This is a genomic window from Ruegeria conchae, from assembly GCF_000192475.1.
GTDB lineage: Bacteria > Pseudomonadota > Alphaproteobacteria > Rhodobacterales > Rhodobacteraceae > Ruegeria > Ruegeria conchae.
The window spans coordinates 1-56,289 of the sequence record NZ_AEYW01000021.1; the positions used below are offsets into that span (position 1 = coordinate 1).

Genomic DNA, 56,289 nt, shown 5'->3' on the forward strand with positions numbered 1-56,289 from the left:
TTTTCACCGGCATCGGCTTCTTTGAAGCTGCCTTTACCGCGCCCACCTGCGTGGATTTGTGCTTTTACAACCCATAAAGGGCCATCCAGTTCACCGGCTGCGGTTTTGGCTTCCTCGGCGCGCAAAACCGCGCGACCGTCGGAGACCGGAGCGCCATAGCTGCGCAAAAGAGCTTTGGCCTGATATTCGTGAATGTTCATCGAAATTGTCCCGTCTGACTACGATTACCCTGTTATAGGCGTGTCTAAGCGCCAAAATTAAAGAGTTTTTTGACGTGTCACGGGAAATTGTCGAAGATTTTCAGCATTTGTGATCACAGGTTTTTGGGGTGTGATCACAAAGCTTGAGCAAAGCGTAAGCTTGATTCGATAATGCAGGCTCGCGCGAAGAAAACACATTCATAAACGTGACTTTCGGCGTTTGCGCCAACATCTCTGACTCATGATGTATGGCTTAAAAGAAAACCGGCCCACCAAGGGCCGGTTTCAAATTCTTCACTGCTGACGATTAGGCCAGCGAGCTATCGATGCCTTTGCAAGCTTCGATCAGACCTTTCACAGCATTCACCGAGTTGTCGAAACCTGCCTGCTCTTCTTCGTTCAGCTTGATGTTGACGACCCGTTCAACGCCGCCGGCACCGATCACGGTAGGAACGCCGACATACATGCCTTCTACTCCAAGCTCGCCATCGCAATAAGCGGCGCAAGGCAGAACTCGTTTCTGGTCTTTCAGATAGGCCTCGGCCATTTCAATCGCCGAAGTGGCAGGCGCGTAGAAGGCCGAGCCGGTTTTCAGTAGACCGACGATTTCGGCACCGCCGTCGCGGGTGCGCTGAACGATGGCGTCCAGTTTTTCCTGCGTTGTCCAGCCCATTTCGACCAGATCGGGCAATGGGATACCGGCGACGGTCGAATAGCGAACCGACGGCACCATGGTGTCGCCGTGGCCACCCAGAACAAACGCTGTGACGTCGCGCATCGAGACGTTGAACTCTTCCGACAGGAAGTGCGCAAAACGGCCCGAATCCAGAACGCCCGCCATGCCGCAAACCTTGTTATGCGGCAGGCCCGAGAATTCACGTAGGGCCCAGACCATCGCGTCCAGCGGGTTGGTGATGCAGATGACGAACGCGTCAGGCGCATTGGCGGCGATGCCTTCGCCAACCGATTTCATGACTTTCAGGTTGATGCCCAGCAGATCATCGCGGCTCATGCCCGGCTTGCGCGGCACGCCAGCGGTGACGATGCAGACGTCGGCGCCCGCGATATCCTCGTAGGATTGGGTGCCTTTCAGCTTGGCGTCGAACCCTTCGGAGGGGCCGGATTCGGCGATATCCAGCGCCTTGCCTTCCGGGGTGCCTTCGGCGATGTCGAACAGGACAACGTCACCGAGTTCCTTCATTGCAGCGAGGTGGGCGAGCGTGCCGCCGATCTGACCTGCGCCGATCAGCGCGATCTTGGGTCTGGCCATTTGGAATATCTCCGATGGGTTTTGAAATCGCGGTTTTGCTAGTCGTAAATGCGGCGTCGCGCAAGCCTCCTGCGGCGCGGCATGCCACCGCATACCGTTTGCATGTCATGTGCTGATTGCGCTAAACCGCCTGTGACTCATGCATATTTCCGGGGCGCCAGATGTTCGAGATGAACCTGATGTTTTTTGCCGTGGCGATCCCGGCAGTGATCTTCGCGGGTATCTCGAAAGGTGGGTTCGGCTCGGGCGTGGCCTTTGCGTCCTCGTCGATTCTGGCGCTGATCCTGACGCCTGGGCAGGCGTTGGCGTTGATGCTTCCGATCCTCATGGTGATCGATGTCGCCACGTTAAAGCCCTACTGGAAACGCTGGAGCTGGCCGGATTCGCGTCTGCTGATTCTGGGTGCAGTGCCCGGCATTGCGTTGGGCGCGTGGCTCTATCGTGTCACCGATGACGATCTGCTGCGTCTGCTGATTGGTGGGATATCGGTCGGCTTTGTGATCTGGCACGTTGCCCAGACCGGAGGCTGGGTGCGCGGCTTTGCCAACCGATTGCCCCCATCGGCGGGTCTGTTTGCCGGGCTGGTCGCTGGATTCACCAGCTTTGTCAGCCATGCAGGTGGTCCGCCCGCTGCGGTCTATCTGCTGTCCCAACGCCTGACAAAAACTGAATTCCAGGCCTCCACCGTGCTGGTCTTCTGGGTGATCAATGCCGTGAAATTCGTACCCTTCGCCTATCTGGGCCTGTTTACATGGCACACGGCTTTGGCGGATCTGTTGCTCACCCCGTTTGCGATCCTTGGGGCATGGCTGGGTGTCCGTGCACATTTCATGCTGTCCGAACGCCTGTTCTTTGGCATTGCATACGTGCTGCTGACCCTGACCGGCGGTAAACTGATCTGGGACGCTCTGGTCTAAGCGTTGGGCGGCAACGCCTCAGCCAGCACCTCAAAGGATTGACCCGAGGCAATCAGGCAGGTCACACCCTCGGGCAGGGTCACAACAATGGTCCAGCTGCCGGTCTGATCCGAAGCAAAAACCTCCATCACTGCACCCTGACGTGCGATCCCGATACCCCTGCGGGTTTCGCCATAGGTTTGCGCCAATCGCTTGATCACATCCTCGCGCGGCGCGCAGTTCTGTGCGCTGACCTGTTGCGCAGCCAACACCATAATGCCCAACCCGATCGTCAATTTCAGCAATATCGTCTTCATCGGTCACCCCTTTCGATTCCTTCTTGAAAACAGCGTGCAGCAGGCTGAAAGAAATCGCGTTAAGGCAACGAGCGTTGCGTCACGATGCCAGAATGCTGCGCTGCGGCGATTTTGCTCTTGAACTTTCCGTCAAAAAATGCCCCATTCCGCGCAACATTATTTCAATGGGAGAGTCCCGTGGACCCGCGCCAACGCCCTTATCGTTCCGTTCTCTATATCCCCGGCTCCCGCGATCGGGCGCTGGATAAAGCGCGTACGCTGCCGGTGGATGCCATCATCTTTGATCTTGAAGACGCGGTTGCAGCTGATGAGAAAGAGAACGCGCGCGAAACGCTCAAGGAGGCCTTGGCCGCCGGAGGGTACGGTGTGCGGGTCAAGATCGTGCGGATCAACAGTTTGGATACCGAATGGGGTCGCGCCGATGCCGGAGCTGTGCGTGAGATGGATGCGGATGCCGTTCTTTTGCCCAAGGTAAACTCGGCCGCGGATGTGGATGCGCTGGCGGCGATCACCGGTGATCTGCCGATCTGGGCGATGATGGAAACACCGCGTGGTATGCTGAATGCGGCCGAAATTGCCGCACATCCGCTGATGGCGGGCTTTGTCATGGGGACCAACGATCTGGCGAAAGAGCTGCAGACGCGTTTCCGCCCCGACCGGCTGCCGATGATGACCTCGCTGGGCCTGTGCCTGCTGGCTGCAAAGGCCGAAGGGCTGATCATCGTGGATGGCGTCTATAACGCGTTCAAGGACACCGACGGTCTGGCAGCTGAATGTGCCCAGGGCCGCGATATGGGCTTCGATGGCAAGACTCTGATCCACCCCGCGCAGGTCGAGATTGCGAATACTGCCTTTGCGCCTTCGGACACCGAGATAGAATTGGCCCGCCGCCAGATCGCAGCCTTTGAAGAGACCGAGGCACAAGGTCAGGGGGTCGCTGTTGTCGATGGCAAGATTGTCGAAAACCTACACGTTGTAACTGCCCGCGAAACTCTGGCAAAAGCAGAGGCGATATTAGCTTTGCAAGCGGGGTAAGCCAGCATGGGCTTTGTTCTTCTGATTCTTGGTGTGGCGTTGTGGTGGGCCGCACATCTCTTCAAGCGCGTGATGCCGGAACGCCGTGCCGCCATGGGCGATGCGGGCAAGGGCGTCGTGGCGCTGGCTTTGGCGGGTGCGATCCTTCTGATGATTTTCGGCTATCGCATGACCGATTTCATCTATGTCTGGGCGCCGCCGACCTTCCTGATCCACATTAACAACCTGCTGGTGTTGATTGCGTTCTACTTGATGAGCCCGGCAGGACAGAAAGGCCGTCTTCTGAATAGAGTGCGCCACCCGATGCTGGGCGGCTTCAAGCTTTGGGCCTTTGCGCATTTGCTGGTAAATGGCGATCTGGCCTCGATCGTGCTGTTTGGTGGCCTGCTGGCCTGGGCGATCGTCGAAGTCATCGTGATCAACAAGTCCGAGCCAGACTGGACCCCGGGTGAACCCGGCACCTATGGCAAAGACGTGATGTTTTTTGTGGGATCCATCGTGCTGTTGGGCATTGTTGGCTATATTCACGGGCTGGTTGGCCCATCTCCATTCGGTGGCTAAGGGACCAAATCAATGGCGAAACTTTATCGTTTGTTGACCGAGGAAGACACGTCAGCCTTCTGCCACAAGGTCTCGGACGCGCTGGCGAAAGGGTGGGAGCTGTATGGCGATCCCTCTTACGCCTTTGACGCAGCCAACAACGTGATGCGCTGCGCGCAGGCCGTGACGAAAGAAGTCGACGCCGACTATTCCCCCGACATGAAACTGGGACAGCAATAATGGCAAAAACCAATCCGGGTAACTTTTTCGAGGATTATTCCGTCGGGCAGGTGCTGCATCACGCAGTGCCCCGCACTGTGACAGATGGTGAACGCGCGCTGTATCACGCGCTCTACCCGGCGCGCCATGCGCTCTATTCCTCGGATGAATTCGCCCGGAATTGCGGCCTGCCGCAAAGCCCGATTGACGATCTGGCTGCGTTTCATGTGGTGTTCGGCAAAACGGTTCCCGATATCTCGCTGAACGCGGTGGCCAATCTGGGCTATGCCGAGGGTCGCTGGCTGCGACCGGTCTATCCCGGCGATACGCTGCGTGCTGAATCTGGTGTGATTGGCCTTAAGCAGAACTCAAATGGCAAGACCGGAGTGGTTTGGGTGCGTACGCGCGGTTTGAACCAGCGCGACGAAGTGGTGATCGAATATGTGCGCTGGGTGATGGTGCGCAAATCTAACCTAGATGCGCCCGCGCCTGAGACCGTTGTGCCCGACCTGAAGAAGGTGCTGGATGTTGGCGATCTGGTTGTGCCGCAGGGCCTCGATTTCTCGAAATACGATTTTGCACAATCCGGCGAAAGCCACCGCTGGGATGCGTACAACACGGGAGAAACGATAGATCATGTCGATGGCGTGACCGTCGAAGAGGCCGAGCACATGCTGGCTACGCGCCTGTGGCAGAACACGGCCAAAGTGCATTTCGATCTCACCTTCCGCCCCGAGGGCCGACTGATCTATGGCGGCCACGTGATCTCGATGGCGCGCGCATTGTCGTTCAACGGTTTGGCGAATGCGCAGATGATCGTCGGCCTGAACGGCGGTGCCCACGCCAACCCCTGTTTTGCGGGCAACACAATCAAGGTCTGGTCCGAGGTTCTGGACAAGGCCGAGACCGGAACACCGGGAATCGGTGCATTGCGGTTACGGCTTGTGGCGACCAAGGGTGGAGAGCCATTTGAGCTGCGCAATGAGGATGGGAAATACCTGCCCAATGTGCTGTTGGATCTGGATTACTGGGCCTTGATGCCCATGTAAGTCGGGCTGCCCGTTTGCTGACATTGAAGTGATCGCGGTCGGTGAAATCCGTGCTAGGCTCGGCGTATGACGATGTTACGCGCACTCATGGTCAGTTTGTTTCTGGCACCGCAAGCATTTGCCTGCGATCTTGCTCTTGCTCTGGCCGTCGATGTGTCAGGCTCGGTGGATTCCGAGGAATATCGCATCCAGATGGACGGCCTTGCCGCAGGGCTGCGTGATCCCATCGTTTCCGAGGCGTTGGTGCGCGGGCAGGCCCGGCTTATGCTGGTTCAATGGACTGGTAGTTCGCGCCAAAGGATCACGATCCCATGGACCCGGATCGACAGCTTTGCCACTTTGGATGATTTTGCCGAACGGGTCGCTGCTGATCCGCGTGTATGGCGTAATTTCTCTACAGCAATCGGTGAGGCGCTTGAGATGACCGTGACAAGCTTTGACGAAGTGAGCGAATGCAAAAGGCATCTGATTGATCTTTCGGGTGACGGAATTTCGAATGAAGGTATCGAACCTTCGACGATCCACGCCAAATTGCGTGAGAGTGGAATCACAGTGAACGCGATTGCAATAGAAGAAAGCGAACCGGACCTGACAGCCTATTTCTTCGAGAATGTTATCGTTGGTGAGGGAGCCTTTGTCGTCTCTGCCGCGGGCTTTGCTGATTACCCTGAGCGTATTCGCAAAAAGCTTTTGCGCGAGGTGACGCAGCAGACCGCAGGGCTGTCTCAAACTCAGCCATAGATTCGTGATCACATTGCTTTTCCGTTGAAAACGCTAACATTGGTGGTATCGAATATATTTTGTGATCACGAGATTATTTTGTGTGATCACAAATGTATCTTATCGGCGATTTTGCGGTAATTTTACTGGATTTTGCACCTGCAGCGCGTGACAGAGTCGTAAAAAACAGTAAAACGTTCGGTAGCCAACCGAAAAGGAGCCAACATGGCCGATGTAAATCGGGGCAACCGCCCGCTCTCTCCGCATTTGACGATCTATCGTCCGCAGATGACGTCCATCTCTTCGATTATGGTGCGCATCACGGGACTAGCGTCCTTTGGTTTGGCTTTGTTGGTCGTCTGGTGGTTGCTGGCGGCAGCCACATCGGCAGGCGCCTATGACCTGATCAATGGTCTGATGACCAGTTTCCTGGGTGATCTGGTCATGTTCGGCGCAGCGTGGGCAATTTTCTATCACATGCTGGGCCGTTTGCGGCACGTCATCTGGGATCTCGGATATTGCGTGAATGTCGAAGTGTCCGAGAAGATGGGCATTGGCATGTTTGTTCTGGCGACGGTTCTTGCCTTGATCACAGCCGTGGCGCTTTAGAGGGAGGTTGGTATGCAGTTTCTAACAGACCGTAAACGCGCACAGGGCATGGGAGCCGGACGCGCAGGTACACATCATCATTGGCAGATGATGCTCAGCTCAGCGGCGCTGGTTATTCTTGTTCCGTTGTTTGTATTCACCTTCGGGCGCGCGTTGGGTGGCACCTACGAAGAAGCTCTGGCGTATTACAGCCGACCGTTCCCGGCGATTGTCTTGGGTCTGACATTGGTTGTTGTCGTCCCGCATCTGCTGCGCGAAGCGCAGGAGGCGATTGAGGACTACGTGCACGGCGTTGCTGAAAAGCTGGCGCTGATGGCCGCACGGGCGTTTGCCTACACACTGATTGCTGCAGGTCTTTTTGCTCTCGCACGGCTTGCCCTCGGTTATGCGCAGTAAGGAACAAGAACAATGACAGCAGCATATGAATACGAAACCCACGAATATGACGTGGTGGTTGTCGGTGCCGGAGGCGCGGGTTTGCGTGCGACTTTGGGCATGGCGGAACAGGGCCTGCGCACCGCTTGTGTGACCAAGGTATTCCCGACCCGTTCACACACCGTGGCGGCGCAGGGCGGCATCGCGGCGTCCTTGTCGAATATGGGGCCAGACCATTGGCAGTGGCATATGTATGACACCGTCAAAGGCTCGGATTGGCTGGGCGATACGGATGCGATGGAATATCTCGCGCGCGAGGCTCCAAAGGCCGTCTATGAGCTGGAACATTATGGTGTGCCATTCAGCCGGACCGAAGAAGGCAAAATCTATCAGCGTCCCTTTGGTGGCCACACCACCGAATTTGGCGAAGGCCCCGCCGTGCAGCGGACCTGTGCCGCCGCCGACCGGACGGGCCATGCGATCCTGCATACGCTTTATGGTCAGTCGCTAAAGAACAATGCCGAGTTCTACATCGAGTATTTCGCAATCGACTTGATCATGTCCGAAGACGGGCAATGTCAGGGCGTCGTCTGCTGGAAGCTGGACGATGGCACCATGCACGTGTTCAACGCCAAGATGGTGGTGCTGGCGACCGGTGGTTATGGTCGAGCATATTTCAGCGCGACCTCGGCACACACCTGCACTGGCGACGGCGGGGGCATGGTGGCCCGCGCAGGGCTGGCGCTTCAGGATATGGAGTTTGTGCAGTTTCACCCGACCGGTATCTACGGTTCGGGTTGCCTGATCACCGAAGGTGCGCGCGGCGAGGGCGGTTATCTGACCAACTCGGAAGGCGAGCGGTTCATGGAGCGCTATGCGCCCCAGTACAAAGACCTTGCACCGCGCGACTATGTCAGCCGTTCTATGACCATGGAAATCCGCGAAGGGCGCGGCGTTGGTGGCGAAGGGGATCACATCCACCTGAACCTGAGCCACTTGCCTGCTGAAGCTCTGGCGGAACGACTGCCGGGCATTTCGGAGTCGGCCAAGATTTTCGCAGGCGTAGACGTGACCAAAGAGCCGATACCGGTTCTGCCGACCGTCCACTATAACATGGGCGGTATCCCGACGAACTATTGGGGCGAGGTTCTGAACCCGACCACAGATGATCCGACTGCTGTTGTACCTGGCCTGATGGCCGTGGGTGAGGCCGGTTGTGCCTCGGTGCACGGAGCAAACCGGTTGGGCTCAAACTCTCTGATCGACCTCGTTGTCTTTGGTCGTGCGGCAGCTATCCGCGCGGGTAAGGTCGTGGATGCCGAGGCTCCGAACCCGGTGCTGAACCAAGCATCGGTCGACAAGGCGTTTGACCGCTTCGATGCGGCGCGTAACGCCAGTGGTGCGATCCCAACCGCTGATTTGCGGCTTGAGATGCAAAAAACCATGCAGGCGGACGCGGCTGTTTTCCGCACCGCCAAGACGATGGCTGAAGGCGCTGAAAAGATGACGGCGATCGCTGCCAAGATGGATGATCTGCAAGTCACCGACCGTTCGCTGGTTTGGAACAGCGACCTGATGGAAACGCTGGAACTGGCGAACCTTATGCCCAACGCTCTGGCCACTATCGTTGGGGCCGAGGCGCGCAAGGAAAGCCGTGGAGCCCACGCACACGAAGACTTTTCAGAGCGTGACGATGAAAACTGGCGCGTTCACACGGTGTCTCGCGTCGACGGAACGCAGGTCGATCTCAGTTATCGACCAGTGATCGTCGACCCGCTGAGCACCGAGGCCGAAGGCGGCATCAGCCTGAAGAAAATCGCGCCCAAAGCGCGGACGTTCTAAGGAGAGGAACCCATGGTACAATTGACCCTCCCCAAGAATTCCCGGATCACCACCGGCAAGACATGGCCCAAGCCCGATGGCGCGACCAATGTCCGCAAGTTCCAGATCTATCGCTGGAACCCGGATGATGGCCAGAACCCACGTGTCGATACCTATTTCGTCGACATGGACACTTGCGGTCCGATGGTTCTGGATGCGCTGATCAAGATCAAGAACGAGATCGACCCGACCCTGACTTTCCGCCGGTCCTGCCGTGAGGGCATCTGTGGCTCCTGCGCGATGAATATCGATGGGATCAACACGCTGGCCTGTATCTATGGCATGGATGAGATCAAGGGCGACGTGAAAATCTATCCACTGCCGCATATGCCGGTGGTCAAGGACCTGATCCCGGACCTGACGCATTTCTATGCACAGCACGCATCGATCATGCCGTGGTTGGAGACCAAGACCAACCGTCCGGCAAAAGAGTGGAAGCAATCCATCGAAGATCGCAAAAAGCTGGATGGCCTATACGAATGCGTGATGTGCGCCAGCTGCTCGACCTCCTGCCCTAGCTATTGGTGGAACGGTGATCGTTACCTTGGCCCCGCCGCGTTGCTGCACGCTTATCGCTGGATCATCGACAGCCGGGATGAGGCAACGGGTGAGCGTCTGGATGAGTTGGAAGATCCCTTCAAGCTGTATCGCTGCCACACCATCATGAACTGTGCCAAGACCTGCCCGAAGGGTTTGAACCCAGCTAAGGCGATTGCTGAAATCAAGAAGATGATGATCGATCGCGCGGTCTGATCGCGCACCAAACCAAAGCACTTGCCGGTTTGCGGCAAGTGCATGACGCCTCTGCAAAACTATGCGATGCGTTTGCCGCTGAGCGGATTTAAGTTTCGCATAGGGAGGAGTGATGAATCGAATAGAGGTCACTCCAATGAGCAAACAAACCCAAAAATGCGATGCAGCCGAAGCGCTCAGGTTATTGGAACAGGCTTGGGCCTATTATTCGCCCGAACCGGTTGTTCCGATCAAAAACGAAACTCCCGAACTGTTTGAGTACGCAAACGCGGCCTGACCGTCTTACACGGGCTTGAAAACTTTGGTGCAATCGGCAAAGCAGAGATATGCCTATTCTCCTGCTTCTGCTTGCCGCTGGTGTGTTCGCCTATTTCCTTTGGCGGTCCCGCACATCTTCACTGTCGCGAGACTGCAGATGGCGGCAGCACCGAAGCGAGGGCAATTGGCGTTGTGCCTTTTGCGGCGCGGTTTCGCAATCTGATGCCGAACCGAAACAATGCCAGAAAGGGCAATGATAAAAGTTTGGGGTTTCCCGCCTAGATGAACTGAGCCAGTCTCGGCCCATGACAGAATCCCAGACCACTCCCCGACCTCCCGCTGATGCAGATGCCCGCCGCGCGATTGCACCAGTGATTTGCTACCCAAACGAAGGGCTGCCCCAACCTAATCTTGAGCTTTATCAAAATGCCCGCGCGGGTGCTCAGAAAACAGGTGAGGTTTTGGTTCCACCGCGCGACGCACGGTGCTTTGAGGTGCCTGCCGGACATTTTTTTCGGATCACGTCTGTCGAGGGGTCTCAGGTAGGTGATCTCAACATGTGGAGCTTCACTGATCTGTCGGAACGGTTTTACTCTGGCAAGACGCGCGCGCTGCACGGTACACACCTCACAACGGGTGAGCGAATGTGGTCGAGCTTTCCACATATGCGGCCAATGGCGACCATCATTGCCGATACGCTGGGCTGGTATGGAATCGATGAATTTGGCGGATCGGTCCATGATGTGATCGGGACGCGTTGCGACCCCTACACCGGCAATCTTCTATCCGGAACGCAGTACCATCACTGTTGTCATTCAAACCTTACACGCGCGTTGGCGGATCATTTAGGCATCTCGTTGGCCGAAGCTGAGCCCGCCGTGCATGATGTGTTGAATGTGTTCATGTGCACCGGGTTCACGCGGGACACGGGTCAATACTTCATGAAGGCGTCACCCGTGCGACCTGGTGATTATCTTGAGTTTTTTGCCGAGATCGACTTACTTGGAAATCTCAGCGCGTGCCCCGGCGGCGATTGCTCGTCGGAGCACTCCTCGGATACGGCGGCGTGTTATCCCTTGTTGGTGGAGACATTCGCCCCGACCGAGGGTGCCCTGGAAGGATGGAGCAGCCCTGCGCGCAACGGATATGATGGCACGCATGGGCGCTAAGCTCCGGTATTGTTCAACCGTCTGGAAACGCTGCTTGAAGCGCAATCTCAACCATCTCGCCAAAGCTGCTCTCCCGATCTGACGAGGGCAGGGCTTCACCGGTCAGCAAGTGGTCTGAAACTGTGAGCACCGCCAACGCCCGGCATTTGTGACGTGCAGCGAGGATATAAAGCTCGGCCGCTTCCATCTCGACCCCTAAAATGCCGTGGCGAACCATTTGTTCGTTCAGGTCTGGACGCTCGTCATAGAAAACATCGGATGAATAAATACCGCCCACATGCGTCGGTGTACCTTTGGCTTGTGCCGCTTGCGCCGCGGCCTGCAGCAATCCCCAATCGGCGCAAGGGGCGAAGTTCATCTCTTTCATGATGCCGCGCGACGGGGTGCTGAGCGTGGTCGAGGTCATCGCCAGAATGACATCACGCACATTCACGCTTTCCTGCATGCCACCACAAGAACCGATCCGGATCAGTGTTTTTGCACCATAGTCGCGGATTAGTTCGTTCACATAGATTGACAGGGAAGGCATCCCCATGCCGCTGCCTTGAATCGTAACACGGTTTCCTTTCCAGGTGCCGGTAAATCCCAGCATGCCGCGTACTTCGTTGACCAGCTTAACATCATCCAGAAATGTCTCAGCCGCCCATTTCGCGCGATAGGGATCGCCGGGCAAAAGAACAGTTTCGGCGATATCCCCTATTTTGGCTCCAATATGAATTGTCATTTTGGCATTACCTCAACTCAGATCTCGAGGTCAGAAATATCGATGCCTGCATTCAAAGCGTCGTGAACCCATTGCGGTTTACGACCGCGCCCTGTCCAGGTTTGTGTTGGGTCGTTAGGGTTTTGGTACTTTGGCTTGGCCTTAGAGCCTTTCGCCGGTTTTGAACCATCGCCCGACAATTCAGATAGCGAGAAGCCAAACTCGGCTGCAGCCTCTTGGGCCGCCTTCAACGCCGCTTTTCGCTCTCGCGTTTCAGCGCCCTTGAGTGCCTTTTCGACCTGATCGCGCAATTTGAGCAATTCTTTGCGCGACATTTTCTCTAGATCGATTGCCATTTATCTCTCCAACCCGGTTATTCCGCTGCAGAACGCAATGGGAATTCAATTCATCCGAATATCTCTATTCCATCCCATTGGGAATTAGAATTGGAAATTCATTTTTTTATTTCTACTCAGCCGCGATTTCCTTGGGGTCAACCAAGGTTACAATATCACCTATGATCAAATTTAATTCGAAGTTCTTTGGGGTATAGATTTTAGCCACGCCCATGGAACGCAATTGCTCTGCATCTTCATCGGGAATAATGCCGCCTACGATGACAGGTATGTCGCTCAGACCCGCTTCGGTCAGACGCGTCATCACATCCTTCACCAGCGGCAGGTGGCTGCCCGAAAGAATGGACAGACCAATCACATGTGCATTTGTCTCTTGGACCGCTGACACGATTTCCTCTGGCGTAAGGCGAATACCTTCATAACTGATATCCATTCCACAATCGCGTGCGCGGAAAGCAATCTGTTCAGCTCCGTTCGAGTGGCCGTCCAAACCGGGCTTGCCGACAAGGAACTTCAAGCGGCGTCCAAGACGGTCGCTGACTGCATCGACGGCGGCGCGCAAATCCTCCAACCCTTCGGTTTTGTTCGAAACCGAACCGGAAACACCTGTCGGCCCACGATAGGTGCCGTATGCTTTGCGCATCTCTTCGGCCCATTCACCGGTTGTAACCCCGGCCTTGGCCGCGGCGATTGAAGGTTCCATCACATTAGCACCTGATTGCGCCGCTTCGCGTAAGGCCTGCAGCGCGGCGCTAACCGCAGCGTTATCCCGCACTGTACGCCAGTCATTGAGCCGCCCGATTTGTTCCTGTTCAACCGCCGGGTCGACAACCATGATGCCGCCATCTTCAGTTTGCAGGGGTGAGGCTTCACCCTCGGTCCATTTATTGACCCCAACAACAACGGTCTCGTTGCGTTCAATCCGGTTCAGGCGTTCGGCGTTGGATTCGACCAGGCGGGATTTCATGTATTCGATCGACGCAACAGCGCCACCCATCGAATCGAGGTTGGCCAATTCGGCCCGCGCACCATTCTTGAGTTCTTCGACTTTGGCATCGACTACCGGGTTGCCGTCAAACAGATCGCCATATTCCAGCAGGTCGGTTTCATAGGCGAGAATCTGTTGCATCCGCATCGACCATTGCTGATCCCAAGGACGCGGCAGACCCAGCGCTTCATTCCAAGCGGGCAATTGAACCGCACGGGCGCGGGCGCGTTTTGACAGGGTGACTGCCAGCATTTCGATCAGAATGCGATAGACGTTGTTTTCCGGCTGCTGTTCAGTCAACCCCAGCGAGTTCACCTGAACGCCGTAGCGAAAGCGGCGGAACTTGGGGTCTTCGACACCATAGCGTCGCTGCAGAATCTCATCCCAAAGATCCACAAATGCGCGCATTTTGCACATTTCGGTGACAAACCGGATGCCCGCATTCACAAAAAACGAAATCCGTCCGCAGAGTGCGGGGAAGTCTTCTGCTGGAACGCGCGGGCGCAGTTCGTCCAGAACCGCGATGGCGGTGGCCAGCGCATAGGCCAGCTCTTGCTCGGGCGTCGCGCCTGCCTCTTGCAGGTGGTACGAGCACACGTTCATCGGGTTCCATTTGGGCACGTTTTCGTAGCAATACTCGGCCACGTCCGCGATCATCTTCAGGGATGGCTTGGGCGGGCATACATAGGTGCCGCGGCTCAAATATTCCTTGATCAGATCATTCTGGACTGTGCCCTGCAGTTTAGAGACATCAGCACCCTGTTCCTCGGCCACCGCGATATAAAGCGCCAAAAGCCATGGGGCTGTGGCATTGATCGTCATCGAGGTGTTCATCTGTTCCAGCGGGATTTGATCGAACAGATTCCGCATATCCCCAAGATGGCAGATCGGCACACCGACCTTACCAACCTCTCCACGCGCCAACGTATGGTCGCTGTCATATCCGGTTTGGGTTGGCAGATCGAAAGCCACAGATAGTCCGGTCTGGCCCTTAGCCAGGTTTGCACGATAAAGCGCGTTTGACGCTTTGGCCGTCGAGTGACCGGCATAGGTACGGATGAGCCAGGGGCGGTCTTTCTGCAACTGCGTCATGGGTCGGGCCTCACGGATCAGTGGGTAACAAAATTACGTTCTATAGGCATAAATCGCAATTTTCAGTATATGTCAATTCGCTGCGTTGCGGCATCGCAAGTTTCTTCAGATTGTGGGTGTTTGCGATTGATGGCACTGTGCCCAAATGATGCAGACTGTGGAAATACCGATTTGGTTGTTTGTACTGATTGTGCTGTTTGCCACGGTCACCTTTGCCTCGCATTTCTTATTTCCTTCAGTGCGGTGGTTTTTCCGCCGCCGCCTTGAACGTGCTGTTGCGCGGCTGAACAAACGCCTGCAGCGTCCGATCCAGCCGTTCAAACTGGCAGGGCGCCACGATATGATTCAGAGGCTTATCTATGACCCTCAAGTCAGCAAGGCCGTACAGAAGCATGCCAAAGAGGAGGGTGTGCCCGATGCCGTCGCCTCGGAACAGGCCCAACGCTATGCACGAGAGATCGCCCCGTCTTTTTCAACAGTTGCGTATTTCAGCATAGCCATTCGATTTGCGCGAATGCTCAGCAACGCGTTCTACAAGGTCCAGTTGGGGTATGAGGACAAGTCGGCCCTAGACAATATCGATCCCGAAGCGACAGTCGTTTACGTCATGAACCACCGCAGCAATATGGACTATGTGCTTGTTACCTATCTGGCGGCGGATCATTCGACACTTTCCTACGCTGTGGGCGAATGGGCCCGTGTTTGGCCGCTGAGTCGATTGATACGTGCAATGGGGGCCTACTTCATTCGACGTAAATCGGGCAGCGATTTGTATCGTCAGGTGCTGGCAAGCTATGTGCGTCACGCGACCGAAGCGGGTGTTACACAGGCCATGTTCCCAGAGGGCGGGTTGAGCCTGACAGGTAAACTGGGCCGCCCTAAGCTGGGTTTGCTCAAATACATCATCGATGGCGTGGATCCGAAGGGGCGGGATGTTGTATTCGTACCTGTCGCCCTGAATTACGATCGCGTTTTGGAAGATACAGTCCTGACGGCTGCGGCGCAGGACAGTGAACGCCGGTTTCGTGCACGTATTGGGGTCATCACGCGCTGGACACTAAAGCAAATCTGGCGGCGTCTTGTTGGGCGTTACAAAAAGTTTGGGATTGCATCAGTCCAATATGCAACGCCGATATCCTTAAAGGAATTTCGCGCTTCGCATGAGCGGGATTTGACGACTGATTTGGCGCGCGAGCTCATGCGTAGAATCGGCGCTGCGATACCCTTTGTGCCGGTCCCCGCAGCTTGTCGGCTGCTGCAGGACGAAGGGCAGATGTCAGAAGAGGACCTGAAATCTCGATTGCTGGAAATGGGTGGTAAAGCCGTCGCCAACGGCGAAGGTGAGGCAATTGATGATGCGATCAACCAATTAGTTGAGCGCCGGATATTGCGGCGAGAAAGTGGAGTGCTGCGCCCTACAGGCGAGCGGACCGAGTTGCTTGCATATTATGCGGCTGCGTCCGAACCTGTTAATCGCGCAGGGCATGATGCAGTTGCAGAAAGTAATTCTGCGACTGCTGGGTCATAAAATTACAAAAATACATCAAAAACGGTTGCAATATTACTCAGGGATCAATATTCCATCTGAGGAAAGCCGCGATTCTGCGGCGCGGCAATAGATAAGAACAAAGGAGGCCAACATGGCTTTGGATGTCGATAGCGGTATCGCGTCGTATGAGGCACCGGAAAAGGACCTCTATGAAATGGGTGAGATCCCTCCAATGGGATATGTACCCAAGCAAATGTATGCTTGGGCCATCCGGAAAGAGCGTCATGGCGAGCCAGACACGGCGATGCAGCTCGAGGTGGTTGATGTCCCCAAGCTGGACAGCCACGAAGTTCTGGTTCTCGTTATGGCGGCGGGTGTGAACTACAACGGCGTCTGGGCATCGCTTGGCAAACCCATCAGCCCGTTTGACGGACACAAAGCCCCTTACCATATTGCGGGCTCGGATGCTTCGGGCATCGTCTGGGCCGTGGGTGAGAAAGTCACACGCTGGAAGGTCGGCGACGAAGTGGTCATTCATTGCAACCAGGATGATGGCGATGATGAGCACTGTAACGGCGGCGATCCGATGTACTCGGACAGCCAGCGCATCTGGGGATATGAGACACCAGATGGGTCGTTCGCGCAGTTTACAAATGTACAAGCACAGCAGCTGATGCCGCGCCCCAAGCATCTGACTTGGGAAGAAAGCGCCTGCTACACTCTCACACTGGCAACGGCTTATCGGATGCTGTTTGGTCACGAGCCGCATGACCTGAAACCTGGCCAGAATGTTTTGGTCTGGGGTGCGTCGGGCGGTCTGGGCTCTTACGCAATCCAGCTGATCAATACGGCGGGAGCTAACGCGATCGGCGTGATCTCGGACGAAAGCAAACGTGACTTTGTTATGGGGCTGGGCGCCAAAGGCGTTCTGAACCGCAAGGACTTCAACTGCTGGGGCCAGTTGCCCACGGTCAATACACCTGAATATGCCGAATGGTTCAAAGAGGCCCGCAAGTTTGGCAAGGCCATCTGGGATATCACCGGCAAAGGTGTGAACGTCGACATGGTGTTCGAGCATCCGGGTGAAAGCACATTCCCGGTATCGACCTTTGTGGTGAAAAAAGGCGGCATGGTCGTGATTTGTGCCGGGACCACTGGCTATAACCTGACCTTCGATGTGCGCTACATGTGGATGCATCAGAAACGTTTGCAGGGCTCACACTTTGCCCATCTCAAACAAGCCGCCGCAGCGAATAAGCTGATGGTAGAACGCCGATTGGATCCATGCATGTCCGAGGTGTTTACCTGGAAGGAGCTGCCCGAGGCGCATATGAAGATGATGCGAAATGAACACAAGCCGGGCAATATGTCGGTGTTAGTTCAGGCTCCGTATACGGGTATGCGCACCCTTGAGGAAGTATTAGCCGCCCGCGACTAACGGTCTCAGTTTTTTGAACAGCTTCATCACCCGCAAGGCATAGTTTCGCCCTTGCGGGTGATTTGCGATTCCCGGTTATCAATATTTTTCAATACGTTAGAAATCCGGCCCCCACTATTTCTGGGGAGTAGAAAGCAGTGAATAGGCCGAAATAGACTGCACATGTTATGGTTGTGTTAACCCTTCGTTAACTATTTCGGAGACACCCTGATGGCGCAAAATGAGTGGATATTGGACGTATTGTCGGATCTCAACGCCTTTGCGGTGGCAAATGGGATGAGCGCACTTGCCGAGCAGCTTGATGATACAAGGCTAATCGCAGCGGCCGAGATTGCGTCCTCAAAGGATGAGGCTTGCGCGCCCGCGAATGGGAACAAAGTTCGATTTGAGTCAGATCCTCGAGGATTTGGAAAGCACCAGCACGCTTGAAGAGCTTGCGACTATACTCATCCAGCTGCGTGACTCGCTGCGCATCGACCATGTAACCTATCACTGGGTCGATGGTGCCGGTGACCAATATGGGTTTACGACATATTCAGATGCCTGGGACAAGCAGTATCGCGATAAAAACTACCACCGGATTGATCCGGTTATTCTTGGTTGTTTTCAGCGCTTCCATGCGGTGGATTGGAAACAATTGAATTGGTCGGGCAAAGCCGTCAGAGCTTTCTTGGAAGACGCGCAGGATCATGGTGTTGGCAATCAGGGATACTCGATCCCATTGCGCGGACCCAGCGGGCAGTTCGCATTGTTCACCGTGAATAACACGTGCGACGATGCGGCCTGGCAGACGTTCAAAGACGCCCATGGTCGCGATCTGATCTTAGTGGCGCATTTTCTTAACCGAAAAGCACTGGAATTTGCCAAAAATCGACAACCGGAAACGACGCGCGGGCTTTCACCTCGCGAGATAGATGCGATGACACTGCTGGCGCTGGGTTACAGTAGGGCGCAAGTGGCACATTCGCTGTCGATCTCAGAACATACGCTCAGGGCCTATATCGAAAGTGCGCGTTCGAAACTCGGAGCGCAGAACACGACTCATGCAATCGCCACCGCGCTTAGCAGAGGATTAATAGTCGTTTAACCACCGTACGGTGGTCTCATCCAATATTAACCACGTGTTTGTACCCCTTTTGTTCCAGATATGGACGACAAGGGGAATACATCATGTTGCGTTATCTTTATGCTGATGAGCTGCATAAATTTCCGGCATTGGCCGAAGGAATGTTTAGAGATCGCGCCGATCAATTCAAAACGCGACTCGGTTGGGATGTAAAGGTTAACGAAAGGGGGGAAGAGCGAGATCAATACGATGACCTCAATCCGCTCTATGTGATCTGGGAAGAAGCGGATGGCAGTCACGGAGGGTCGATGCGGATATTGCCGACGACCGGTCCGGTTATGGTGAACGACGTTTTTGGCCATCTCACCGGGGGCAGCCCGATCCGTAGCCCGCTTATTTGGGAGGTCACGCGCTTTTGCCTTTCTCGAACTGCCAGCGCCCATACCGCTGGGGCTATCATGCTAAGTGGGGGCGAGGTTATGGAGGGATTTGGACTGACCCATATCGCTGGCGTGTTTGATGCCCGTATGATCCGGATTTACCGAATGATTGGGTCATCACCCGTGGTTCTGGGATCAGAAGGCAAAGGTCGTGATCAGATTTCGGTAGGCCTATGGCCTTATTCCGCAGAGGATTGCAACCGAGTCGCTGCCCGTGCTGGCATCCCGAGAGAGTTATCGCGCTTGTGGTTCAATACCGCATTTGGGAAGGGGAAGCAGCATCGGTTCGCTCTCTCTGCCTGATAGCGCGGAAATCGTATTCCGCCTCTGGTGGCGCACGGCGCGTCCTTGTAGGGTCGCGCCATGTCTCTGCCTCAAGTCACCTTTTCCGATGATCAAGCCACCGCTTTCGACAACATTGCCGAGATGTTGCGCTCGGCCGGAGTTGATCTTGAGGATGACGCTCTGTTGAAACTTCCCGGAAACGGGAAATCGGGTGTCATGGCTGTGGTTGGCAAGGCGGGATCTGGTAAAACCCTTTTGCTGGCGGAACTTTACAAGGCTCTGGCCGAAACGGGAGTCAACCTGATCTCGGGCGATTTTGAAAGCCGCAAGTCCCGCGACAAACGCAGCCTTGCGATCCTTGCTCCGACGAACAAGGCAGCCAGTGTTTTAAGATTGCGTGGAGTGCCTGCAACGACAATCCACCGTATCCTTTATACACCCGTTTATGACCCGGAATATGAGCGGATTGCCGAATGGCTGGCGGGCAATGACGAACGACCCGAGATTGAAGGGTTGACCGACGAAGCGCTGGACCGGGCGGCGGCGTTTTATGCCAATAACAAATCCATTCCCGGCGCTCTGGCCGCTGCTGGTCTGCGTGGATCTGACTTTATCACTGGCTGGAAACGCCGCGATGAACCCCTCGATATTGGCTTTGTGGACGAAGCCTCGATGCTGGATGACCGGCAATTTGAAGATCTTAAAGAAATCTTCCCGACGCTGTTGCTGTTTGGTGATCCGGCGCAGTTGGCACCAGTCAATCAATCGGGTTCGATGGTTTTTGACGGGTTGCCAGAGCCGCGTAAGCAGATCTTGCATCGTGTACATAGGCAGACGGCTGATAACCCAATACTTGATCTAGCCCACGCTCTATCCGATCCCGCCATGGGCTTTGAGGATTTTGAGCGTCTGATTGAGGACACCGCCCGCAAGGATGATCGCGTTGTCTGGGGTCAACGGGTCGAAGTCGATCTGATGGCGCGCAGCCCTGTTCTGGTTTGGCGCAACGCGACCCGCATCCGTTTGATACAGGCGTTCCGCAACGTGCATGGTGCGCCGGAAACTGAACTGCTGGAAGGTGAACCGCTGATCTGTGACGGCATTGAATTGCCATTGAAGCACCGCAAGAAACGGCTGGATCTTGAAGCGCGCGGGCTAATCAAAGGGGCACAGGTTATCTACCTTGGCCCTGGTCGCAAACCCGGGTTTTCGCGCCTACATGTTATGGGAGCTGAGGACCCGCAGGTCTCGGCTGCATCAATTGTGCAAATCGAAAAGCCTGATGAGGAAGAGCCGTTCATTCCCTTTGCCGCGCGGATGGGGGCGACGTTTCTGCACGGTGCTGCGGTGACAATTCACAAGGCGCAGGGCTCTCAATGGGATACCGTGCAGGTGTTTGCACCGGATATTTATGCCGCCGCGCGTATGGGACGGACCGAGGCGGGGCAGCCGCTTTGGAAGCGTCTTGCCTATGTGGCTATTACCCGTGCGCAGGAGCGATTGATCTGGGTGGTGCGGAACAGATTGTCAAAGCCAACACATCCCTTAAGGGTAGATGACCTGCGGGCCGTCGCGGCGCCGTCGCTGACATTGGAGTCGGAAGTCACATGAAGACAATCATCGTAACTGGCGCAAGTTCGGGCATTGGTCGCGCGACCGCCGAGTTGTTTCTGGCAGAAGGTTGGACAGTTGGTCTATTGGCCCGCAGCGCCGACACACTTGAAGCAATGGCGCAGGGCAGCGACAAGGCGATCCCTTTGGTTGCCGATGTGACCGATGCAGAAGCGGTCACTCAAGCTTTCACCAACTTTGTAAAACAAACCGGCCGTCTGGATGCCCTGTTCAACAACGCTGGCATTTTTGCGCCGGGTGGCACGATTGATGAGATCGCGCTTGAGGATTGGTACAACTCGGTCAATGTGAATCTGAACGGGATGTTCCATTGCGCGCGCGCCGCGTTTGCCACGATGCGATCGCAGAAGCCGCAGGGCGGGCGGATCATCAACAATGGGTCAATCGCGGCCCATGTACCACGCCCGAATTCAGTGCACTACTCGGCAACAAAACATGCGATCACGGGCCTGACACGCAGCTTGTCGCTGGATGGGCGGGATTTTGAAATCGCCTGTGGGCAGATTGATATCGGCAACGCCCGCACGCCCATGGTGCAAGAGCTGGTCGAGAACGCCATCGCTGATGGTCTTCAGCCCGATCCGACGATGGCTGTTGGCGATGCCGCCCGGTCTGTTTTGCATATGGCTCAGCTACCACTAGAAGCAAATGTACAGTTCATGACCGTGATGGCGACATCGATGCCCTATATCGGCCGCGGCTGAGCCTAGTTTTCGCGCAACAGTCGGAAAGCGGTCGATGCACCCCATCCAGCCGCAATTGCTATCGCCAGCGACATAAGCCCGTACCAGATCGGCTGTTCGCGGGACATGCTGTAGAGGAACCTTTCCAGCCCGACCTTGCGTACATCAATAGATGTTTCGAAAGTTGAAACAACCATACCACCCCGCGTCAGGAAAATACGGGCGGCATAGCTCCCTTCTGTAAGGTCTGATGGCATTTCGATCGAAGTTCGGAACAGAGTTTGTTCGTCAACCGCCACAGTGTCTTCACGAATGGAATACAACCCTTCATCCTCTCGGATGCGAATGACGGCTTCGGAAAAGTCCTGAGCGCCCTGAATATTCATATCGGCGCCCACCGAGCGGATCGCGCGTTCGATTGAAACCTTGTACCGCAGATCTTCGGTTTGGGTCAGTACTTCACTGAACGGGGCGCTCGTGGCTACGGCATAAAAACTAGGGGCCAGATCAACAACCAGGCTATCGGTGTTTACCCAGATGCCAAATCGCTTTTCCTTGCGCCGAACGGTGACGGGTTCGGATGGACCAGCGACCGCGACAACGACCTCAAGCGGGGGGCCTTCCGGTATGGGGGCTTCGCGTTTTACAGCGCCGAATACCAGAATCTCGGAGCCGTCGAAATTGGCCGTGATTGATACGCGATCCTGGCTTAATCCCAGAACAACTTGTTCTTCGGCGGCAAAGGCGGGCAGGCAAATCAGAGATAGAAGGACAATCAAACGCAACATCTTAGTGTCCTCCATCCGTGCCCAGCGAGTACAGCTCGGAAGGTTGTAGCAATAAATCAAGTGCCAGCTTGCCGCAGACGACAAGCACAAGCGCGGCAAGCAGAACACGCAGCTGCTCGGCTGGCATCCGAGCCCCGATAACAGTTCCCACCTGAGCCCCGACCACGCCACCGACCAGCAGCAGAACCGCCAGCACGACGTCAACCGTATAGTTCGTCGTGGCATGCAGCATGGTGGTGAAGGCGGTCACAAAGATGATCTGAAACAGGGAAGTTCCTACAACCACCTTTGTTGGCATGCCCAAAAGGTAGATCATCGCAGGCACCATAATAAACCCGCCGCCAACCCCCATGATGGCTGACAAGACACCGACGAACAGGCCAACGATCACTGGTGGAATGACCGAGATATACAGACCCGAAGTCCGGAAACGCATCTTGAACGGCATGGCGTGAACCCATCCACGCTGACGTCGCTTCGGAGGAGGTGTACCGCCTTTTCGGGTCTTGCGTATTGCATTCAGGCTTTCGACGAACATCAGGCTGCCGATGATGCCCAGAAAGATGACGTAGCAAAGTTTGACCAGCAGATCGACCTGACCAAGACTTTTGAGATAGTTAAAGACGACAACGCCCAATGCAGCACCTGCCAAACCCCCAACCAATAGGACTGTCCCCATTCTCAGATCAACGGTTCGGCGTCTGAAATGTGCCAGAACCCCTGAGAATGAAGAGGCAACAATTTGGTTGGCTTCGGTTGCAACGGCCACGGCGGGTGGAATGCCGATAAAGAACAGCAAAGGGGTCATCAGGAAACCGCCCCCAACGCCGAACATCCCCGACAAAATGCCGACCATTCCGCCCAGTCCCAACAACAGGAAGGCGTTTACGGAGACTTCGGCTATGGGCAGGTAAATATGCATGATACCGTCACGTTGTTACTGGCGTTACCGGGCTTGGACCGGCCCGTTCTCTTGCGGTCGGGGTGGCTTGCGGGCAGAGCTTGCAACACGGCTAAACTCCTCCGGGTTCTGAGAGGGAAAAATAGTCAGGCGGCGTCAGGAGCAGGTCAAACCCGATTTTTGCAGCAACTGCAATGACCAAAAGAGCCAACAGAATGCGTAATTGCTCGGCCTTCAAACGTGCGCCGATATGGGTGCCCAACTGTGCGCCCACAACCCCCCCGATCAATAGAAGAACAGCAAGAAGCACATCGACGCTGTAGTTTGTCGAGGCATGTATCATCGTAGTGAACCCAGCCACAAATATGATCTGAAACAGGGATGTGCCGATCACGACTTTTGTGGGCATACCAAGGATATAGATCATCGCGGGCACCATGATAAACCCGCCGCCAACTCCCATGATCGCTGACAGGATACCAACGCCGAACCCGACCAGTGCGGGTGGGATCACTGAAATATAAAGGCTCGAAGCACGAAAGCGCATTTTGAAGGGTAACGCGTGGACCCATGTCCGTTGCCGGCGCTTGGCGACCGGGGTACTTCCTGACTGCCTTGCGCGACGGATAGCGTTCAGGCTTTCGACAAACATCAAGCTGCCGATCACGCCTAGGAACACGACATAACAAAGCTGCACCGCCAGATCGACTTGGCCGAGATGTTTTAGAAAGTTAAAAACAACCATTCCCAAGGCCGCACCGAGCAGCCCACCGCCAAGCAGGACGGTGCCCATCTCAAGGTCAACGGTCTTGCGTTTCAGGTGCGCCATCAGCCCAGAGAACGATGAGGCCACAACCTGATTGGCCGATGTGGCCACCGCCACAGCCGGGGGTATGCCGATGAAAAAAAGCATAGGGGTGATCAGGAACCCCCCGCCTACGCCAAACATACCGGACAAAACACCAACCAACCCGCCAATTCCAAGCAGCAGGAAAGGGTTGACCGAAACTTCGGCTATGGGGAGGTATACGTGCATACCCCCTTAGAACGGTTGCGACATACAAAATCAACTCTGTATGCCGCTCTGCAGCAAACAGGACTGAGGAGCAGTCCTGAACTGGCTCTATCAGCGTTCTTTGACGTAGGGTTCACCCCCCGCGCGTGGTGGAATGGCTTTCCCAACAAAGCCTGCAAGAATCACCACGGTCAGAATGTAGGGCAGGGCGTCCATCACCTGGACCGGGATTACGACCCCACCCAGATCGATGTTCTGGAACCGCAGCGCAATCGCCTGCAACAACCCGAACAACAGGCAAGCCCACATCGCGTGCCAAGGACGCCACTTTGCGAATATTAGCGCAGCCAATGCGATGAATCCGCGACCCGCTGTCATTTCTTTTACAAATCCGGCTTGCAAGGCTGTCGCCAGATACGCACCGGCAATACCGCAGAGAATGCCGCAGATGGCCACGGCTGCAAATCGCAGACCAACGACCGAGACCCCGGCTGTATCAACCGCCGCAGGATTTTCGCCTACTGCACGCAAGCGCAGCCCGAACCTAGTGCGGAACAAGATCCACCAGGTGAGTGGTACGAACAGGAACGCCACATAGACGAGGATTGAATGGCCTGACAGCAGCTCGGAATATATCGGGCCGATGAATGGCACACCTTCCAGCGCTTCTGCGAAGGGGAAGTTGATCGGCTCAAACCGTCCGCCGCCAAACAGAGACGGAGTGCGTCCACCCTGTTGAAACCAGCTTTGCGCGATCAGAACCGTCATACCGGACGCGAGGAAATTGATGGCGACACCCGAGATCAGTTGATTGCCCCGAAACGTGATCGAAGCCAGTCCGTGCAATGCTGACAAAACCAGAGACGCTCCGATTCCAGCCAGAAGCCCTAACCAGACCGAACCCGTTACTGCGGCGATAGCAGCCGAGAAGAAAGCCGCCATAAGCATCTTGCCTTCAAGCCCGATGTCAAAAATACCAGCGCGTTCGGAATACAAACCTGCCAGACAAGCCAGCAACAGTGGCGTGGCCAGTCGAACTGTAGAATCGAGGACTTGAATGAGGGTAACGAAAAATTCCATCACTCTGCCCCCTTCCGGAAACTCAGGAAGATCTTTTCAAGCGGCATGCGCACCATATTATCGAGCGCACCGGTGAATAGGATGACCAGCGCCTGAATGACCACGATCAGTTCACGTGGGATCGACGTCCACAACGCCAATTCAGCGCCGCCTTGGTACAGAAATCCGAACAGGATCGCAGCAAGGAAAACGCCAAATGGATGGGAACGACCCATAAGAGCCACGGCAATCCCAATAAATCCGGCACCCTCGGTCGAATTGAGGACAAGTCGTTCTGCTTCGCCCATGACATTATTGATAGCCATCATGCCTGCAAGGGCACCCGAGATCAGCATTGCGATGATCGTGATGCGTACGGGTGAGATACCGGCATAGACGGCTCCCGTTTCGGAATGGCCATAGGCGCGGATTTCGTATCCCAGTCGCGTGCGCCAGATCAGGGCCCAAACCACGATGCAGGCAAGTATCGCCACGAAGAACGAGATGTTGGCCGGTGCCCCCCGGAAGACGATGTTTTCGGCGCTCGAAAACATCGACTGGAATGTTGGCAGGTGTACCGCCTCGGGGAACCGCGCCGTGGCCGGGTCTTGCGATCCTTGCGGGCGCATCACATTGACCAGCATGTAGTTAAGGAAAGCTGCGGCGATAAAGTTGAACATGATCGTGGTGATCACGATATGACTGCCCCGTTTGGCCTGCAGATAGGCCGGGATCGCGGCCCAGGCCGCGCCAAAGATCATCGAAGCGGCACAGGCGGCCAGTAAGGCGATGGTCCAATGCGGCCAAGGGACCGATAGACAGACGATTGCAACGCCCAGTCCGCCGAGCATGGCCTGACCCTCACCACCAATGTTGAACAGCCGCGCGTGAAAGGCCACGGCAACGGCCAGACCGGTGAAGATGAAATTCGTAGCGTAATAAAGCGTATAGCCCCAGCCATAGGTTGAACCCAAGGCCCCTGTGACCATCAGGTTGACCGCCTCGACCGGGTTTTCCCCAATGGCCAGAATAACGATTGCCGAAAGGATTGTGGCCAACAGCAGGCTGATGATCGGGATCAGCACCACATCGGCCCATTTGGGCATTTTTTCCATGGTTCAGGCGGCCTCTCCTGCAACACCGGCCATCAGTAGGCCCAGTTCTTTTTCATCCGTCTCGGCGGGCAGACGCTCGCCCATGATATGTCCGTCGAACATCACGGCGATCCGGTCGGACAGCGAGAAGATCTCTTCCAGCTCGACCGAAACCAGCAGGATCGCTTTGCCCTGATCTCTCAGGGCGACAATCTGTTTATGAATGAATTCGATGGCACCGATATCCACACCGCGTGTGGGTTGACCCACCAGCAGCAGGTCAGGGTTCCGCTCAATCTCGCGCGCGACTACGATCTTCTGCTGGTTGCCACCCGAGAAGCTTTTGGCGGTCAGCCAGCCATTGGGCGGGCGTACGTCGAATTTCTCAATCTTGGCTTCGGTGTCGGCGCGCAGTGCGGCATTGTCCATGAACAGCCCGCGCTTATACGCAGGGTCGCGGTGATAGCCGAAGGCCACATTCTCCCACGCGTAGAAATCCATGATCAAGCCTTCGCGCTGGCGATCCTCGGGCACATGCGCGATGTGTTGCGCGCGCCGTGCCTGACCGTCCGAGCCGGGGCCGTGCAATGGCAGAGGTTCCCCGTTCAGTCTGATTGATCCCTGTCCGGGACGCATTCCGCCCAGAACCTCCAGCAGTTCCGATTGCCCGTTTCCTGCAACGCCAGCAATCCCCACGATTTCACCCGCGCGAACAGTCAGGTCGATGCCTTTGACGCGCTCGACACCTGCCGAATCGGTGACGCTGAGCTTTTCGATCTCCAGAACCGGTTTGCCCGGTTGCGCGGGCACCTTGTCGACCTGGAGCAGAACTTTGCGGCCCACCATAAGTTCGGCCAGTTCCTGTGGGTTGGTCTCAGCAGTTTTGACCGTCGCGGTCATCTCACCGCGCCGCATCACCGAGACGGTATCAGTATTCTCCATGATCTCGCGCAGCTTGTGTGTGATCACGATGATCGTTTTGCCCTCGGACCGCAGCCGGTCAAGAATGCGGAACAATTGATCCGCCTCGGCGGGGGTCAGCACTCCGGTCGGTTCGTCGAGAATTAAGATTTCTGCCTTGCGATAGAGCGCTTTGAGGATCTCAACCCGCTGCTGCATGCCGACGCCAATCTCGTCGATGCGCTTATCGGGGTCCACGAACAGCTCGTATTCTTCTTCAAGCTCTTTCAGCTCTTTGCGGGCTTTCGCCAATGATGGGGCCAGCAGTCCGCCATCCTCGGCACCCAGAACGATGTTTTCCAGTACGGAGAAGTTTTCGACCAGTTTGAAATGTTGGAAAACCATCCCGATGCCCGAAGCGATAGCGGCCTGGCTGTCAGGGATGTCTGTTTTGGATCCATTGATCCAGATCTCACCTTTGTCGGCCTTGTAGAAGCCGTAGAGAATGCTCATCAGCGTGGATTTGCCCGCACCGTTTTCTCCGATGATCCCATGGATCGTTCCGGGGGCGACGCTGATAGAAATGTCTTTGTTGGCCTGAACCGGCCCAAAGGCTTTGGAAATCCCTTTGAGCTCAATGGCGGGGACGGTCATGTCTTGTCCTCAATTGCCGAAAGGACCGCGATCAGTATCGCGGCAGAGTGCATTCGGGGCGAAGGTTAACCCTTCGCCCCGTGTGTTATCAGAACTGCAGCGCCGGGCAGCTGTCGTTTTCATAGTAGCTGACAACCGAAACATTGCCGTCGATGATGTCCTGACGAGCTTTGTCAACCGCAGCCTTCATATCGTCGGAAACCAGCGGCGCGTTGTTTTCGTCCATAGCATAGCCAACGCCATCTTCGGACAGGCCCATGACGAATACGCCGGTTTCGACGTCCTCACCCGCTTTCATCGCTTCATAAACGGCGACGTCAACGCGCTTAAGCATCGAAGTCAGAACTTTGCCCGGGTGCAGGTGGTTCTGGTTGCTGTCAACGCCGATTGACAAGATGCCTTCGTCTGCGGCGGTCTGCAGAACACCAACGCCAGTGCCGCCAGCGGCTGCGTAAACCACGTCAGCTCCTTGGCTGATTTGTGCTTTGGTCAGCTCAGAGCCTTTTACCGGGTCGTTCCACGCTGCCGGAGTTGTACCAGTCATGTTGGCAACAACATTGATGTCGGGATTCACGGCTTTGGCACCTTGTGCGTATCCGCAACCAAAGTGGCGGATAAGTGGCACGTCCATACCGCCGATGAAGCCGACAGTGCCGGTCTTCGATGCCATCGCTGCCATCATGCCAACTAGGTATGAGCCTTCATGCTCGGCAAAGCCAACCTGACGCAGGTTCGGGGCGTCCAGCCATGTCACGTCAACTACCACAAAGGTTGTGTCAGGGTAGTCAGCTGCAACCGCGGCCAGCGGGTCAGCCATGCCAAAGCCCATGGTGATGATCGGGTTCGAACCGGCTTCGGCGAAACGACGCAGGGCCTGTTCGCGCTGTGCTTCGGACTGCATCTCAATCTCGCGGTATGTACCGCCCGTTTCTTCGGCCCAGCGAGACGCGCCGTTATGGGCCGCTTCGTTGAATGACTTGTCGAACTTACCGCCCAGATCAAAGATCAGGGCCGGTTCTGCCAGGGCTGCGCCTGCTGTCAGTGCAACCGCAGCGGCTGCGCCCATCAAAGATTTCATAAGGGTCATTTGTTACTCCCGTTGGCTATTATCGGTCCGGGGCTGAATCCCCCGATACCCACTCAGAGCGAGCATACATGTTGTGATGGCGGGAATTGAAGCTGTTTGCAACAGCTTCGGTCAATAGAAATTTGACCATATGGTCTAAAAAAGTGATTAATTGCCGTGAAAACGACATTCCATGACGATTGCGTCGACGTTTGGACCGTTCTCGCGCAGGTAATAGCGCTTGCGTGTGCCGCATGCTTCGTATCCACATGCTTCGTAAAGAGCGATTGCCGCGTCATTGTCCGAGGCAACATCCAGAAATGCCCGCGAAGCCCCAGCCTGATCCGCGTAGGCGTGGAATTCTACCATTATCTTTCGCGCCAATCCCTTCCTTTGGTGATCTGGATGGGTTGCTATCGTCAGTAGTTCCGCTTCGTCGGCAATCACCTGAACCAACGCAAATGATCTTGTGTCCCCAATTGCATGGATGAAGCGATTTGCCAAAAGCTCGGCAAACTCATCTGCAACCCAAGGGCGGCTCTGATGGAACGCGGCGGCATGGATATGAGCCATTTCCTGTGGCGTCATTCGTCAAGCAAGACCGGAGGTACGTCGCGCGAAGGCGCGGCATCTGCAGGGCGAACATATAAAGGTGCGGGTGGAGTGGGCGTCGAGGCCAAACGCCGCGACGCCAATCGAGCAATAGTGCGAACCTGCCGATCAGGCTGATCGCAAAGATATAGTCTGCCCAATGATTCTGCGTCGTGTCGCGCGACCAGTCGCGCTTCTGCTCCATCCGGCATCAAATAAACTTGGTCGCGAGGAGCGGGAATCGCAGGTATGTGGCCTTTGGGGGCCAACTCGGCCAAGGCATCGAAGCCCGATACACCGACTGCGGGAACGTCCAGACCAAGCGCCAGTCCTCGGGCAGCCGAGACCGAGATTCGAATCCCGGTGAAGTTTCCGGGGCCAACCCCGACACCAATCGCGTCCAGATCTCGCCAGTTGCATCCGTTCTCTTCCAACAACTCTTCCAGTAAAGGCATCAACCTCTCAGCCTGCCCGCGCGACATGGGCTCAACGCAGGACGCAACAATCACACCGTTTTGCAACAAAGCGGCCGCGCAATGCGCGGCCGATGTGTCGAATGCCAGGATGGTTGGATCAGATCGCAACGGGGCGAACCTCGATCACTTCCGGGATGTAATGCCGTAGCAGGTTTTCGATACCCATTTTCAGAGTGATCGTGGAGGATGGACATCCCGCACAGGCCCCTTGCATGTGAAGATAAACAATCCCCTTGTCGAAGCCATGGAATGTTATGTCGCCGCCATCCTGTGCCACGGCAGGCCGCACTCGGCTGTCCAATAAGTCTTTGATTTGGTGTACAATTTCAGCGTCTTCGCCGGTATGTTCGGCGTGCCCTGCGCCTGCATCAACGTTTGCGCCCATGACGGGCTGATCGGATTGGTAATGCTCCATTACAGCGCCAAGGATGGCGGGTTTGATGTGATCCCATTGGACATCATCGGATTTTGTCACCGTGACAAAATCATTGCCAAAGAACACTCCTGTCACACCCGCGACGCCAAAGATACGAGTGGCGAGCGGAGATTTCTCGGCCGCCTCAGCGTTTGGAAAATCTGCAGTACCCGCTTCCAGAACCGTCTGACCGGGCAAAAACTTCAGAGTTGCCGGGTTGGGTGTGGATTCAGTTTGGATAAACATGGCGCGGCTCCGTTTAAGGTGTATCTGATATGCGCGTCCGGACGGGGGAAGTCAAGATTTGGAATCGTTCTAAATTGATGCGACAAAGGAAATCGCGTCATCCAATCGGTCGTCACCCCAGAACAATTCATCTTTGGCGATAAAGCTTGGTGCGCCGAAGATGTGCAGAGCCTTGGCGCGAGCGACCTGTTCGAACAGCGCGGATTTGATCTGGGGGCTACCAATCTGTTCCATCACATCTTGCGAAACGCCTGAACTGGCAAGGCATTCCGCCAGAACCCTGAGGTCCGAGATGTCTTGTCCCGCTCCGAATTGTGCAGAATAGACAGCGCGTACAAATGCACCACGTTGATTAGTTGATCCGATTGCCAATGCCAGACGCGCCGCTTGCAGGCTGTTTTGCGGAAAATTTTTGGGCTGCTGAAATGGTAGATCGCGCGCTGCACAAAGCCGTTCCATATCCCGCCACATGTACCGGCCCTTTGCGGGATACAGATTGAACGGCGAGTTGTTCCATCCCTGTTCAGCAAAGATCGGGCCCAGAAGAAATGGGTGCCATTCCACGGCGACTCTCTTTTCTGCGGCCGCCTGTTGGATGCGCATAGCGCTGAGATAGGAATAGGTCGACGCGAAATCGAACCAAAATTGCAATGTTGCTGGCATAATGTGCCTCAGGTGATGGCTTCCAGCTTTTCCTTGCTTAAGTCGCCGGGCACAATAGTGACCGGAATAGGCAGACTGCCAGAGTTCCGGGTTAGCTGGGTTACCAATGGTCCGGGGCCCTTCTTGTCAGTGCCAGCGCCCAGCACCAACACGCCAATTTCAGAGTCGGACTGGACGTGTTCGATGATTTGAGGAACCGGGTCGCCTTCGCGAATGGCCAATTCGGGCTCGACACCCTGCTTGTCACGCATCCACTTGGCGAACACTTCGAAATGCGCGTGAATACGCTCGCGCGCCTCTTCGCGCATCACCTCGGCAACACCGATCCAATGGTTGAACTCATCCGGCGGAATTACCGAAAGAACCGTAACCCCGCCGCCCGTATGAGCCGCGCGCATTGCGGCAAAGCGCATGGCGTTCAGGCATTCACGGCTGTCGTCAAGAACGACTAGGAACTTGCGCATGTTTGTCCTCGTTTGTTTTCGGGATCATGCCCCACAGGATGCGCAGAGGCAACTGAAACGGGCAGGGTGTCGATCAGCGATTGCTTGCAGCCCAATCCCAGTACATCTCGCGTGCGCGACGAGCAATTGGACCCACCTGATACTGGGTGTCATCCAGCGCGGTGATGGGGGTCACTTTGCTCATGTTACCGGTCATGAACACTTCGTCAGCATCGTGAAAGTCCTCAAAGCTCAGCACAGATTCATGCACTTTCACCCCATCGGCGCGCAGATTCTTGATGTGTCGCGCCCGGGTGATGCCGGCAAGGAACGTTCCATTGGGAATCGGGGTGAAAACTTCTCCATCGCGAACCATGAAAATATTGGCGGTCGCGGTTTCCGCCACGTGCCCCATGGCATCGGCAACCAACGCGTTTGAGAAACCTTTGCTACGCGCCTCCTGCAACATCCGGGCGTTGTTCGGATAGAGGCAGCCCGCTTTAGCGTTAACCACGGCAGATTCCAGAACGGGGCGACGGAAGCGGGTTGTCGTCAGCGTGGCCGAGGCGGATTCGGGCGCCATCGGGATTTCTTCCAGGCAAATGGCGAAGCCAGTGCTGTCTTCCTGGGGGATGATTGCGGTTGGGTCTCCGTCGATGCCCCAATACATAGGACGAATGTAAACTGCAGTATCTGTTGGATAACTTTGTAGCCCCTCCTGAACCAGTTCAACCATCTGTTCCGTAGTCACCGAAGGCGTTAGCATCAGAGCTTCGGCCGAGCGATTGACCCGAGCGCAATGGGCATCCAGATCCGGGGTCATCCCATCAAAGAAGCGGGCGCCGTCAAATACAGACGAGCCAAGCCATGCGCCATGGTCGGCTGCACGCATGATCGGGGCGTCCCCATCATGCCATTGACCTTCGAAATAGGTGCGGATGTTTTTGCCGACTGCCATTGCGCCCTCCCTCAAGCTTCGGGAAACCTAGGTTGGGGCTGAGGCAAGGTCCAGCAGATTATCCGCGTTACAGAGGCAGCGACTCACGTTTGACCATGGTGCGCAAGGCAAAGTTTGAACGCAGATTTCTGATGCCTTGTATTTTCATCAGTCGGTTTTCTAAGAAGGCGTCAAATGCGTTGAGGTCTTTGGCCACGACGCGCAGCAAGATGTCACGCGAGCCTGTCATGAGATAGCACTCCATCACCTCATCACACCGCCGAATTGCCTTTTCAAAGGAATCGATGGCGCTGCGATCCTGTTTCTCCAACTCGACAGAGACAAAAATCGTAACGCCGAAGCCAAGCTGCTCGGGGTCTACCTGAGCGGCGTACCCGGTGATAATCCCATCTCGTTGCAATCGATCCAAGCGCCGCGCGCAAGGTGTCGGGGACAGCCCGACATGGTCTGCCAGATCGATAACAGTCATGCGGCCATCATTCTGGAGGGCACGGATTATCTTGGAGTCGATGTCATCCATAGTGAAAAACTCTATTATTATCGAGTTGATTGAAGAATACCCCTAAAATACTTCTGCTGGTAGCGATAAATAGGTGAAATTCACTCGTCGACAGATGGCAAACTCCACTGGGTAGCCCGGAGGAGAAGAATGGACATCACCATCATAGACGCGCCAGATTATGAGCGCGTGGTTGAATTCAAGGACAGCGCACTTGGTCTATTGGGCTATATTGCAGTTCACTCGACGCAACGCGGTCCTGCGGCTGGCGGTGTGCGGATGCGCCCCTACGGGCATGCCGCTGAGGCATTGAATGATGCCTTGCAATTGGCGCGGGGCATGACCTTCAAGAACGCTGCAGCTGATCTTCCTCTGGGGGGTGGCAAGGCCGTTATTATTGGTGACCCGCACGTCGATAAATCACCCGATCTTCTGCGTGCCTTCGGTCAAGCGGTGCAAAGCCTGAGCGGCCAGTACTGGACCGCAGAAGACATGGGTATGACGCCCGCTGACATGGCCCATATCGGGTCCCGGACTGACTTTGTGGCAGGGCTGGCAGACGGGGAATTTGCGAGCGGTGATCCATCCCCCATCACGGCGCGCGGAATATTCAACGCGATCCGGGTGGCTGCGCAGCACCGTTTTGGGCGAACTGATCTGGATGGCCTGACCATATCGGTTCAGGGGCTTGGTCATGTAGGCGCGCATTTGTGTCAGTTGCTTCATGATGCAGGCGCACGGTTGATCGTCACAGATATCGATGCCCGCCAATCGGCACGCGTTGCTGAACAGTATGCGGCTCAGGCTGTGGCCCCCGATATGATTTATGGTGTTGAGGCTGACATATTTGCCCCCTGCGCCATCGGGGGTATCCTTAACGAAACAAGCATTCCGTTGTTGCAGTTCGGCGCCGTGGCTGGGGGCGCAAATAACCAGTTAGCCAGTGCTGGCGATGCGCAGTTGCTTCACCAGCGCGGCATTCTTTACGCACCCGACTTTGTCGCTAACGGGGGTGGCATCATAAATGTGGCAACAGAAATCCTGCGCGTGGAAGAGCGTGAAGCTTGGGTCGCTGATAGATTAAAGGCGCTTGAGCAGACGATGGATCGCATCCTGACGAGGGCCAAGATCGAAGCGGTTAGCCCGCATGAGGTCGCTGAATCCATTGTGCATGAAATGCTGCGCCCCAAGGCCGCATAATGGGCTGCCAAACAAAAAACGCCGCCCGGACTGGGCGGCGTTTCTAGATCGGGTTCTGATCATTAGGACTTGCCTGCACCGACCATGCCCACAATCTCGTAGGTTTTTTGCAAGATCGGGGAGGCAAGCGCACGCGCCCGTTCAGCGCCGCGGGCAAGTATCTGGTCGATCTCAGCCTCTTCGCCCATCAGACGCGCCATCTCGGACGAGATGGGTGACAGCTTCTCAACCGCTAATTCAGCCAGCATCGGCTTGAACTCACCGAATTGTTTGCCACCGACCTCTGCCAAAACCTGCTCGGCAGTCTGATCGCTAAGAGCAGCGTAGATGTTCACCAGATTTCGTGCCTCGGGCCGCTCTTCAAGCCCCTTCACTTCCGAGGGCAGTGCATCCGGGTCAGTCTTGGCCTTGCGGATTTTCTTGGCGATGGCGTCGGCATCGTCAGTCATATTGATCCGCGTCATATCGGACGGGTCAGAGGATGACATCTTACGCGACCCGTCCCGCAGGTTCATCACGCGCGGCGCTGGGCCACCGATGACCGGTTCGGTCACGGGGAAGAAATCGACGCCATAGTCATGGTTGAACTTGATTGCGATGTCGCGCGTCAGTTCCAGATGCTGCTTCTGGTCTTCACCGACCGGCACATGGGTCGCGTGATACACCAGTATGTCCGCCGCCATCAGTGCGGGATAAGCGAAAAGACCCAACGATGCGTTTTGCGCGTTCTTGCCGGCCTTGTCCTTGAATTGCGTCATACGCTGCATCCAGCCGATCCGGGCGATGCAGTTGAAGATCCAGGCCAACTGCGTGTGCTCGGGCACCTGGCTCTGATTGAACAGGATGGATTTTTCAGGGTCGAGACCGGCGGCAATGAACCCAGCGCACACTTCACGTGTCTTTTCACGCAGGCGATCGGGGTCTTGCCAGACAGTGATCGCGTGGAGGTCGACCATGCAATAGACGGTCTCGAAATCCGGCCCCTGCATATCCACGAAACGTTTGAGTGCACCCAGGTAGTTACCCAAGTGCAGGTTTCCTGAAGGCTGGATGCCGGAAAACACGCGGGGCGTGAATTGGGTCTCGGTCATCGTAGGAAACTCCTGTCTGGAAAAATCAGCCCCCGTCGCTTACCCATGAGGCAAAGGGACGTCAACAGCCGCGAAAGGCCAGCCCAATGAGCAGTGAGCATTATACACCGCCCGTGAACCCTCTGCCGCCGGTCGTGGTGGCATTAGTTCTGTTCATCATGGGGATCGAGTTGGCTTTTATGCTTGGCGGCCGCGGGCTGGTCGGAGGTCCAACTGCGGTTGGTTGGCGGCTGGACGCGCTGCAGCAATACACGTTCTCGCCCGATATCTTCGACTGGATGGTCCAGAACGGGCGTTGGCCGTTCGAACATGTGATCCGCTTTGTCACTTACCCTTTTGTCCAGGCCAATTTCACGCAAGCTGTGTTTGTCTGCGTCTTTGTGCTGGCGATGGGTAAAATGGTTGCCGAGGTCTTTGGCAGCATCGCCATGCTGATCATCTTTGTGGTGTCTGGCGTGGGCGGAGCGCTGGCCTATGCCGTTTTGCTGAACCCGCCCTATCCTCTGGTTGGGGGGTTCCCGCCTGTCTACGGGTTGATCGGTGCGTTCACATGGTTGTTGTGGCGTAAGCTTTCACTGGTCGGCGAAAACCAATCCCGCGCCTTCAGCCTGATCGCGGTGCTAATGGGGATTCAGTTGCTCTTCGGTTTGATCTTCGGTGGAACCTCGGATTGGGTTGCCGATCTGGGTGGATTTGCCACCGGGTTCGGCTTGTCTTTCTTTCTCGCTCCGGGCGGTTGGGCGCGCATTCTCAGCAAAACAAGGCGTGATTAGTGCAAATTCAGCCTCGTTTTAGTACATTTCGGAATTCCGAAAGCCTAAACGCGCCGAAGACGTGGCCCAACAAGAAATAGGCAATTGCTGCGGTAACGATGAGCATCAATAGCGCCAGGTAGCGCCAGCCGGGTATGCCAAACGCCCATCCAAACAAGTGGATCGCAGCAAACAACACGACGCCCATGCCCGCCGAGGCGGCCACGATCCGCCAGATTCTCTGTTTGAATCGATCGTCAAATCGTGCCTCGTCCCCCATCCTCCGTGCGCCGATTGCCAGCAAAGCTACCATCGCCCAACCAGCGGTCGAGGCCGCGATCGCGGGCGCAATCCAACCGGCGACGGGATACAGGCCAAAGGCAAGCCCGGCATTCACCGCCATCGCAAATACGGCGTATCTAAACGGTGATTTTGTATCCTCGCGGGCGAAAAACAGCGGCTGTAATAGTTTTTGCAACATGAACGCAGGCAACCCGATGCCATAGATTGCGACGGCAAGAGCGGTCGCTGCCGTATCCTCGGCGCTGAACTGGCCGCGTTGGAACAGAACCGAGACCAATGGGCCAGGAATGATGAGAAAGGCAACCGTTGAGGGTAGGGTCAAAAGCAAAGTGAACTCACCGGCCCGAGAAAACGCGTTGCGGGCGCCGTCTTTGTCCTCTGCGCGCAAACGGCGCGATAGGTCAGGCAATAATACGATGCCAACTGCGATTCCGACCACTCCCAATGGCAGCTGATACAAACGATCCGCTGCAAATAACCAACTGATTGCTTTTTCGGTTTTGGAAGCTACAAGCTGCCCCACTACCAAATTGACCTGCGTCACCCCCATGGCCAGCGCCGCTGGCACAGCGATCCGCACCATACGCCGCATTTCTGGGCTAAGCGTCGGCCAACCCGGCCGTATACGAATTCCGGCGCTTTCAGTGGCAACCCAGACTAATGCCAGTTGTGCGACACCAGCGACCGGGATGACTGCGATCAGCCAGCGGATCACGTCCCCTCCCGACATGGCTCCAAAGATCAATGCAAAACAGGCAAATATGTTCAGCAACACTGGTGCCGCAGCGGCAGCCGCAAATCGACCAGTCGCGTTTAAAACACCGGAAAACAACGCGGCAAGAGACATGAATAGGATGTAGGGGAACACGACGTATCCATAGTCCACTGCCAGATCAAAGCGCTCGTCTCCGTAAAAACCTTCAGCGGTAATCCAGACCAAGCCGGGCATAAAAACCATCGCCAACCCGACCAAGGCCAGCACAGCCACCGCCAACAGATTGAATGCGTCCTGCGCAAAGCCCTCTGCGTTCTCATCGCCCTCCAGGCGTTTCGAGAACATCGGCACAAAGGCTGCATTAAATGCACCTTCAGCAAAGAAGCGGCGGAACATGTTGGGCAGGCGAAACGCCGCGACAAAGGCATCCATAACCGGGCCCGGGCCGATAAAGGCGGTCAGCAGAATTTCCCTCAGAAAACCCAGAATACGGCTGGCGAGGGTCCAGAAGCCAACGGTGAAAAAGCCCGAGATCAGGCGGATCGGCTTCATGAGGCGGCCCGCTCCGCACCTTCGACGATGGCTTTACGAAGCTTGGCTTCCAAGCCACGCTGCTTGGCCTCAGAATGGTATTTCAGACCAAACATATCCTTGACATAGAACGTATCAACCACCTGTTCGCCATAGGTCGCGATCACCGCATTCGCGATGTAAACATTGGCTGCCGCCAATGTTCGGGCCAGATCATAAAGCAGGCCGGGCCGATCACGCGTGTCGACCTCGATGATCGTGTAGATTTCCGAGCCTTCATTATCGAAGGTGACGTGTGTTGGGACGTTAAAGGCGCGCTCACGTTTTTTGATCTTGTCGCGTGACTTTAGGGCGTCCCTGGCCACCACTTCACCCTTCAGCGTCTTGTGGATCATCTGGGTCAGACGCGGAAGGCGAGAGGCTTCGAAAGGATGGCCTTCGGCGTCCTGTATCCAGAATGCGTCGGTCACATAACCGTCTTTTGTCGTATAGCTGCGTGCATCTACAACGTTGGCCCCAACCAGAGCCAGCGCCCCGGCAATCCGAGAAAAGATACCCGGGTGGTCGCCCATGGCAAAGCAAGCGCGGGTCGCGTCGCGATCTTCATCCGGATGCAAGCGGATCTCGACCGCCCCTGGATCACCGCTGTCTTCGAGAGATTTCAGCATCTCCGCAAACTCGACATGGGTCGCAAGGTTCAACCCTTGCCAATATGGATCGTAGTGTCGCCCGGTTTCAGTCTTCAGATCGGCTTTGGACCAGCTGTCCAGCTCGGCACGCAACTGCTTTTTCGCCTCTGCGCCACGGTTGGCACGATTGAGAACCTCCATGCCGGATTCCAGCGCGCGCTTGGTGTCTGCGTGCAAGGCGCGCAGCAATGTGGCTTTCCAGTTGTTCCAGGTATTTGGCCCGACACCGCGAATGTCACAGACCGTCAGCACCGTGAGCAAATCCAATCGCTTTACTGTTTCAACCGCTTTGGCGAAGTCGCGGATTGTGCGCGGATCAGAAATATCGCGCTTTTGTGCCATATCGGACATCAACAGATGGTATCGCACCAGCCATTCCACGGTTTCGGAATCTGCCTTGTTCAGTCCCAGACGCGGCGCCACCTTGCGAGCGATTTGAGCGCCGAGGATCGAGTGATCTTCAGGCCGCCCCTTCCCAATATCGTGTAGCAGCAAGGCAACGTATAAGACCTTGCGATTGACACTTCGCTCAAGGATCGAGGACGCCAGCGGCAGCTCTTCGATTAGCTCTCCGCGTTCGATCTGGGCCAGATTTACGATGCACTGGATCGTGTGTTCGTCCACAGTATAGCTGTGATACATATTGAACTGCATCATCGCTACGATGTGTTCGAACTCGGGCAGGAAGGCCGACAGTACACCCAACTCGTTCATTCGGCGCAGGGCCCGTTCGGGGTTGCCGTGTTTCAGCATCAGATCAAGGAAAATGCGCCGCGCCTCTTTGTCGTTGCGCATGTCTTCGTCGATCAGGTTCAGGTTTGCCGTAACCAAACGCATGGCGTCCGGGTGGATCAACATGCCTGTGCGCAGGCCTTCCTCAAACAGCCGCAGCAGATTGACCTTGTCTGACAGGAATTTGTCGGGGTCCGCGATATCCAGACGACCATGAACAACCCTGTACCCGGCCTTGATCCGACGTCGACGGCGAAAAATGCGTTCCAGTAACGGCGCGCCCTTCATATGGGACGCCTCCAGCTTGGTCAGGAATATGCGGGTCAACTCGCCCACACGTGTCGCCTCGCGGAAGTACCGCTGCATGAATACTTCAACAGCCCGCCGACCCGCGCGGTCTTCGTAGCCCATGCGATCCGCCACCTCGACCTGCAGATCGAAAGTCAGCTGTTCTGTCGCGCGACCGGTCACCAGATGCAGATGCGACCGGACAGCCCAAAGGAATTCTTCGGCCTGAACGAATTCACCGAACTCTTCCGGTGTGAACAAACCCATCGGGACCAGTTCGGCAACATCTTTCACGCTGTAGATATATTTTGCGATCCAGTAGAGCGATTGCAGGTCGCGCAGGCCGCCTTTGCCTTCTTTGACATTGGGCTCAACCATATAGCGCTCACCTTGTTTCAGGTGCCGCTCATCCCGTTCTTTCAGCTTGGCTTCGATAAATTCCCGCTCAGTACCCTTGAACAGCTCGCTTTTCAGATGTTCTTCAAGCTCTTTCGCAAGCGTCTGATCCCCGGCGAGATAACGCTGCTCCAGCATGGCAGTGCGAATGGTGAAATCATCTGCACCCAAGCGCAAACAGTCTTTGATCGTACGCGAAGAATGCCCGACCTTCAGTCGCAAATCCCAGAGGATGTAGAGCATGGATTCGATCACGCTCTCGGCCCAGGCGGTGATTTTGTAGGGCGTCAGAAACAGCAGGTCCACGTCGGAGGAGGGAGCCATTTCACCCCGGCCATAGCCTCCGACCGCCAATACGGCGATTTTTTCCCCACGAGTAGGATTGGCGAGCGGGTGCAAATGCTCGGTTGCGACCCGCATTGCGGTCCGCACCATCTGATCCGTCAGATAGGTATAAGAATGTGTCAGAGGGCGTGCATCGAATGGGCGCTGTGAAAATGAATCGGAAATCGCCTTGCGTCCAGCCTTTTGGGCGTCTCGCAGAATACGCACTGTTTCTGCGCGCAGCGCAGCGTTGTCCGAGCTGTTTTTAATTGCATCGGACAATCTGGCATCGACGGAAACGCTGTCAAAAATCTCGTCGGCTGAACAGATCAGGTCGTCTTTAGACGCGGTGGCCAGCGCCAGTCGCTCAGAATCCGGCGCCAGAGAAGCTTTGTGGGGCAGGGTCAATCACAACCACCTGTTTGTTCTGGATCGTGGCAACTGCCAGACCGCGTTCATTCGTACCGTTAGGTCGCAGGCGGAAGATACCACCGACACCCTGAAATCCGGCGTTTTGGGTCAGAGCCGCCCCAGTCAGGGCATCGGATTTGCCTTGGCTCACCAACGCGCCAATGGCGGCAATCCCATCGTAGGCAAGCCCGCTGATCGGGTGCGGTGCTTCACCATAGGTATTGTTGTACCGCTGGCGATATGCCTGTGCCTTTGCAGGATCAGGTAGCGCGAACCATCCGCCTTGGACACCTGGTAATTCCAACGTCTGTGCCGGGATGTCCCAGCGCGTCAGGCCGATATATTGCGTTGTTGCTGGTGAAACGCCTGCCTCTGGTAGCAATTGGCTGTAGAGGGGCAGTGCGCCCGCCGTCGTCGCAGTCAAGAAGATCGAATCCGCACCAGTAGAGTCGACTGTCGCCTTGATGGTCGGAACCGAATCGATCACTCCCTGCTGAGATCGGTCATATCCAACGGTACCCGCATTATTGACGCGGCTGTTGCTGAGCGCAGTGGCAATGGCAGACCGGCCCAACTGGCCTGCCGAGTCATTGCTATGCACTATGACAGTATTGTTCTTACCCTGCTGTCCGGCGTAGTTCACGAGCCTGTTGGCCGTGTTTTGGAATGTGGGCCCGAGCACATAAACATTGCCGCCCGCAATGCTGGTGTTGTTCGAGAAGGACAGCACGTTGACGTTGTTGCTTAGAACAGCAAGGCCCGCCGCATTGGCCGCCTGCGCATATACTGGACCAAGAATGATCTTAGCCCCATCCGCAACGGCTTGCTGTGCGACACTCGATGCTGTTCCTGCATTTCCAGCCGTGTCATATACCCGCAGGTCAATCTTGACGTTCGGCAAATCCGCGATCGCCAGACGTGCGGCATTCTCAAGGCTTCGCGCAAGGGCGGCATCACCAGATTGAGGCGATCCGCTTGGCACCAGAAGCGCAACCGGGACCGGGTCTGAGGCGTTGATCGAAGGACCTCCACCCAAGCCTCCGGCATCACAAGCAGCGAGGAATGCGGCCGTAGCCAGAGCGATGGCGGATTTCGCCAGTTTGCGTGCGGGCTTGCAAACGGTAAACATCTAAAAGAAAACTCCCTGATCCGGCGTCTGAGGGCACCTTGGTCTATTGATCCGCGATAATAAACGTCACGCTGTGAGGGTCCAGCTTTGAATTTCCAAAAGATCAGATTGGCCGCAGGGCTGTATTTTGTCGCCACTCCAATCGGGACAGCGCGCGACATTACGCTCAGGGCTTTGGATGTGCTGGCCTCGGCAGACATGATCGCTGCCGAGGATACCCGTAGTCTGCGTCGGTTGATGGAAATTCATGGCGTGCCGCTCGAGGGGCGTCGTATTTTGGCCTATCACGATCACAGCGGAGCTGGCGCACGTGGCAAGATCCTTGAGGCGCTCGCGCAGGGGCAATCGGTTGCCTATGCATCCGAGGCCGGAATGCCCCTGATTGCCGATCCCGGCTATGATCTGGGGCGTCAAGCAGCCGAGGCCGGGCATAACGTGACCTGTGCACCGGGCCCGTCTGCCGTATTGACCGCACTGACATTGGCCGGTCTACCGACCGACGCCTTCTTCTTTGCCGGTTTCCTGCCCAATGCTTCTGGCGCGCGGCGTTCGCGAATCGAGGCGCTGCGTAGTGTCCCCGGAACGCTGGTTTTCTACGAATCGCCGAAGCGTGTGGCGGGTTGTCTCGCGGATCTGGCCGCAGTGCTGGGTGGTGAGCGCCAGGCGGCGCTCTGCCGAGAACTGACGAAGAAGTTTGAAGAAACCCGAAGAGGGACGTTGGCGGATCTTGCCTCCGAGTATCAGGATGCATCCGTCAAGGGCGAAGTTGTCTTGCTTGTAGATCGCGCCCATTCGCAATCTGTTAAGGAAACCGACGTAGAAGAGGCCTTGATAAGAGCCTTGGAAACGCATTCGGTACGGGATGCAGCAGATCTGGTATCAGAGATGTTCAGCCTGCCGCGCCGTCCGATTTATCAGAAGGCCCTGAAACTGGGAAAAGGATGAAATCATGCGGCGATCTGTTCGGGGTTCGGTTTCATATCACGCCGGACGTTCGGCAGAGTTTAGCGTTGCCACTGAATACCAGCGCCGAGGGTATTCAATCGCACAGCGCAGATGGCGCGGCGCAGGTGGCGAGATTGATTTGATTGCGCGCAATGCGGATGGGTTGGTCTTCGTTGAGGTCAAGAAAAGCCGCAGTTTTGAAACCGCCGCCGCTCGCATCAACCGTCGACAGATGGATCGAATTTGTGCATCTGCTGCGCAGTATCTTGAACAGGAACCCGGCGGGCAGTTGACAAACACGCGCTTTGACGTCGCTTTGGTGGATGATACCGGAACTGTTCAAATCATCGAAAACGCCTTCGGTATGAACTGATCACCATTGAACCCGTCGAGTCTCTGCGCCATGTATCAGGCGTGGAATTGAGGGATAGACCATGAAAATCGCCTTTCAGATGGACCCGATCGGGGCCGTGGATATCAATGCCGACAGCTCGTTTCGTTTGGCAGAAGAGGCTCAGGCCCGCGGCCATCAGCTTTTTTTCTATGGCCCGGATCAATTGGCGTATCAGGAGGGCAAAGTTACTGCGCGCGGGCACGACATGACAGTGCAAAGGGTCGCTGGCGACCCGGCTGTTCTGGGGCCAGAACGCGAAGTGGATCTAGCTGATTTCGATGTGGTCTGGTTGCGGCAAGACCCTCCGTTCGACATGCACTACATCACTTCGACCCATTTGCTGGACCGTCTCCGGGGGCAGACCTTGGTGGTGAATGACCCGTTTTGGGTGCGAAACTATCCGGAAAAGCTGCTGGTTTTGGATTTTCCTGAACTGACGCCGCCCACCACAATTGCGCGGGATCTGCACACCATCAAAGTGTTCAAAGAGAAACACGGCGATATCATCCTCAAGCCGCTCTATGGCAATGGGGGCGCTGGTGTGTTCCGCCTTGATGTGAATGATCGCAACCTGACATCGCTGCATGAGTTGTTCACGGGTTTCTCGCGTGAGCCGTTGATTGCACAGAAGTTTTTGCCGGATGTAAGAAACGGCGACAAACGTGTCATCCTCGTGGATGGCGAGCCGGTGGGGGCCATCAACCGCGTTCCAGCCGAGGGTGAAACCCGCTCGAACATGCATGTGGGTGGGCGCCCTGAGAAAATTGGCCTGACTGATCGCGATATGGAAATCTGCGCTGCAATTGGGCCGTTGTTGAAAGAACGTGGACAGATCTTTGTCGGAATCGATGTGATTGGCGACTACCTGACCGAGATCAATGTCACGTCACCCACCGGCATTCAGGAGCTTGAGCGGTTCAACGGTTTGAATATCGCCGAAAAAATCTGGCAGGCGATTGAGGCCAAGTTTTAAGCCCCTGCCTTTGCGCTGATGCGAAAGCTCAGCGCCTCGGCGACATGGGGGCGGCGCACGTCCGGCTCTCCATCGAGATCGGCGATGGTGCGGGCGACCCGCAGGATACGGTGGAAGGCGCGGGCCGAAAGGCCGAAACGCTCGGCAGCTTTTAGAAGCAACTCCTTGCCTTCGGAATCTGGCGCGGCGATTTCTTCCAATAGGTTGCCTTGAACATCCGCGTTTTGACGGGTCTCGGGGGTGTCGCGAAACCGGTCAGCTTGAACAGCGCGCGCGGCTTCAACGCGCGCAGCCACAGCGGCTGAACTATCGCCCGAAGGTGGCAAATCGAGATCGGTAAAACCTACAGGGGGTACTTCGATACGCAGGTCGAACCGGTCCATTAGTGGCCCTGAGATGCGGCCCAGATAATCCTCGCCACAAACCGGTGCGCGCGAGCAGGCACGGGACGGATCAGTCAGGTATCCACATTTGCAGGGGTTGGCAGCGGCCACCAGCATGAACCTGCATGGGTATTTCACATGGGCGTTGGCGCGGGCGACCATGACTTCGCCGGTCTCAATCGGTTGTCGCAAGGTTTCCAGAACGGTGCGCGGGAATTCGGGAAACTCGTCCATGAAAAGAACGCCGTTATGCGCCAATGAGATTTCACCGGGTTTTGCACCTTTCCCCCCACCGACGATAGCCGCCATTGAGGCGGTGTGATGCGGCTCTCGAAACGGTCTGGCACGGCTGATGCCGCCTTCGTCCAACAACCCACAAAGCGATTGGATCATCGAAGTTTCCAGCGCTTCGACCGGCGTCAGCGGTGGCAAAATTCCTGGCAAGCGCGCCGCCAGCATGGATTTGCCCGAACCCGGCGTCCCGATCATGATCAGGTGATGCCGCCCCGCGGCGGCGATTTCCAAGGCCCGTTTAGCGCGTTCCTGCCCTTTTACGTCTCGCAAATCACTCGCGCTGGGCGAAAGACTGACCTCGCCCGGCGTCGCGGCGGGCAACGCGGATTGGCCGGTGAAGTGCCGCACCACATCTCCTAATGAGCCAGCACCGATCACTTGCGTGGCATCTACCCAAGCGGCTTCCGAGCTAGAGGCGCTGGGGCAAAGCAAGCTACGATCTTCAGCGGCAGCCGTCATGGCGGCGGGCAACGCTCCGACAACCGGAACAAGCGAGCCGTCCAACGACAATTCGCCCAAAGCAACAGCGCCCTCGGCGGCGTCCGCAGGAATGATCTCTAGCGCAGTAAGCAACGCAACTGCGATAGGCAGGTCGAAATGGCTACCTTCTTTGGGCAAATCGGCGGGCGACAGGTTGATGGTGATCCGTTTCGAGGGCAGTGCGATGGACATCGCGCTCAGTGCGCTGCGCACCCGATCCCGCGCCTCAGAAACTGCCTTGTCCGGTAAGCCAACGATGGAAAACGCTGGAAGACCCGGTGAAACGGCGCATTGCACTTCGACCGGGCGGGCATCGACCCCTTGAAAAGCGACGGTGTGGGCGCGGGCGACCATGGCAATCCTGTTTTTTGGTTAACAGGACGTTGCTGCCACGTCTGCGGTTTAGGAATCGTTAACGCCGCCGATCATCGCCGTAAAATTCGGCCAAGCCCCAGGGTCGGCAACAGTTTTGTCCCGGCAAAACGGGTTGCAAAAGCCCCAAACCTTACCTTCGAGTTCTAAGTAATCCCTCACCGGTTTTCCGGAGTAGGGACAGGCGGAGTTAATGGATGGGCCGGTACTGACGGTTGCCGCTTTCGAGTTCTCGCCAATCGGCCAGTTATGGGCGGTAAGGTTTTGTGGATAGGGAAAGGGATCATACTCGACGGTCATGCCCATGGCGCGCCATTGCCGAACGGAAATGTCTGAAAGCAGGTCCATGCAGTAGGTGCGATTGGCCTCAGACACGGGTAAATCGTAGCCGATAATTCGTGCTGCAACCGGAGTATAGAAGACATCAGCCAACGAGTATGCGCCAAACAGAGGGCCCGACTCGGCGCTCGAAATACTCCGAGCATGGGCCCAGAGGGTTTCGATCCGCTGCAGATCCGCCAGCGTATCTTTAGAAGGGGTGAAGCCTTCCCAGCGATATTTCAACTGCATGGGGCATTGCCCCCGCAGTGCTGTGAATCCGGCGACCATTTCAGTACAAAGCCACCGGGCCGTTGCACGAGCTGTCGGCTTTGTTGGCCAAAGTCCGGCGTCAGGGTGATGTTCGGCCAAAGTCTCTGCCATGGCGAGGCTTTCACCGACCACAGTTCCATCGGGTAGCCGCAATGCTGGTACCAGACGTGCTGGTGCCAGTGGCTTCATATCCGCTGCCATCGTCCCGGAGTAGAGGCCAATCATGTGGGTGCGGTAGGGCAGGCCGAATTTTTCGAGCATCAGCCATCCGCGCAAGGACCAGCTTGAAAACAACCGGTCGCCGATAAAGAGGTCATGGGTCATGCGCCAACGATGCAGGGTCGATGCGCGTTCGTAAATCAGTGATTTGTGCGCAGTCCTATCACGGTCGGTGATTGATCCGCCCCACCGACCAGCCAGCTTCGAGGCGTGTAATCTCGGTAACCGAAAGATTATCGATTCGGTGACTGAACGCCTCTTGCGCATCCACGTCCAAGGCACGTTGGATTTGAGTCAGGATTACGCCGAAATGAGCGACCACTACCAAATCGCGTCCTGAATTGTCGGCAATCAAGGTATCAACTACCGCATCGACCCGCGCGCGGACTTCATTCCAGCTTTCCCCATCTGGGGGTCTGACATCTCCGGGATTGTCCCAGTATGCAAAGCAAAGCTCGGGGTCTTCAGCCTCGATCTCTGCAAATGGGCGCAACTCCCATGTGCCAAAATTGATTTCGCGAAGATCGGCATGGTGCGGCAGACGCTGGCGTGTGCCTTGAATTGCACTGGCCGTGTCGGCGGCGCGTGACAAATCCGATGAAATCACGACGGCATTGGAGGGAAGGTGCGTTTCGAGACGGCCGATTGCAGCGTGATCGCTCAAGTCAGCGGGCAGATCGGACCAGCCTACCATGGTTTTGGCATGTGTCGGGCCGTGCCGTACCAAATGTAGCCGGGTCACAGGGGTGGTCCCTTTAGAACCAATGGTAGCCCGGCCGTGACCTGCACCACCCGATCCGCCTGTGCAGCAAGTGCTATGTTCAGGCGCCCCTGTGCCTCGCGGAACCGACGGGACAGCGCATTGTCAGGCACGATGCCGTGGCCGACTTCGTTCGAGACGATAACGATTTGCGCTGCACAGGTTTTCAACGCGTTCAGCAGTTTGGTTTGCGCTTCGTTAAGATTGCTCTCAGCGAGCAGGTGGTTGGTCAGCCACATGGTTGCACAGTCGATCAGGCAAACCTGATCCCGCGTCAGCTTTGCGAGTTCTGGTGTCAGATCGAATGGTGCTTCAATCGTCGTCCACCCGCTGCCTCGTTGTGCAATATGTTGCCTGATTTTTAGGCGCATCTCGTCATCAAACACTTGTGATGTTGCGAGGTAAATGCGATTTTTACCTGTAGAAACAACAGTTTGTTCCGCAAAAAGGGATTTTCCGGATGCCGCGCCGCCCAAGATAAAGGTTAAATCGGCATGCACTTTTATTACCTTTCTGGTGATCCAACCGGTTTTGCCCTGCGTATCGACCCTGAGTCGGCAAAGCAAGCCCGGCCAATCGCCTGTGAAAAAGGGAGATTTGCATGGCACTTGATAACGCACATGATTTTTCGATGTCCCGGCAGGCAATGAAGGCCGAATTGCTGGACGCAGAGACAGAGTTGAAGCTGGCCTATGCCTGGCGCGATGAACGCGATGAGAAAGCTCTGCACCGCCTGATCACGGCCTATATGCGGTTGGCAATTTCTATGGCAGCCAAATTCAAACGCTACGGCGCGCCGATGAATGATCTGATTCAAGAGGCGGGACTGGGTTTGATGAAAGCCGCCGACAAGTTTGATCCGGACCGGGGCGTTCGCTTTTCAACCTATGCGGTGTGGTGGATTAAGGCGAGCATTCAGGACTATGTGATGCGTAACTGGTCAATGGTGCGCACCGGTTCGACTTCTTCCCAGAAATCTCTCTTCTTCAATATGCGAAGGGTTCAGGCGCGTCTTGAACGTGAAGCGGCGACCGAAGGCATGGATTTGGATCGCCACCAGTTGCACCAGATGATCGCGGCTGAAATCGGTGTACCGTTGCGTGACGTCGAGATGATGGAAGGGCGGCTCGCCGGGTCCGATTTCTCACTGAATGCGATTCAGTCGGCGGATGAAGATGGGCGCGAGTGGATAGATGCGTTGGAAGATGACAGTGAACAAGCCGCCGAAGCGGTCGAGAACAATCATGATAGGCAGCAATTGCGCGAATGGTTGGTTACGGCCATGCAGGCTTTGAACGAGCGTGAGAGATTCATCGTCCGCGAACGAAAGTTGCGCGAACCCGCTCGGACTTTGGAAAGCCTCGGTCAGGAGCTTGGTCTGTCGAAAGAACGTGTGCGTCAGCTCGAGGCAGCAGCCTTCATAAAAATGCGCAAGAACCTTGAAGCTCAATCGCGCGAGGTGCAACACTTCTTCGCATGAAAGCACTTGCGATTCTTACAGCTTTTGTGTTGCTCGCCGCACTATCTCAGCCGGGCAGCGCCGATGAACTTATACCTCAGGATGTCTTGGACGATATGCAATCGGCAGACGTCGTTATTCTGGGTGAAATACATGACAACCCGCGACATCATCTCGTGCAGGCCGAAGCGGTTGCAGCAATTGCGCCATCTGCGGTTGTTTGGGAAATGGTGACCGAAGAAGGCGCACAGCGACTGGCGCAGAAAGCGGCGAGTAATCCTGAAGAGCTGTCCAGAATTCTGCGCTGGGCCGAGTCTGGTTGGCCCCCACTCAGCATGTATTACCCGGTTTTTCGCGCGGCCAATGTGCCCGTTTACGGCGCGATGGTGCCTCGAGCTGCCGCGCGTGCAGCTATGGAGCGCGGAGCAGCGACCACTTTAGGGGCGGACGCGGCCAGATATGGGCTGACAGTACCCTTGCCTGACGATGATCAGGCCGCGCGTGAGGCAGATCAACTTGCGGCCCATTGCGATGCTTTGCCTGCCGAGGCCTTGCGGCAGATGGTTGCAATTCAGCGTTTGCGGGACGCGGTGCTAACGCGTGCCATATTGCGGGCCGCGGATGAAACGGGCGGGCCGATTGCAGTGATCACGGGCAACGGCCATGCACGCAAAGATCGCGGAATACCAACTTTTTTGACGCGCTTGCGGCCCGGACTCAAAGTCTTTGTGCTCGGGCAATCTGAGGATGGGCTGATTGACGGAGACTTCGACGCCGTGATTGATAGCCCTACTGCAGAACGTGAAGATCCCTGCGAGGCCTTCGAGGCACAGAATTAACCGCTGGAACTGACCGGCGGCGTTGCCTAATGTCAGGGCCGACCGGGACGGGAAGGGCAAAACATGCTGTCATCCAAACGCATTCTGCTGATTATTGGTGGTGGGATCGCCGCCTATAAATCGCTGGATCTGATCCGGCGGCTGCGTGAACGCGGTGCCGCAGTGACGCCTGTATTAACGCGCGCCGCGGAGGAGTTCGTGACTCCCCTTTCCGTATCCGCATTGGCCGGTGAGAAGGTTTACAGGGACCTTTTTGATCTGACCGACGAAGCCGAGATGGGTCATATCCAACTGTCGCGTTCGGCAGATCTGGTCGTGGTTGCGCCCGCGACCGCTGATCTGATGGGCAAGATGGCAGGTGGCTTGGCGAATGATTTGGCCTCAACGCTGTTGATGGCAACCGATACACCCGTTCTGTGTGCACCCGCGATGAATGTTCGCATGTGGGAGCATCCAGCGACCCAACGCAACTTCTCGCAACTTGAAGCCGATGGAGTGCGATTTGTCGGCCCGAACGAGGGTGACATGGCCTGCGGAGAATATGGCCCGGGCCGCATGTCGGAACCGCTGGAGATTGTTGCTTCGATTGAAGCGCAATTTTCGGCCGGCCCATTGACTGGTAAGCGTATTTTGGTGACTTCGGGCCCGACATATGAACCGATTGATCCTGTGCGTTACATCGCAAACCGCTCGTCAGGTGCACAGGGCACGGCTGTGGCGCGTGCACTGGCAGCGCTGGGGGCTGAGGTTATTTTTGTTACAGGTCCGGCTGACGTTTCGCCCCCTGAAAGGGTGAATGTTGTACAGGTTGAGACGGCGCAGCAGATGTCAGATGCGGTGGACGCTGCGCTTCCTGTTGATGCTGGTGTATTCGCAGCCGCTGTGGCCGATTGGCGGGTATCCAGCGCCTCGGACAAGAAGCTAAAGAAAAGTCGCGATGGCCTGCCTGCACTTGAGTTCGCCGAGAACCCTGACATCCTGAAGCGCATTGCTCATATGGAAGATGGCCGACCCCTGTTGGTGGTGGGTTTTGCGGCTGAGACGGACAATGTGATCGAACATGCCACTGCAAAACGCGCCCGTAAGGGCTGTGACTGGATTGTTGCGAACGATGTCAGTCCCGCGACGGGCATCATGGGCGGGTCCGAAAATGCCGTGATCGTGATTTCGGAAGAGGGTGCCGAAGAATGGCCGCGCATGGGTAAAGACGAAGTGGCAAAGCGGTTGGCGGTTAAGATCGCTGGTGCGCTGACCAAATAGTAGTCGTTGAAATCTGAGGTGCAGTGATGGTGGCAATTCGTGTGATCCGAGAGGAAGGGGCTGATCATTCGGTGCCGTTACCCTCTTATGAAACATCTGGTGCGGCTGGTGCGGATGTACGGGCCAACTTGCCAAATGGTACGCCAATAATATTAGCTCCAGGTGAGCGCACCCTTGTGCCAACGGGCCTTAGGATCGAGATCCCGCTTGGTTTCGAAGTTCAGGTGAGGCCCCGCTCGGGCCTTGCGCTTAAACACGGGATCACCTTGCCGAATACCCCGGGTACGATCGACAGCGATTATCGCGGCCCGTTGGGGGTGATTGTGCTGAATGCGGGGCAGGAGCCTTTCGAAATCACCCATGGAGAGCGCATCGCGCAACTGATTGTTGCACCTGTGGTTCAGGCCATATTCCAGGACGCAGAGGTTCTGAGTGAGACCGACCGTGGCGCAGGCGGTTTCGGCTCGACCGGGCGGGGCTGATGCTTCTGGTTCTGATCCTGGCTGCCGCGCTATGGGGCGTTGGATATATCGCCGGTGTGTCGCGCGCCGCGCGTCTGGTTTCTGTTGGCGCTCTGCTAACGGGGGTGATCATTGCTCAACTTGTGCTGCCGGAGGGAAATCCGTTGCGTGAGGCAACTGGCGGGTCTGCAGCGATGTGGCTGATCCTCTCTGGCGTGGTTCTGCTAGCTCTGCTTTATGGGCGGGGCATCAAGGCGTTACGTAGTCGCGCTGCGTCCAGCCCAACCACGGAACCTGCCATGTCATCCGATCAGTTCAGCGAAACCGAACTTGAACGCTATGCCCGCCATATCGTTTTGCGTGAACTTGGTGGCCCGGGGCAAAAGCGGATGAAACAGGCGCGCGTGTTGGTGATCGGGGCCGGGGGCCTCGGCGCACCCGCTTTGCAATATCTCGCTGCCGTCGGAGTTGGCACCATTGGCGTGATCGATGATGACGCGGTCGAGAATGCGAACTTGCAGCGGCAGGTGATCCACCGTGATGCGGATATCGGGATGCCCAAGGTGTTTTCAGCCCAGCAAGCCATGGTGGCGCAGAACCCCAATGTCGTGGTTCTGCCCTATCATCGCCGCCTGACTGAAGAGATTGCTGCCGAACTGTTCGCTGATTTCGATCTGATCCTTGACGGCACCGACAATTTCGACACCCGCTATCTGACCAACCGGACGGCTGTGGCGCTGGGCAAGCCGTTGATCTCGGGAGCGTTGTCGCAATGGGAAGGGCAATTGAGCGTGTTCGACCCAGCCACTTCCGGTCCGTGCTATCAGTGTATATTTCCCGAAGCCCCGGCCCCTGGTCTGGCACCCTCTTGTGCCGAGGCAGGCGTAATCGGGCCGTTGCCAGGCGTCGTCGGCTCGATGATGGCGGTTGAGGCGATCAAGGTGATCACCGGTGCCGGGCAGGCGTTGCGGGGTGAGATGTTAATCTACGACGCGCTTTACGGCGAAAGCCGCAAGATCACATTGGCGCACCGCGAAGATTGTCCGATTTGCGGGTCAGGAGCTCAAAGTTCAGACTAGCTCTGGATCATTGCGTCGGGCGGTCTTAGCTATGAGGTCAAAGGAGACCTCAATGACCAACCCGATCCTGTCCGACTGGAATACGCCCTTCGAAATTGCCCCATTTGCGACGATCTCGGATGATGATTTCACTCCTGCGCTGGAGCAGGCGATGCAAGTGCATGATGCTGAGATCGATGCGATTGCGGCAAATCAAGACACGCCGACTTTCGCCAATACGATTGAAGCACTTGAAGCCGCCGGAGAGCAGATGGACAAAGTCTTGTCGGTGTTCTTCACCGTCGCAGGCGCTGACAGCAACCCCAAGCGCGAGGAACTCCAACGCGCGTTTTCACCGAAACTCGCAGCACATTACTCACGCATTTCTTCGAACAAATCCCTATTTCAGCGGGTGGCTGATCTGTGGGATCGGCGCGACGAATTGGGACTGACCGACGAACAGGCGCGCGTTCTGATGTTATCCCATCGAGGATTCGTGCGGGCTGGGGCCGCGTTGACCGGCGATGACGATGCGAGGATGCAAGAGCTCAAGGCCCGTCTGGCCTCATTGGGCACGTCTTTCACGCAGAATCTGTTGGCGGATGAACGGGATTGGTTCATGGAACTCGCCGAAGAAGACGTGCAGGGATTGCCCGGTTTTGTCGTCGATACAGCCCGGGCAGCCGGACAGGAAAAGGGCGCGGATGAGCCTGTGGTGACTCTGTCGCGATCGCTGATTGTGCCGTTTTTGCAGTTTTCACCTCGCCGCGATTTGAGAGAAAAAGCTTATCGTGCATGGACGGCGCGCGGCGCGAATGGCGGTGAGACTGATAATCGCGAGATTGCTACCGAAATCCTGAAACTGCGCGAAGAACGCGCCAAGCTGCTCGGCTATGACAGCTTTGCCGAATACAAGCTGGAAACCGAGATGGCACGGACACCTGATCGGGTGCGCGACCTTCTCATGCAGGTCTGGGAACCTGCAATAAAGCGAGCAGATGCAGACGCCGATGAGTTGACACAAATGATGCAAGAGGACGGCATCAACGGCCCGTTGGAAGCATGGGATTGGCGCTACTATGCCGAGAAACGGCGCAAAGCCGAACATGATCTGGATGAGGCGGCGCTGAAGCCCTATCTGCAACTGGATCGGATGATTGAAGCCTCGTTTGCCTGCGCCAATCGTCTGTTCGGGCTGGAATTTGCTCCGTTGGATGTGCCTCTCTACCATCCTGATTGTCGTGCGTGGGAGGTAACCCGGAACGGCGAACATGTTGCGGTCTTCATCGGAGACTACTTTGCACGTGGATCGAAACGATCAGGCGCATGGTGCAGCGCAATGCGGGGGCAGGCAAAGTTTCCGAAGGTACAGGCGCCTGTCGTTATCAATGTGTGCAACTTCGCCAAGGGTGACCCGGCGCTGCTGTCTTATGACGATGCGCGAACACTGTTCCACGAATTCGGCCACGCCCTGCACCAGATGTTGTCCAATGTGACCTATGAAAGCATTTCTGGCACCTCAGTGGCGCGTGATTTTGTCGAGTTGCCCAGCCAGCTTTACGAACACTGGCTGGAAGTGCCGGAGGTATTGGCCGAGTTTGCCACGCACGCGGATACCGGTGAGCCGATACCGCAGGAAATGCTAAAAAAGGTTCTGAAAGCGGCCAATTTCGATCAAGGCTTTCAGACTGTGGAATATGTTGCCTCGGCGCTGGTTGATCTGGCGTTCCACGATGGGGCAGCGCCCGCTGATCCGATGGACAAACAGGCCGAGGTTCTTGCGGAAATTGGGATGCCTTCTGCTATTGGCATGCGCCATGCCACCCCGCATTTCGCCCACGTCTTCGCGGGCGACGGCTATAGCTCGGGCTATTACAGCTATATGTGGTCCGAGGTTATGGACGCGGATGCCTTCGCCGCCTTCGAAGAAGCAGGCGGGGCGTTCGATCCAGAGCGTGCCAAATCGTTGGAGGACAATATCCTGTCTACGGGCGGATCACGCGAGGCTGAAGATCTCTATCTGGCCTTCCGTGGCCGCCTGCCAGGCGTCGAAGCCTTGCTTAAGGGTCGCGGTTTGATTGCTGCCTAGTAACCGAGGTCTCTATCGACGAGGTGCAGGAAGGGCTCTCCTGCCTCACCTCGTCGGATGTTTTCGCATATCACCTGTGCTGCTGTGACGGGGCGCGTTTCCGAGGCAATGTGCGGTGTGACAGTTACATTAGGATGCACCCAGTACGGATGGTTGACTGGGAGCGGTTCGATCCGGAATACATCCAGTGTGGCATGTCCGATCTGTCCCGAATTCAGCGCATGCAGCAAGGCGTCGTCATCAATCAAAGGCCCACGCCCCGGATTAACGATCTGTGCGCCTTTGGGAAGCAGGGCGAGCGTGTCTGCATTCAAGATGTTTTCGGTGGCAGGTGTATCGGGCAACAGGAGCACAACGATTTCTGCCTGCGACAGCGCTTCTCGCAACCCATCCTGCCCGTGCAGGCAGGTCACTCCGGGGATATCTTTTGCGGTACGGCTCCAGCCGATGACATGAAAATTCAATGCGGCCAGAGCGAGGGCCGCGGCCTCACCCAATGCGCCCAATCCCAATATGCAGACCGTGCGCTGAGAGGCCAGCGGCGGAGCATCCGGTGTCCACGTGCCATCCTGCTGCGTGATGTGACAGTCCATGCCAAGGTGATAGCGCAGTACGTGCCCAACCACCCATTCGGTCATGCCCTGCGTCAATCCACCATCGACCATCCGCGCCAGCGGAACTGTGAGGGTTTCATTGCCCGAGATCTTCTCAACCCCTGCCCAGAGGCTCAGCACCGCTTTGAGCTGCGAGAAGGGAGTGAAATCCTGTACCCCTCCGTTCGGGGCATAGACGATGTAGTCAACCTGATCTGCTGGGATGTCTTTGGCTAAGTGAAAATCCAGCCCCGCGTCGGTCAGGTATTGGCGCATCAGAGGCTCATACTCTGGCCACAACTCAGGGCGCGCGGAAAACAGGATATTCACGGGCATGGGGAACCTTTCAGCGGGGGCGGTGGATATGAGCGCTTTGGACAATGCCAAAGGCGGCCATCAGGACCAGCATGGCAGAACCGCCATAACTGACCATTGGCAGAGGCACGCCAACAACCGGGGCAAGCCCCATCACCATCGACATGTTGACGGCGAAGAACAGGAAGAAGTTTAGCGCAATGCCCAGCGTTACCAGCGACGAGAACCGATCCTTGGTCGACAGGGCAGTGACCATACAGAAGATCAGGATCAGGCCGTATAGGATCAGCAGGGTTATGCCACCGACAAAGCCGAACTCTTCCGCTAGAGTGGTGAAGATGAAGTCGGTGTGTTTTTCGGGTAGAAAATTAAGGCGTGACTGCGTGCCCTGCATAAAGCCGCGCCCGTTCCAGCCGCCTGACCCAAGCGCGATCTTCGACTGCGTGATGTGGTATCCCGCCCCGAGCGGGTCGGTGGAAGGATCGAGGAAGGTGTCGATTCGTCGGAACTGGTAGTCTTTGAGCAGTTGCCATTCCGTCCCTCGGCTGTTGAACACCGTGGCAATCAGTCCAACCCCCGCCGCGATGACGGCGGCGAAATAGGCCCAATGGACACCGGCCAGAAACATAAGACCTCCGCCAGCGGCAAGCAGCAGGATTGATGTGCCGAGATCGGGTTGTTTCAGAACCATAAATGTCGGAATCAGGATCAGAAGGACCGGGAAAATCACCCACAACGGTCGCGAGGTTTTATGGGCAGGCAGCCAATCGTAATAGGCAGCGAGGACCATCACCAACGCGACTTTCATGACCTCGGAAGGCTGGAGCCGCATGAACCCCAGATCAATCCAGCGCTGCGCGCCCATGCCGATGGTACCGAACAGTTCCACTACGATCAGCAATCCGATGGATCCCAGATAGGCCACGACCGACATATTGCGCCAGAACCAGATCGGAACGATGGCGACGATGAACATTGCCGCCAGCCCCAGGCCGAAACGCTCCATCTGAGG

At 56.3% G+C, this 56,289-nt stretch carries 59 protein-coding genes (1 of these 59 only partly in view); 29 read left to right on the forward strand and 30 right to left on the reverse strand.

What is annotated here, in order from left to right; translation table 11 throughout:
* Both G7G_RS23325 and mdh read right to left on the reverse strand, forming a co-directional pair.
* The coding region (locus tag G7G_RS23325) for an ATP-grasp domain-containing protein (protein ID WP_010442826.1) at positions 1-200 on the reverse strand (200 nt) is incomplete at its 3' end.
* A gap of 307 nt (positions 201-507) precedes the next feature.
* Complete coding sequence (gene mdh / locus G7G_RS0117895) at positions 508-1,470, reverse strand: malate dehydrogenase (RefSeq protein WP_010442827.1); 963 nt, start codon at positions 1,468-1,470, stop codon at positions 508-510.
* Positions 1,471-1,631: 161 nt separating this feature from the next.
* On the opposite strand from mdh, the gene G7G_RS0117900 reads away from it, so the two are divergent.
* Positions 1,632-2,387: a sulfite exporter TauE/SafE family protein gene (locus tag G7G_RS0117900; RefSeq protein WP_010442828.1), complete on the forward strand. Its 756-nt coding sequence runs from the start codon at positions 1,632-1,634 to the stop codon at positions 2,385-2,387.
* Here the strand turns inward: G7G_RS0117900 and G7G_RS0117905 are convergent.
* Complete coding sequence (locus G7G_RS0117905) at positions 2,384-2,683, reverse strand: hypothetical protein (RefSeq protein WP_010442829.1); 300 nt, start codon at positions 2,681-2,683, stop codon at positions 2,384-2,386. The two genes, G7G_RS0117900 and G7G_RS0117905, sit on opposite strands and share 4 nt — an antisense overlap.
* 177 nt (positions 2,684-2,860) lie before the next feature.
* Between G7G_RS0117905 and G7G_RS0117910 the strand changes: the two genes are divergently transcribed.
* From G7G_RS0117910 to G7G_RS0117965, 11 genes are all read left to right on the forward strand, one after another.
* Complete coding sequence (locus G7G_RS0117910) at positions 2,861-3,718, forward strand: HpcH/HpaI aldolase/citrate lyase family protein (RefSeq protein WP_010442830.1); 858 nt, start codon at positions 2,861-2,863, stop codon at positions 3,716-3,718.
* 6 nt (positions 3,719-3,724) lie between these two features.
* Complete coding sequence (locus G7G_RS0117915; RefSeq protein WP_010442831.1) at positions 3,725-4,279, forward strand: NnrU family protein; 555 nt, start codon at positions 3,725-3,727, stop codon at positions 4,277-4,279.
* Positions 4,280-4,291: 12 nt separating this feature from the next.
* Positions 4,292-4,498: a DUF1737 domain-containing protein gene (locus tag G7G_RS0117920; protein WP_010442832.1), complete on the forward strand. Its 207-nt coding sequence runs from the start codon at positions 4,292-4,294 to the stop codon at positions 4,496-4,498.
* On the forward strand, positions 4,498-5,526 hold the full coding sequence (locus G7G_RS0117925) for a MaoC family dehydratase (protein WP_010442833.1): 1,029 nt from the start codon (positions 4,498-4,500) through the stop codon (positions 5,524-5,526). Before G7G_RS0117920 ends, G7G_RS0117925 begins: the two co-directional genes overlap by 1 nt.
* A 66-nt stretch (positions 5,527-5,592) precedes the next feature.
* Complete coding sequence (locus G7G_RS0117930) at positions 5,593-6,267, forward strand: DUF1194 domain-containing protein (RefSeq protein WP_029622160.1); 675 nt, start codon at positions 5,593-5,595, stop codon at positions 6,265-6,267.
* Between the two features lie 204 nt (positions 6,268-6,471).
* Complete coding sequence (gene sdhC / locus G7G_RS0117935; RefSeq protein ID WP_010442835.1) at positions 6,472-6,855, forward strand: succinate dehydrogenase, cytochrome b556 subunit; 384 nt, start codon at positions 6,472-6,474, stop codon at positions 6,853-6,855.
* A 12-nt stretch (positions 6,856-6,867) separates the two neighbouring features.
* Positions 6,868-7,251 carry a succinate dehydrogenase, hydrophobic membrane anchor protein gene (locus G7G_RS0117940; protein ID WP_010442836.1) on the forward strand — a complete coding sequence of 128 codons (384 nt, stop codon included), beginning with the start codon at positions 6,868-6,870 and terminating at the stop codon, positions 7,249-7,251.
* Positions 7,252-7,263: 12 nt separating this feature from the next.
* Positions 7,264-9,072, forward strand: coding sequence for a succinate dehydrogenase flavoprotein subunit (gene sdhA, locus G7G_RS0117945; RefSeq protein WP_010442837.1), 1,809 nt, complete (start codon positions 7,264-7,266; stop codon positions 9,070-9,072).
* A gap of 12 nt (positions 9,073-9,084) precedes the next feature.
* A complete protein-coding gene (locus tag G7G_RS0117950; RefSeq protein ID WP_010442838.1) occupies positions 9,085-9,864 on the forward strand; it encodes a succinate dehydrogenase iron-sulfur subunit in 780 nt (259 codons plus the stop codon).
* 136 nt (positions 9,865-10,000) lie between these two features.
* Positions 10,001-10,141, forward strand: a complete 141-nt coding sequence (locus G7G_RS24555) for a hypothetical protein (protein WP_010442839.1) — start codon at positions 10,001-10,003, stop codon at positions 10,139-10,141.
* 286 nt (positions 10,142-10,427) lie between these two features.
* Positions 10,428-11,291, forward strand: coding sequence for an urea carboxylase-associated family protein (locus G7G_RS0117965; RefSeq protein ID WP_010442840.1), 864 nt, complete (start codon positions 10,428-10,430; stop codon positions 11,289-11,291).
* 13 nt (positions 11,292-11,304) lie between these two features.
* On the opposite strand, the gene deoD is transcribed toward G7G_RS0117965, so the two are convergent.
* From deoD to G7G_RS0117980, 3 genes are all read right to left on the reverse strand, one after another.
* A complete protein-coding gene (gene deoD / locus G7G_RS0117970) occupies positions 11,305-12,015 on the reverse strand; it encodes a purine-nucleoside phosphorylase (protein WP_010442841.1) in 711 nt (236 codons plus the stop codon).
* 17 nt (positions 12,016-12,032) lie between these two features.
* On the reverse strand, positions 12,033-12,350 hold the full coding sequence (locus tag G7G_RS0117975) for an H-NS histone family protein (protein ID WP_010442842.1): 318 nt from the start codon (positions 12,348-12,350) through the stop codon (positions 12,033-12,035).
* A gap of 112 nt (positions 12,351-12,462) precedes the next feature.
* Positions 12,463-14,430, reverse strand: coding sequence for a protein meaA (locus G7G_RS0117980; protein ID WP_010442843.1), 1,968 nt, complete (start codon positions 14,428-14,430; stop codon positions 12,463-12,465).
* Between the two features lie 145 nt (positions 14,431-14,575).
* Between G7G_RS0117980 and G7G_RS0117985 the strand changes: the two genes are divergently transcribed.
* The 6 genes from G7G_RS0117985 to G7G_RS0118010 all read left to right on the forward strand — a co-directional run bounded on the left by G7G_RS0117985 (position 14,576) and on the right by G7G_RS0118010 (position 21,484).
* Positions 14,576-15,958: a 1-acyl-sn-glycerol-3-phosphate acyltransferase gene (locus G7G_RS0117985; RefSeq protein WP_010442844.1), complete on the forward strand. Its 1,383-nt coding sequence runs from the start codon at positions 14,576-14,578 to the stop codon at positions 15,956-15,958.
* A gap of 112 nt (positions 15,959-16,070) precedes the next feature.
* Positions 16,071-17,357, forward strand: coding sequence for a crotonyl-CoA carboxylase/reductase (gene ccrA / locus G7G_RS0117990; RefSeq protein ID WP_010442845.1), 1,287 nt, complete (start codon positions 16,071-16,073; stop codon positions 17,355-17,357).
* A 367-nt stretch (positions 17,358-17,724) separates the two neighbouring features.
* Positions 17,725-18,444, forward strand: a complete 720-nt coding sequence (locus tag G7G_RS0117995) for a helix-turn-helix transcriptional regulator (protein ID WP_010442846.1) — start codon at positions 17,725-17,727, stop codon at positions 18,442-18,444.
* Between the two features lie 83 nt (positions 18,445-18,527).
* Positions 18,528-19,166 carry an acyl-homoserine-lactone synthase gene (locus G7G_RS0118000; RefSeq protein ID WP_010442847.1) on the forward strand — a complete coding sequence of 213 codons (639 nt, stop codon included), beginning with the start codon at positions 18,528-18,530 and terminating at the stop codon, positions 19,164-19,166.
* 60 nt (positions 19,167-19,226) lie between these two features.
* Positions 19,227-20,759: an ATP-dependent DNA helicase gene (locus G7G_RS0118005; protein WP_010442848.1), complete on the forward strand. Its 1,533-nt coding sequence runs from the start codon at positions 19,227-19,229 to the stop codon at positions 20,757-20,759.
* Positions 20,756-21,484, forward strand: a complete 729-nt coding sequence (locus G7G_RS0118010; protein ID WP_010442849.1) for an SDR family oxidoreductase — start codon at positions 20,756-20,758, stop codon at positions 21,482-21,484. The genes G7G_RS0118005 and G7G_RS0118010 overlap by 4 nt, the downstream gene beginning before the upstream one ends.
* 2 nt (positions 21,485-21,486) lie before the next feature.
* Here G7G_RS0118010 and G7G_RS0118015 read toward each other — a convergent pair whose 3' ends face one another.
* The 14 genes from G7G_RS0118015 to G7G_RS0118080 form a co-directional block, all read right to left on the reverse strand.
* Positions 21,487-22,251, reverse strand: coding sequence for a TIGR02186 family protein (locus tag G7G_RS0118015; RefSeq protein WP_010442850.1), 765 nt, complete (start codon positions 22,249-22,251; stop codon positions 21,487-21,489).
* A 1-nt stretch (position 22,252) separates the two neighbouring features.
* Entirely contained in the window at positions 22,253-23,173 is a 921-nt protein-coding gene (locus G7G_RS0118020) for a sulfite exporter TauE/SafE family protein (protein WP_010442851.1), read from the reverse strand.
* Positions 23,174-23,264: 91 nt separating this feature from the next.
* Positions 23,265-24,188, reverse strand: a complete 924-nt coding sequence (locus G7G_RS0118025; protein WP_010442852.1) for a sulfite exporter TauE/SafE family protein — start codon at positions 24,186-24,188, stop codon at positions 23,265-23,267.
* 90 nt (positions 24,189-24,278) lie between these two features.
* Positions 24,279-25,247 (reverse strand): ABC transporter permease, encoded by a 969-nt coding sequence (locus G7G_RS0118030; RefSeq protein ID WP_010442853.1) that lies wholly within the window; start codon positions 25,245-25,247, stop codon positions 24,279-24,281.
* Positions 25,247-26,341, reverse strand: a complete 1,095-nt coding sequence (locus G7G_RS0118035; RefSeq protein WP_010442854.1) for an ABC transporter permease — start codon at positions 26,339-26,341, stop codon at positions 25,247-25,249. Before G7G_RS0118035 ends, G7G_RS0118030 begins: the two co-directional genes overlap by 1 nt.
* 3 nt (positions 26,342-26,344) lie before the next feature.
* Positions 26,345-27,874 carry an ABC transporter ATP-binding protein gene (locus G7G_RS0118040; protein ID WP_010442855.1) on the reverse strand — a complete coding sequence of 510 codons (1,530 nt, stop codon included), beginning with the start codon at positions 27,872-27,874 and terminating at the stop codon, positions 26,345-26,347.
* A gap of 88 nt (positions 27,875-27,962) precedes the next feature.
* Positions 27,963-28,961, reverse strand: coding sequence for a BMP family lipoprotein (locus G7G_RS0118045; protein WP_010442856.1), 999 nt, complete (start codon positions 28,959-28,961; stop codon positions 27,963-27,965).
* A gap of 147 nt (positions 28,962-29,108) precedes the next feature.
* Complete coding sequence (locus G7G_RS0118050; RefSeq protein ID WP_037321930.1) at positions 29,109-29,528, reverse strand: GNAT family N-acetyltransferase; 420 nt, start codon at positions 29,526-29,528, stop codon at positions 29,109-29,111.
* Complete coding sequence (gene tsaB, locus G7G_RS0118055) at positions 29,525-30,115, reverse strand: tRNA (adenosine(37)-N6)-threonylcarbamoyltransferase complex dimerization subunit type 1 TsaB (protein WP_010442858.1); 591 nt, start codon at positions 30,113-30,115, stop codon at positions 29,525-29,527. Before tsaB ends, G7G_RS0118050 begins: the two co-directional genes overlap by 4 nt.
* A complete protein-coding gene (locus G7G_RS0118060; protein WP_010442859.1) occupies positions 30,105-30,668 on the reverse strand; it encodes a NifU family protein in 564 nt (187 codons plus the stop codon). Before G7G_RS0118060 ends, tsaB begins: the two co-directional genes overlap by 11 nt.
* 69 nt (positions 30,669-30,737) lie before the next feature.
* Positions 30,738-31,331: a 2-hydroxychromene-2-carboxylate isomerase gene (locus G7G_RS0118065; protein WP_010442860.1), complete on the reverse strand. Its 594-nt coding sequence runs from the start codon at positions 31,329-31,331 to the stop codon at positions 30,738-30,740.
* An 8-nt stretch (positions 31,332-31,339) separates the two neighbouring features.
* Positions 31,340-31,795, reverse strand: coding sequence for a universal stress protein (locus G7G_RS0118070; RefSeq protein WP_010442861.1), 456 nt, complete (start codon positions 31,793-31,795; stop codon positions 31,340-31,342).
* 73 nt (positions 31,796-31,868) lie between these two features.
* The gene (locus G7G_RS0118075; protein WP_010442862.1) at positions 31,869-32,732 is read right to left on the reverse strand and encodes a branched-chain amino acid aminotransferase; all 864 of its coding nucleotides are present in this window, start codon (positions 32,730-32,732) and stop codon (positions 31,869-31,871) included.
* A 67-nt stretch (positions 32,733-32,799) separates the two neighbouring features.
* Entirely contained in the window at positions 32,800-33,252 is a 453-nt protein-coding gene (locus G7G_RS0118080; RefSeq protein ID WP_010442863.1) for an Lrp/AsnC family transcriptional regulator, read from the reverse strand.
* Between the two features lie 129 nt (positions 33,253-33,381).
* Here G7G_RS0118080 and G7G_RS0118085 point away from each other — a divergent pair, with 129 nt between their 5' ends.
* On the forward strand, positions 33,382-34,431 hold the full coding sequence (locus tag G7G_RS0118085) for a Leu/Phe/Val dehydrogenase (RefSeq protein ID WP_010442864.1): 1,050 nt from the start codon (positions 33,382-33,384) through the stop codon (positions 34,429-34,431).
* A gap of 62 nt (positions 34,432-34,493) precedes the next feature.
* Here the strand turns inward: G7G_RS0118085 and trpS are convergent, their stop codons facing one another.
* Positions 34,494-35,522, reverse strand: coding sequence for a tryptophan--tRNA ligase (gene trpS / locus G7G_RS0118090; protein WP_010442865.1), 1,029 nt, complete (start codon positions 35,520-35,522; stop codon positions 34,494-34,496).
* Between the two features lie 86 nt (positions 35,523-35,608).
* Between trpS and G7G_RS0118095 the strand changes: the two genes are divergently transcribed.
* The gene (locus G7G_RS0118095; protein WP_010442866.1) at positions 35,609-36,295 is read left to right on the forward strand and encodes a rhomboid family intramembrane serine protease; all 687 of its coding nucleotides are present in this window, start codon (positions 35,609-35,611) and stop codon (positions 36,293-36,295) included.
* A 7-nt stretch (positions 36,296-36,302) separates the two neighbouring features.
* On the opposite strand, the gene murJ is transcribed toward G7G_RS0118095, so the two are convergent.
* Genes murJ through G7G_RS0118110 form a run of 3 tightly spaced genes read right to left on the reverse strand, consistent with a single transcriptional unit; the run spans position 36,303 to position 41,792 of the window.
* Complete coding sequence (gene murJ, locus G7G_RS0118100; protein WP_010442867.1) at positions 36,303-37,844, reverse strand: murein biosynthesis integral membrane protein MurJ; 1,542 nt, start codon at positions 37,842-37,844, stop codon at positions 36,303-36,305.
* Positions 37,841-40,660, reverse strand: coding sequence for a [protein-PII] uridylyltransferase (locus tag G7G_RS0118105; protein ID WP_010442868.1), 2,820 nt, complete (start codon positions 40,658-40,660; stop codon positions 37,841-37,843). The genes murJ and G7G_RS0118105 overlap by 4 nt, the downstream gene beginning before the upstream one ends.
* Entirely contained in the window at positions 40,620-41,792 is a 1,173-nt protein-coding gene (locus tag G7G_RS0118110; RefSeq protein WP_010442869.1) for a penicillin-binding protein activator, read from the reverse strand. Before G7G_RS0118110 ends, G7G_RS0118105 begins: the two co-directional genes overlap by 41 nt.
* An 87-nt stretch (positions 41,793-41,879) precedes the next feature.
* Between G7G_RS0118110 and rsmI the strand changes: the two genes are divergently transcribed.
* From rsmI to gshB, 3 genes are all read left to right on the forward strand, one after another.
* Positions 41,880-42,737: a 16S rRNA (cytidine(1402)-2'-O)-methyltransferase gene (gene rsmI, locus G7G_RS0118115; protein WP_010442870.1), complete on the forward strand. Its 858-nt coding sequence runs from the start codon at positions 41,880-41,882 to the stop codon at positions 42,735-42,737.
* A gap of 4 nt (positions 42,738-42,741) precedes the next feature.
* A complete protein-coding gene (locus G7G_RS0118120; protein ID WP_010442871.1) occupies positions 42,742-43,110 on the forward strand; it encodes a YraN family protein in 369 nt (122 codons plus the stop codon).
* 61 nt (positions 43,111-43,171) lie between these two features.
* A complete protein-coding gene (gshB, locus tag G7G_RS0118125; RefSeq protein ID WP_010442872.1) occupies positions 43,172-44,104 on the forward strand; it encodes a glutathione synthase in 933 nt (310 codons plus the stop codon).
* Here gshB and G7G_RS0118130 read toward each other — a convergent pair.
* From G7G_RS0118130 to cobU, 4 genes are read right to left on the reverse strand one after another with little or no spacing between them, the layout of a single operon-like run.
* A complete protein-coding gene (locus G7G_RS0118130; protein ID WP_010442873.1) occupies positions 44,101-45,615 on the reverse strand; it encodes a YifB family Mg chelatase-like AAA ATPase in 1,515 nt (504 codons plus the stop codon). The genes gshB and G7G_RS0118130 overlap by 4 nt on opposite strands.
* Before the next feature lie 48 nt (positions 45,616-45,663).
* Complete coding sequence (locus G7G_RS0118135; RefSeq protein WP_010442874.1) at positions 45,664-46,548, reverse strand: glutathione S-transferase; 885 nt, start codon at positions 46,546-46,548, stop codon at positions 45,664-45,666.
* Between the two features lie 58 nt (positions 46,549-46,606).
* Entirely contained in the window at positions 46,607-47,185 is a 579-nt protein-coding gene (locus G7G_RS0118140; protein WP_010442875.1) for a histidine phosphatase family protein, read from the reverse strand.
* The gene (gene cobU, locus G7G_RS0118145) at positions 47,182-47,703 is read right to left on the reverse strand and encodes a bifunctional adenosylcobinamide kinase/adenosylcobinamide-phosphate guanylyltransferase (RefSeq protein ID WP_010442876.1); all 522 of its coding nucleotides are present in this window, start codon (positions 47,701-47,703) and stop codon (positions 47,182-47,184) included. Before cobU ends, G7G_RS0118140 begins: the two co-directional genes overlap by 4 nt.
* A 101-nt stretch (positions 47,704-47,804) precedes the next feature.
* On the opposite strand from cobU, the gene G7G_RS0118150 reads away from it, so the two are divergent.
* From G7G_RS0118150 to G7G_RS0118175, 6 genes are all read left to right on the forward strand, one after another.
* Positions 47,805-48,683: an RNA polymerase factor sigma-32 gene (locus G7G_RS0118150; protein ID WP_010442877.1), complete on the forward strand. Its 879-nt coding sequence runs from the start codon at positions 47,805-47,807 to the stop codon at positions 48,681-48,683.
* Positions 48,680-49,501 (forward strand): ChaN family lipoprotein, encoded by an 822-nt coding sequence (locus G7G_RS0118155; RefSeq protein WP_010442878.1) that lies wholly within the window; start codon positions 48,680-48,682, stop codon positions 49,499-49,501. Before G7G_RS0118150 ends, G7G_RS0118155 begins: the two co-directional genes overlap by 4 nt.
* A gap of 63 nt (positions 49,502-49,564) precedes the next feature.
* On the forward strand, positions 49,565-50,761 hold the full coding sequence (coaBC, locus tag G7G_RS0118160) for a bifunctional phosphopantothenoylcysteine decarboxylase/phosphopantothenate--cysteine ligase CoaBC (RefSeq protein ID WP_010442879.1): 1,197 nt from the start codon (positions 49,565-49,567) through the stop codon (positions 50,759-50,761).
* 26 nt (positions 50,762-50,787) lie between these two features.
* Positions 50,788-51,243, forward strand: a complete 456-nt coding sequence (gene dut / locus G7G_RS0118165) for a dUTP diphosphatase (protein WP_010442880.1) — start codon at positions 50,788-50,790, stop codon at positions 51,241-51,243.
* Positions 51,243-52,301, forward strand: a complete 1,059-nt coding sequence (locus G7G_RS0118170; protein ID WP_010442881.1) for a HesA/MoeB/ThiF family protein — start codon at positions 51,243-51,245, stop codon at positions 52,299-52,301. Before dut ends, G7G_RS0118170 begins: the two co-directional genes overlap by 1 nt.
* A 52-nt stretch (positions 52,302-52,353) precedes the next feature.
* A complete protein-coding gene (locus G7G_RS0118175; RefSeq protein WP_010442882.1) occupies positions 52,354-54,369 on the forward strand; it encodes a M3 family metallopeptidase in 2,016 nt (671 codons plus the stop codon).
* On the opposite strand, the gene G7G_RS0118180 is transcribed toward G7G_RS0118175, so the two are convergent.
* Entirely contained in the window at positions 54,366-55,298 is a 933-nt protein-coding gene (locus tag G7G_RS0118180) for a 2-hydroxyacid dehydrogenase (protein ID WP_010442883.1), read from the reverse strand. The two genes, G7G_RS0118175 and G7G_RS0118180, sit on opposite strands and share 4 nt — an antisense overlap.
* A 10-nt stretch (positions 55,299-55,308) precedes the next feature.
* On the reverse strand, positions 55,309-56,289 hold the 3' portion of the coding sequence (gene rodA / locus G7G_RS0118185) for a rod shape-determining protein RodA (RefSeq protein ID WP_010442884.1). Its footprint extends 159 nt past the window's final position; the window shows 981 of its 1,140 coding nt (coding positions 160-1,140); its start codon lies off the right edge, out of view — the gene reads right to left on this strand; the stop codon is at positions 55,309-55,311.

What these genes read in the sequence shown, in the direction of transcription:
- mdh (WP_010442827.1), bottom strand. Translation starts at nt 1,470, where the DNA reads ATGGCCAGACCCAAGATCGCGCTGATCGGCGCAGGTCAGATCGGCGGC.
- G7G_RS0117900 (WP_010442828.1), top strand. Translation starts at nt 1,632, where the DNA reads ATGTTCGAGATGAACCTGATGTTTTTTGCCGTGGCGATCCCGGCAGTG.
- G7G_RS0117905 (WP_010442829.1), bottom strand. Translation starts at nt 2,683, where the DNA reads ATGAAGACGATATTGCTGAAATTGACGATCGGGTTGGGCATTATGGTG.
- G7G_RS0117915 (WP_010442831.1), top strand. Translation starts at nt 3,725, where the DNA reads ATGGGCTTTGTTCTTCTGATTCTTGGTGTGGCGTTGTGGTGGGCCGCA.
- G7G_RS0117920 (WP_010442832.1), top strand. Translation starts at nt 4,292, where the DNA reads ATGGCGAAACTTTATCGTTTGTTGACCGAGGAAGACACGTCAGCCTTC.
- G7G_RS0117925 (WP_010442833.1), top strand. Translation starts at nt 4,498, where the DNA reads ATGGCAAAAACCAATCCGGGTAACTTTTTCGAGGATTATTCCGTCGGG.
- G7G_RS0117930 (WP_029622160.1), top strand. Translation starts at nt 5,593, where the DNA reads ATGACGATGTTACGCGCACTCATGGTCAGTTTGTTTCTGGCACCGCAA.
- sdhC (WP_010442835.1), top strand. Translation starts at nt 6,472, where the DNA reads ATGGCCGATGTAAATCGGGGCAACCGCCCGCTCTCTCCGCATTTGACG.
- G7G_RS0117940 (WP_010442836.1), top strand. Translation starts at nt 6,868, where the DNA reads ATGCAGTTTCTAACAGACCGTAAACGCGCACAGGGCATGGGAGCCGGA.
- sdhA (WP_010442837.1), top strand. Translation starts at nt 7,264, where the DNA reads ATGACAGCAGCATATGAATACGAAACCCACGAATATGACGTGGTGGTT.
- G7G_RS0117950 (WP_010442838.1), top strand. Translation starts at nt 9,085, where the DNA reads ATGGTACAATTGACCCTCCCCAAGAATTCCCGGATCACCACCGGCAAG.
- G7G_RS24555 (WP_010442839.1), top strand. Translation starts at nt 10,001, where the DNA reads ATGAGCAAACAAACCCAAAAATGCGATGCAGCCGAAGCGCTCAGGTTA.
- G7G_RS0117965 (WP_010442840.1), top strand. Translation starts at nt 10,428, where the DNA reads ATGACAGAATCCCAGACCACTCCCCGACCTCCCGCTGATGCAGATGCC.
- deoD (WP_010442841.1), bottom strand. Translation starts at nt 12,015, where the DNA reads ATGACAATTCATATTGGAGCCAAAATAGGGGATATCGCCGAAACTGTT.
- G7G_RS0117975 (WP_010442842.1), bottom strand. Translation starts at nt 12,350, where the DNA reads ATGGCAATCGATCTAGAGAAAATGTCGCGCAAAGAATTGCTCAAATTG.
- G7G_RS0117980 (WP_010442843.1), bottom strand. Translation starts at nt 14,430, where the DNA reads ATGACGCAGTTGCAGAAAGACCGCCCCTGGCTCATCCGTACCTATGCC.
- G7G_RS0117985 (WP_010442844.1), top strand. Translation starts at nt 14,576, where the DNA reads ATGATGCAGACTGTGGAAATACCGATTTGGTTGTTTGTACTGATTGTG.
- ccrA (WP_010442845.1), top strand. Translation starts at nt 16,071, where the DNA reads ATGGCTTTGGATGTCGATAGCGGTATCGCGTCGTATGAGGCACCGGAA.
- G7G_RS0117995 (WP_010442846.1), top strand. Translation starts at nt 17,725, where the DNA reads ATGGGAACAAAGTTCGATTTGAGTCAGATCCTCGAGGATTTGGAAAGC.
- G7G_RS0118000 (WP_010442847.1), top strand. Translation starts at nt 18,528, where the DNA reads ATGTTGCGTTATCTTTATGCTGATGAGCTGCATAAATTTCCGGCATTG.
- G7G_RS0118005 (WP_010442848.1), top strand. Translation starts at nt 19,227, where the DNA reads ATGTCTCTGCCTCAAGTCACCTTTTCCGATGATCAAGCCACCGCTTTC.
- G7G_RS0118010 (WP_010442849.1), top strand. Translation starts at nt 20,756, where the DNA reads ATGAAGACAATCATCGTAACTGGCGCAAGTTCGGGCATTGGTCGCGCG.
- G7G_RS0118015 (WP_010442850.1), bottom strand. Translation starts at nt 22,251, where the DNA reads ATGTTGCGTTTGATTGTCCTTCTATCTCTGATTTGCCTGCCCGCCTTT.
- G7G_RS0118020 (WP_010442851.1), bottom strand. Translation starts at nt 23,173, where the DNA reads ATGCATATTTACCTGCCCATAGCCGAAGTCTCCGTAAACGCCTTCCTG.
- G7G_RS0118025 (WP_010442852.1), bottom strand. Translation starts at nt 24,188, where the DNA reads ATGCACGTATACCTCCCCATAGCCGAAGTTTCGGTCAACCCTTTCCTG.
- G7G_RS0118030 (WP_010442853.1), bottom strand. Translation starts at nt 25,247, where the DNA reads ATGGAATTTTTCGTTACCCTCATTCAAGTCCTCGATTCTACAGTTCGA.
- G7G_RS0118035 (WP_010442854.1), bottom strand. Translation starts at nt 26,341, where the DNA reads ATGGAAAAAATGCCCAAATGGGCCGATGTGGTGCTGATCCCGATCATC.
- G7G_RS0118040 (WP_010442855.1), bottom strand. Translation starts at nt 27,874, where the DNA reads ATGACCGTCCCCGCCATTGAGCTCAAAGGGATTTCCAAAGCCTTTGGG.
- G7G_RS0118045 (WP_010442856.1), bottom strand. Translation starts at nt 28,961, where the DNA reads ATGACCCTTATGAAATCTTTGATGGGCGCAGCCGCTGCGGTTGCACTG.
- G7G_RS0118050 (WP_037321930.1), bottom strand. Translation starts at nt 29,528, where the DNA reads ATGACGCCACAGGAAATGGCTCATATCCATGCCGCCGCGTTCCATCAG.
- G7G_RS0118060 (WP_010442859.1), bottom strand. Translation starts at nt 30,668, where the DNA reads ATGTTTATCCAAACTGAATCCACACCCAACCCGGCAACTCTGAAGTTT.
- G7G_RS0118065 (WP_010442860.1), bottom strand. Translation starts at nt 31,331, where the DNA reads ATGCCAGCAACATTGCAATTTTGGTTCGATTTCGCGTCGACCTATTCC.
- G7G_RS0118070 (WP_010442861.1), bottom strand. Translation starts at nt 31,795, where the DNA reads ATGCGCAAGTTCCTAGTCGTTCTTGACGACAGCCGTGAATGCCTGAAC.
- G7G_RS0118075 (WP_010442862.1), bottom strand. Translation starts at nt 32,732, where the DNA reads ATGGCAGTCGGCAAAAACATCCGCACCTATTTCGAAGGTCAATGGCAT.
- G7G_RS0118080 (WP_010442863.1), bottom strand. Translation starts at nt 33,252, where the DNA reads ATGGATGACATCGACTCCAAGATAATCCGTGCCCTCCAGAATGATGGC.
- G7G_RS0118085 (WP_010442864.1), top strand. Translation starts at nt 33,382, where the DNA reads ATGGACATCACCATCATAGACGCGCCAGATTATGAGCGCGTGGTTGAA.
- trpS (WP_010442865.1), bottom strand. Translation starts at nt 35,522, where the DNA reads ATGACCGAGACCCAATTCACGCCCCGCGTGTTTTCCGGCATCCAGCCT.
- G7G_RS0118095 (WP_010442866.1), top strand. Translation starts at nt 35,609, where the DNA reads ATGAGCAGTGAGCATTATACACCGCCCGTGAACCCTCTGCCGCCGGTC.
- murJ (WP_010442867.1), bottom strand. Translation starts at nt 37,844, where the DNA reads ATGAAGCCGATCCGCCTGATCTCGGGCTTTTTCACCGTTGGCTTCTGG.
- G7G_RS0118110 (WP_010442869.1), bottom strand. Translation starts at nt 41,792, where the DNA reads ATGTTTACCGTTTGCAAGCCCGCACGCAAACTGGCGAAATCCGCCATC.
- G7G_RS0118120 (WP_010442871.1), top strand. Translation starts at nt 42,742, where the DNA reads ATGCGGCGATCTGTTCGGGGTTCGGTTTCATATCACGCCGGACGTTCG.
- gshB (WP_010442872.1), top strand. Translation starts at nt 43,172, where the DNA reads ATGAAAATCGCCTTTCAGATGGACCCGATCGGGGCCGTGGATATCAAT.
- G7G_RS0118130 (WP_010442873.1), bottom strand. Translation starts at nt 45,615, where the DNA reads ATGGTCGCCCGCGCCCACACCGTCGCTTTTCAAGGGGTCGATGCCCGC.
- G7G_RS0118135 (WP_010442874.1), bottom strand. Translation starts at nt 46,548, where the DNA reads ATGACCCATGACCTCTTTATCGGCGACCGGTTGTTTTCAAGCTGGTCC.
- G7G_RS0118150 (WP_010442877.1), top strand. Translation starts at nt 47,805, where the DNA reads ATGGCACTTGATAACGCACATGATTTTTCGATGTCCCGGCAGGCAATG.
- G7G_RS0118155 (WP_010442878.1), top strand. Translation starts at nt 48,680, where the DNA reads ATGAAAGCACTTGCGATTCTTACAGCTTTTGTGTTGCTCGCCGCACTA.
- coaBC (WP_010442879.1), top strand. Translation starts at nt 49,565, where the DNA reads ATGCTGTCATCCAAACGCATTCTGCTGATTATTGGTGGTGGGATCGCC.
- dut (WP_010442880.1), top strand. Translation starts at nt 50,788, where the DNA reads ATGGTGGCAATTCGTGTGATCCGAGAGGAAGGGGCTGATCATTCGGTG.
- G7G_RS0118170 (WP_010442881.1), top strand. Translation starts at nt 51,243, where the DNA reads ATGCTTCTGGTTCTGATCCTGGCTGCCGCGCTATGGGGCGTTGGATAT.
- G7G_RS0118175 (WP_010442882.1), top strand. Translation starts at nt 52,354, where the DNA reads ATGACCAACCCGATCCTGTCCGACTGGAATACGCCCTTCGAAATTGCC.
- G7G_RS0118180 (WP_010442883.1), bottom strand. Translation starts at nt 55,298, where the DNA reads ATGCCCGTGAATATCCTGTTTTCCGCGCGCCCTGAGTTGTGGCCAGAG.